The 55,761-nt window shown below is 52.6% G+C and carries 30 protein-coding genes (1 of these 30 cut by a window edge); 7 read left to right on the plus strand and 23 right to left on the minus strand.

Features of this window, described 5'->3' with window-relative positions; all coding sequences use genetic code 11:
* Window positions 1–2,220, plus strand: partial view of a DNA methyltransferase gene (locus tag BLU57_RS06400; RefSeq protein WP_090318013.1) — the 3' portion only. The gene continues 570 nt to the left of window position 1, outside the view; only the last 2,220 of its 2,790 coding nucleotides appear in the window; its start codon lies beyond the left edge, outside the window; it ends in the stop codon at window positions 2,218–2,220.
* Between the two features lie 193 nt (window positions 2,221–2,413).
* Here the strand turns inward: BLU57_RS06400 and smbP are convergent, their stop codons facing one another.
* The 8 genes from smbP to rpsF all read right to left on the minus strand — a co-directional run bounded on the left by smbP (window position 2,414) and on the right by rpsF (window position 8,324).
* Entirely contained in the window at window positions 2,414–2,788 is a 375-nt protein-coding gene (gene smbP, locus BLU57_RS06405) for a small metal-binding protein SmbP (protein WP_090318015.1), read from the minus strand.
* 276 nt (window positions 2,789–3,064) lie between these two features.
* Window positions 3,065–4,288 (minus strand): hypothetical protein, encoded by a 1,224-nt coding sequence (locus BLU57_RS06410; protein ID WP_090318018.1) that lies wholly within the window; start codon window positions 4,286–4,288, stop codon window positions 3,065–3,067.
* Window positions 4,289–4,303: 15 nt separating this feature from the next.
* A complete protein-coding gene (locus BLU57_RS06415; RefSeq protein ID WP_090318021.1) occupies window positions 4,304–5,113 on the minus strand; it encodes a CPBP family intramembrane glutamic endopeptidase in 810 nt (269 codons plus the stop codon).
* Between the two features lie 215 nt (window positions 5,114–5,328).
* Window positions 5,329–6,717, minus strand: a complete 1,389-nt coding sequence (gene dnaB / locus BLU57_RS06420; protein WP_090318115.1) for a replicative DNA helicase — start codon at window positions 6,715–6,717, stop codon at window positions 5,329–5,331.
* Window positions 6,718–6,830: 113 nt separating this feature from the next.
* Window positions 6,831–7,286 carry a 50S ribosomal protein L9 gene (gene rplI / locus BLU57_RS06425; RefSeq protein ID WP_090318027.1) on the minus strand — a complete coding sequence of 152 codons (456 nt, stop codon included), beginning with the start codon at window positions 7,284–7,286 and terminating at the stop codon, window positions 6,831–6,833.
* Between the two features lie 12 nt (window positions 7,287–7,298).
* The gene (gene rpsR, locus BLU57_RS06430) at window positions 7,299–7,583 is read right to left on the minus strand and encodes a 30S ribosomal protein S18 (protein ID WP_090318030.1); all 285 of its coding nucleotides are present in this window, start codon (window positions 7,581–7,583) and stop codon (window positions 7,299–7,301) included.
* Between the two features lie 19 nt (window positions 7,584–7,602).
* A complete protein-coding gene (gene priB / locus BLU57_RS06435; protein ID WP_256206189.1) occupies window positions 7,603–7,905 on the minus strand; it encodes a primosomal replication protein N in 303 nt (100 codons plus the stop codon).
* Between the two features lie 5 nt (window positions 7,906–7,910).
* Window positions 7,911–8,324, minus strand: coding sequence for a 30S ribosomal protein S6 (gene rpsF, locus BLU57_RS06440; protein WP_090318119.1), 414 nt, complete (start codon window positions 8,322–8,324; stop codon window positions 7,911–7,913).
* A 238-nt stretch (window positions 8,325–8,562) separates the two neighbouring features.
* Here rpsF and BLU57_RS06445 point away from each other — a divergent pair, with 238 nt between their 5' ends.
* The 4 genes from BLU57_RS06445 (at window position 8,563) to BLU57_RS06460 (ending at window position 12,039) form a co-directional block, all read left to right on the plus strand.
* Window positions 8,563–9,129, plus strand: a complete 567-nt coding sequence (locus tag BLU57_RS06445; RefSeq protein ID WP_090318033.1) for an anthranilate synthase component II — start codon at window positions 8,563–8,565, stop codon at window positions 9,127–9,129.
* Window positions 9,130–9,153: 24 nt separating this feature from the next.
* On the plus strand, window positions 9,154–10,179 hold the full coding sequence (gene trpD, locus BLU57_RS06450; RefSeq protein ID WP_090318035.1) for an anthranilate phosphoribosyltransferase: 1,026 nt from the start codon (window positions 9,154–9,156) through the stop codon (window positions 10,177–10,179).
* Window positions 10,180–10,186: 7 nt separating this feature from the next.
* The gene (trpC, locus tag BLU57_RS06455; RefSeq protein ID WP_090318036.1) at window positions 10,187–11,047 is read left to right on the plus strand and encodes an indole-3-glycerol phosphate synthase TrpC; all 861 of its coding nucleotides are present in this window, start codon (window positions 10,187–10,189) and stop codon (window positions 11,045–11,047) included.
* 143 nt (window positions 11,048–11,190) lie between these two features.
* Window positions 11,191–12,039 (plus strand): HDOD domain-containing protein, encoded by an 849-nt coding sequence (locus tag BLU57_RS06460; protein WP_090318039.1) that lies wholly within the window; start codon window positions 11,191–11,193, stop codon window positions 12,037–12,039.
* Between the two features lie 412 nt (window positions 12,040–12,451).
* Here the strand turns inward: BLU57_RS06460 and BLU57_RS06465 are convergent, their stop codons facing one another.
* The 7 genes from BLU57_RS06465 to BLU57_RS06495 form a co-directional block, all read right to left on the minus strand.
* The gene (locus tag BLU57_RS06465) at window positions 12,452–15,589 is read right to left on the minus strand and encodes an efflux RND transporter permease subunit (RefSeq protein WP_090318043.1); all 3,138 of its coding nucleotides are present in this window, start codon (window positions 15,587–15,589) and stop codon (window positions 12,452–12,454) included.
* Complete coding sequence (locus BLU57_RS06470; protein ID WP_090318046.1) at window positions 15,586–16,758, minus strand: efflux RND transporter periplasmic adaptor subunit; 1,173 nt, start codon at window positions 16,756–16,758, stop codon at window positions 15,586–15,588. The genes BLU57_RS06465 and BLU57_RS06470 overlap by 4 nt, the downstream gene beginning before the upstream one ends.
* A 48-nt stretch (window positions 16,759–16,806) precedes the next feature.
* Window positions 16,807–18,177 carry an efflux transporter outer membrane subunit gene (locus BLU57_RS06475; RefSeq protein ID WP_090318049.1) on the minus strand — a complete coding sequence of 457 codons (1,371 nt, stop codon included), beginning with the start codon at window positions 18,175–18,177 and terminating at the stop codon, window positions 16,807–16,809.
* Window positions 18,178–18,216: 39 nt separating this feature from the next.
* A complete protein-coding gene (locus BLU57_RS06480; protein ID WP_090318052.1) occupies window positions 18,217–19,194 on the minus strand; it encodes an alpha/beta hydrolase in 978 nt (325 codons plus the stop codon).
* 27 nt (window positions 19,195–19,221) lie between these two features.
* A complete protein-coding gene (locus tag BLU57_RS06485) occupies window positions 19,222–21,366 on the minus strand; it encodes a TonB-dependent siderophore receptor (RefSeq protein WP_256334377.1) in 2,145 nt (714 codons plus the stop codon).
* A 182-nt stretch (window positions 21,367–21,548) separates the two neighbouring features.
* Window positions 21,549–22,895: a lysine N(6)-hydroxylase/L-ornithine N(5)-oxygenase family protein gene (locus BLU57_RS06490; RefSeq protein ID WP_256206191.1), complete on the minus strand. Its 1,347-nt coding sequence runs from the start codon at window positions 22,893–22,895 to the stop codon at window positions 21,549–21,551.
* The gene (locus BLU57_RS06495; RefSeq protein ID WP_090318060.1) at window positions 22,861–23,964 is read right to left on the minus strand and encodes a GNAT family N-acetyltransferase; all 1,104 of its coding nucleotides are present in this window, start codon (window positions 23,962–23,964) and stop codon (window positions 22,861–22,863) included. The genes BLU57_RS06490 and BLU57_RS06495 overlap by 35 nt, the downstream gene beginning before the upstream one ends.
* Window positions 23,965–24,236: 272 nt before the next feature.
* Here BLU57_RS06495 and BLU57_RS06500 point away from each other — a divergent pair, with 272 nt between their 5' ends.
* Window positions 24,237–25,907, plus strand: coding sequence for a cyclic peptide export ABC transporter (locus tag BLU57_RS06500; RefSeq protein WP_090318064.1), 1,671 nt, complete (start codon window positions 24,237–24,239; stop codon window positions 25,905–25,907).
* A 4-nt stretch (window positions 25,908–25,911) separates the two neighbouring features.
* Window positions 25,912–27,180 carry a PepSY-associated TM helix domain-containing protein gene (locus BLU57_RS06505; protein WP_090318067.1) on the plus strand — a complete coding sequence of 423 codons (1,269 nt, stop codon included), beginning with the start codon at window positions 25,912–25,914 and terminating at the stop codon, window positions 27,178–27,180.
* A 325-nt stretch (window positions 27,181–27,505) separates the two neighbouring features.
* Here the strand turns inward: BLU57_RS06505 and BLU57_RS06510 are convergent, their stop codons facing one another.
* The 8 genes from BLU57_RS06510 to BLU57_RS06545 all read right to left on the minus strand — a co-directional run bounded on the left by BLU57_RS06510 (window position 27,506) and on the right by BLU57_RS06545 (window position 54,943).
* Window positions 27,506–39,403 (minus strand): non-ribosomal peptide synthetase, encoded by an 11,898-nt coding sequence (locus tag BLU57_RS06510; RefSeq protein ID WP_090318070.1) that lies wholly within the window; start codon window positions 39,401–39,403, stop codon window positions 27,506–27,508.
* A complete protein-coding gene (locus BLU57_RS06515; RefSeq protein ID WP_090318072.1) occupies window positions 39,404–42,733 on the minus strand; it encodes a non-ribosomal peptide synthetase in 3,330 nt (1,109 codons plus the stop codon).
* Entirely contained in the window at window positions 42,733–47,304 is a 4,572-nt protein-coding gene (locus tag BLU57_RS06520; RefSeq protein ID WP_090318075.1) for a type I polyketide synthase, read from the minus strand. The genes BLU57_RS06515 and BLU57_RS06520 overlap by 1 nt, the downstream gene beginning before the upstream one ends.
* On the minus strand, window positions 47,304–52,604 hold the full coding sequence (locus tag BLU57_RS06525; protein ID WP_090318080.1) for a non-ribosomal peptide synthetase: 5,301 nt from the start codon (window positions 52,602–52,604) through the stop codon (window positions 47,304–47,306). Before BLU57_RS06525 ends, BLU57_RS06520 begins: the two co-directional genes overlap by 1 nt.
* Window positions 52,605–52,701: 97 nt before the next feature.
* Window positions 52,702–53,352 carry a 4'-phosphopantetheinyl transferase family protein gene (locus tag BLU57_RS06530; protein WP_121167167.1) on the minus strand — a complete coding sequence of 217 codons (651 nt, stop codon included), beginning with the start codon at window positions 53,350–53,352 and terminating at the stop codon, window positions 52,702–52,704.
* Window positions 53,330–54,067 (minus strand): thioesterase II family protein, encoded by a 738-nt coding sequence (locus BLU57_RS06535; RefSeq protein ID WP_090318088.1) that lies wholly within the window; start codon window positions 54,065–54,067, stop codon window positions 53,330–53,332. Before BLU57_RS06535 ends, BLU57_RS06530 begins: the two co-directional genes overlap by 23 nt.
* A 12-nt stretch (window positions 54,068–54,079) precedes the next feature.
* Window positions 54,080–54,295: an MbtH family protein gene (locus BLU57_RS06540; RefSeq protein ID WP_090318091.1), complete on the minus strand. Its 216-nt coding sequence runs from the start codon at window positions 54,293–54,295 to the stop codon at window positions 54,080–54,082.
* 126 nt (window positions 54,296–54,421) lie between these two features.
* Entirely contained in the window at window positions 54,422–54,943 is a 522-nt protein-coding gene (locus BLU57_RS06545; RefSeq protein ID WP_090318094.1) for a sigma-70 family RNA polymerase sigma factor, read from the minus strand.
* Between the last annotated feature and the right edge of the window lie 818 nt (window positions 54,944–55,761).

Below are 55,761 nucleotides of genomic sequence, written 5' to 3' on the forward strand. Positions count from 1 at the left end.
TGCCTATTCGCCGAGGACACCGGTATTTTCGAGCGCACTCAGTTCACCGAATTCATCGAGCAGCAAACGCGCGAGGACGGCAGCGATCTCGCGCCGCAACTGGCGCAACTGTTCGACGTGCTCAACACGCCGGAAACCGCGCGGCTGAGAAACCTCGACGACACGCTGAGCCGATTTCCGTACATCAATGGCAAATTGTTCGAGGAACGCCTGCCGTTCGCCAGCTTCGACCGCGACATGCGCGCCGCGCTGCTGTATTGCTGCGCCATCGACTGGAGCGGCATTTCCCCGGCGATTTTCGGTTCACTGTTCCAGAACATCATGGACGAAACACCGAACGCGCGGCGCAACCTCGGCGCGCACTACACCACCGAGGAAAACATCCTGAAACTGATCGGCCCGCTGTTCCTCGACGAACTGCGCGCTGAGTTCGATAAAATCCGCCACACCGTCAAAAGCCGCACGCAAAACCTGCAAGCGTTCCACGCCAAGCTCGCCGGACTGAAATTTCTCGACCCGGCATGCGGCTGCGGCAATTTTCTGGTGATCGCGTACCGCGAACTGCGCAAGCTGGAACTGGAAGTGCTGCGCGAACTACACCACAGCGGCCAGCAGGCGCTCGACATCGCCACCATCATTCAGGTCGACGTCGACCAGTTCCACGGCATCGAAATCGAGGAATTTCCGGTGCAAATCGCGCAAGTCGCGCTATGGTTGACCGACCACCAGATGAACGCGTTGGTGTCGGAAGAATTCGGCCAGTATTTCATCCGCCTGCCGTTGAAAAAATCCGCGCACATCCTACACGGCAACGCGCTGCGACTCGATTGGAACAGCGTCATCGCGGCGAAGGAGTGCGATATTGTGATGGGCAATCCGCCGTTCATTGGCGCGAAATTCTTGAATGACGCACAGCGCACCGATGTCGCGACGATTTTTCACGACACCAAAAACGCCGGTTTGCTCGATTACGTCACCTGCTGGTACCGCAAGGCTACCGGCTACATCGCCGCCCACCCGGCGATCCGGGTGGCGTTCGTCTCAACCAACTCGATCACGCAGGGCGAACAGGTTAGCGTATTGTGGCCGGATTTACTGCGCCACGGTGTGCATCTGCATTTCGCCCACCGCACCTTTCAATGGAGCAGCGAAGCCAGCGGCAAAGCCGCAGTGCATTGCGTCATCATCGGTTTTGGTTTGCAAGAAGCGGCGCAGAAAACCATTTTTGAATATGAAAACATTCAGGGCGAAGCGCATGCTGTAGCGTCCAAAAACATCAATCCGTATCTGGTGGATTCACCAAATCTATTTTTAGAAAATCGAAACAAACCAATTTGCTCCGTTCCCGTAATCGGCATAGGAAGTCAACCAATTGATGATGGTAACTTCCTATTCACTACTGAAGAAAAAGAAGAATTTCTTAAGCGCTCACCTAAAGCAGCAAAATATTTCCATCGCTGGCTCGGCGCGGTCGAATTTATCAATGGATATGAGCGCTGGTGTTTATGGCTCGGTGATTGTCCTCCAAACGAACTGCGTCAGCTTCCAGAAGTATTATCTTTGGTCGAGGCTGTTAAAAATTTTCGCTTAAAAAGTAAGCGCGCCCAAACTTTAAAAGCAGCTGACACACCGACTCATTTTGGCACTGAACTCATACCAACAACGCCTTATCTGCTTATTCCAAAAGTATCATCGGAAAGGCGTAACTTTATTCCGTTAGGGTTCATTCAACCCGAAACTTTCTGTAGCGATCTGGTTTTTATGCTACCCAACGCCACGCTCTATCATTTCGGCATCCTCACTTCCACGATGCACAACGCCTGGATGCGCACGGTATGCGGGCGCTTGAAAAGCGATTACCGCTATTCCGCCGGGATCGTCTACAACAACTTCCCCTGGCCGGAACCCACCGATACCCAACGCAAAACCATCGAAACCGCCGCGCAAGCCGTGCTCGACGCCCGCGCGCAATTCCCAAATGCCACGCTGGCCGATCTGTATGATCCGCTGGCGATGCCGCCGGAACTGGTGCGCGCGCATCAGACACTCGACCGCGCCGTCGACGCCGCCTACGGCAAAAAATCGTTCGCCTCCGAAGCCGAGCGCGTGGCGTTTTTGTTCGAACGCTACCAAACGATCACCAGCCTGCTGCCCGCCGCCGCAGCCCGTAGACCTCGCAAGAAAACAGCAAAACAACCCGATCACGACCCGCTTCCTTGACGGTGAAACCTATGCCGGGCGTCACGGTGCGCTGCTACGAGATTTTTTGCATGCCGCCGGAACGGGCCATTTCCGGCAAAAACAATGCAAACCGCTGAGCGTGAATACACGACCGGCATTGATGTCCGCAAGGAAGAATGGAGGGATAAAAATACGGTGAACCCGTAATTCACCGTATGTTAGGGTGCTAAAGCTAGTAGGACGATTGCTTTGGTGCGGGGGCCGGTGTGGATGCGGCTTGCTTAAAATGGTTTACAGCATCTGTGGCCGCTTTCTTGGCTGCTTCAGCATTGCCACCTTTGCCTTCTTTGATCGCATCATCCAGGCATTTGATGCCTTCATCGATATGTTTGGGGTCGCTTTTGGAGTTTTTATTATTTTTCGCATCAATGGCATGCGCTTTCGCATGCTCGGCATGTTCGGCTACTGCCTTGCCATCAGCCGCGGCCGCCGCAGCTTCAGCGTGCTTTATGGCGTGCACCAGATGGCTCTCTCCGGCTATTGCACTCAGTGAAAAAAGAATCATGATCATGATGCTGGTAAAAAACATCAGTGTTTTTACGCTCATTTTATAACTCCTTCCAAATTCATTGATCGACGGGAAATCTTTTGATGACCCTCCACTTCTCATACTAGAGTTATTGGCGCAATTAATGAATAAGCATTGTGCTTATTTTTCTTGTAGTTATTCGCCTACAGATGTAAGGATATATGCGTGTGGCGATACCAGAAAAAACATTGAGGACTCGGATTATTTAACCACCACGCAGGCGGTGTGGGATGCCCGTCAGTGCCGCACCTGGTAAAAGCCCGGTAAGCGGTCAGCAGGATAAACTAGCCAAAGCTACTTGGCGATGGTGATACTCGGCACGCCGACGCGCGGGATGTCGGTGACGGTCATTTGGAACAGCAGGAACAATAACTGAAAGGCGTCGCGGTTCCAACGCGCGTAAGGTCCCGTGGTATTCACCGCGTAGTAGCGGCCATCCCAGCGGATGGAAAGATCGACATCCCGGGGGCGCCAATCGGAAACAGTGAATTCCATGGTCAGATCGGGATTTTCGTTATTGAGGATCGCTGGCGTTCTGGGATCTTTCTCGACGTGATAGCCAAGTTCTTCGCCGAGCGATTTGCCGAGAAAACCGAGTATCGAGTGGAAGCTTCTGAGCCGGAACACGCCGCTCATCGCCCAATCCCCGCCATAATGCCCGGCGCGGATATCAAACGCGATGTCGCTGCTATCCCCGTCCACCACTTGCTGGCGCAAGGTTTCGCGTTCTTCGTCGGACAAGATGTTAGGGTCGTAGTTAGTGATCAGAATCGGTCCGGCGATGTGTTTCCGCAGCGTGTAGGTATTGTCTTGCGGATTGTAGCGCACGCTGAATTCCTTTTGCAGCGACTGAAAACCATCTGCCGTGATGGCACTAGCCGGGATAACCCAGGTATTGATCAGCGCCAAAGGTTCGGCGTACAGCTGGTTATGGTCTTGAATCGCCGACAAGTGCAGCACCACGCGGCGGAACATTTCATAACCGGCTTCATCCCCCGGACTGTTGCGATAAACACCATTGTACCGGTTCGTTTGCAGCATGCGCACTTCCTGCGCCATCATGCGCAGCAGCAAGTCAACGTCGAAGCGCTGACGCAACAACAATGTCAGCTTGTTTTGCGGAAACGGTGTCAGCAGCCGCTTGGTGAATTCTTCCCCTTCGATCGGCACGATGCTGATGGTCGGGCTTTCCGCCATGCCGCCGCCGAAAATCGGCGATATCACGGCACCGGCCAGCCCGCCCGGCGATGGCGTGGCACCCGCACTCGCTTGGAAATTGAAAGTCGCGGCGATGTTGGATACGCCGGTGAAATGAATCGGCTGGCGGTGATGCGCACGCACGATATTGATCAGCAACTGCTGCGACACCGCATCGGTAACGGCGTCATCGTACGCAAGCACGGCGCGGTTCAGCGCCATCGGCGAGAAGCAGCCTGTGAGGGTAATCAGGATAAACAGGCACAGCAACAATCGCGGCAAACGGTTTTGCTGAGCTGGATGCGCGTTTTCAGAGTTCACCAATCATCTCACTATCTAAAATAGGCCTTTTCGATACAACGCGCACAGATCCATCGTCAGCGCGACACTACAGTGAATCATAACACCCAGCCAGATACTTTTGCTCTTTAAGCTCAGGAATCCTAAAACAACGCCCGCGATGATCGCCGCGATCGTTTCCGGCATCGGTTTGCCGAAATGGATCATGCAATACGGGATCACCATGACGAAAATGGCGTAAAACCCGAAACGGTGCTTGGTGCCGTGCAGAATAAAGCCGCGGAAGAAGAATTCCAATGCGAGAAATTGCAGGAAATACACGATTTCCCAGAGGAAGAAATTAGGAAACAGACTTTCATCGCTGGCCACCGTATAAAACGGGTAGCGCGCAAGAAAGCTCTCGCTCCCGGAAAAATAAAATACCAGCGGCACCATGATCGCCAGCATGCCGAGATACAGGGGATATCCTTGGCCGGCGTTCTTCAGCTGCAATCCGTATTCCGTCAGATTTTCCTTGAATACCAGCAGAATAATGCATGCCGGGAAAACGAAGTAAAAGAAAATAACTACCGACGCCCAGTAAATCAGCTGGTGTAATTGTGCGTTGGCATGATGCTGCAGGAGATTATCCGCTGCTTGCGCCAATCCGGTCAGATTCAAATCCCGCAAAACACTGATCAGGTAGTACGCATCGCCCAGATAGCGCGTACACGTGAGAGAGAAGGCGACGATCAGGCATACCAGCACCACTTTCACATCGAGCTTACGGATGTTTACCTGCAATGACCGTAACGAACTGGCTTCCGACTTCAGAAATACAAAAGAAAAAAGTTTTTTATTGATCATCTTTAATCTATAAACCAAGGAAATGAACCGGAAATAACGCTCAGCGCTTGCTTACTCGAAAAACCGGAAATACTGTTAAAAGCCTTCCCTGGCTTAGTTTTCCAATAAGATCCGGGTAAATGGTTGGTTAACTTTTTGTGAGTGTTGCTGATTAAAAGCTTCGCACCGATCCATCGCGAAGCAGGGTTTTGGAACATGCCGTAAAAAAACCGGAACTAGTAATATTCCTGCCTAGCGAGGCTTTCAAAACACGTGTATTGCCCCAGGAAAGCCAAATCGACTTTGCCGATCGGGCCGTTACGCTGTTTGCCGATGATGATCTCGGCGATGCCTTTGTCGGGTGAATCGGGGTTATACACTTCGTCGCGGTAAATGAACAAAATCACGTCGGCGTCTTGCTCGATTGCGCCAGATTCACGCAAATCCGACATCACCGGGCGTTTGTTGGGGCGTTGTTCCAAGCTGCGGTTCAGCTGCGATAGCGCGATCACCGGCACTTTCAGTTCCTTCGCCAGACCCTTCAATGCGCGCGATATTTCCGAAATCTCCGTGGCGCGGTTTTCTCCTTGGCCGGTGGACGACATCAGTTGCAAATAGTCGACCACGATCAAACCCAGTTCGCCGTACTGGCGGTAAAGCCTTCTGGCGCGCGCTCTGAGTTCCAAGGCATTCAGCGCGGCGGTTTCATCGATGTAAAGCGGCGCTTCGTTCAGTTTTCCCAGTGCATGCGTAAGTTTCGGCCAATCGTCGTCATCCAGCCGTCCGGTGCGCACTTTGTGCTGATCGAGCCTGCCAACCGAACCCAGCATCCGCATGGCCAGCTGCGCGCCGCCCATTTCCATACTGAATACCGCCACCGGCTTGTTTAATTCCAGCGCGACATTTTCAGCGATATTGAGTGAAAACGCGGTTTTACCCATCGACGGACGTCCCGCGACGATGATCAGGTCGCCCGGCTGGAACCCGGAAGTCTTTTGGTCGAGATCGTGAAAACCGGAGGCGATGCCGGTGACGTTGCTGGGATTATCCTGGCTGTAGAGCAGTTCGATTCTTTCCACTACTTGCTTCAACAGCGGCTGAATGCCGACGAACCCTTCCTTGCCGCGCGCACCTTCCTCGGCGATTTCAAACACTTTGGCTTCCGCTTCGTCGAGCAAATCCGCCGCGGAACGTCCCGCCGGGTTGTATGCGGAATCGGTGATCTGCACCCCGACTTGCGCCAGGTAGCGCATGATGGAACGTTCCCGGACGATTTCGGCGTAGCGCTTGATATTCGCCGCCGATGGCGTGTTTTGCACGATGGTGCCAATGTACGCCAGACCGCCGACAGTTTGCAGCTCCGCCGATGTCTCCAGGGATTCCGCCACGGTAATGACGTCCGCCGGTTTGTTATGCTCGATCAGCTTACAAATGTGGTGATAAATCAGGCGGTGATCATGGCGGTAAAAATCGCCGTCGGTAATGATGTCGGCGACTTTTTCCCAGGCGTTATTGTCCAGCATGAGTCCGCCCAGCACCGATTGCTCGCTTTCTATCGAATGCGGCGGTGTTTTATAGGGATCGAGAAATTGCTCTTGATGAAGACTGATCGGTGATTGTGCCATAGGATCCGGAAACACCATTGAAGGAGAATTGATTTTATCACTTGCTGACCGGCAAATGAAAAAGGACTACCGAAATAGTCCTTTTAAAAATGTAACGACCTGAAAACAGGGTATTACATCGCTGCTTCACCCAATACCGATACGGTGATATTGGCCGTCACATCGCTGTTTAGCGCAATGGTCATCGGATAATCGCCAACCTGTTTCAATTGGCCATTCGGCATGCGGATCATGGCGCGTTCCACGGTAAAACCGAGTGCGGCAAGCGCTTCGGCGATATTGGCATTGGTTACCGAGCCGAACAATTTTCCATCGCTACCGGCTTTTTGCGTAATTTGCACCAGCAATCCTTCGAGTTTCACCGCCACTGCTTGCGCTGCCGCCAGAACGGCTGCTTGTTTTTTCTCCAATTCCGCACGTTTCGATTGGAACTCTGCAATGGATTGCTCGGTTGCACGTCTTGCCTTGCCTTGCGGAATCAGATAATTCCGTGCAAAACCGCTCTTGACGTTCACAACATCACCCAATTGCCCTAAATTCGTAATTTTTTCCATCAAAATAATTTGCATCGTAATTACTCCTTAGTGACGATCGGTGTAAGGCAATAATGCCAGAAAACGCGCATGCTCAATCGCGGTGCTCAGCTGACGCTGGTAGAAGGAAGTCGTGCCGGTAATACGCGCCGGGATGATCTTGCCATTTTCACTGACAAAATCCTTCAGGATTTCAATGTCTTTATAGTCCACATGCTTGATGCCTTCCGCGGTGAAACGGCAGAATTTTTTGCGTTTGAATAGCGGGCGGTTGGCTTTCTTTTCTCTTTCTTTATCTTTGCTGTCTTTGCGTCTGCTGGTAAAACGTGCCATGTTAATTCCTGTTATCTGATTAAATAAGTTCGATATGTTCCGCGTGCAAAACCAATTGTTGGCTCATGTGACTCTTTCTGTTGAGAAATCCGCTCAGTTTGACCATGCTGTCAAGCTTAAACCCGGCGATCGTCAGAGCTAATTGGCCCAATGCAACGGCCAGAATATCCAATATTATTTGCCGAACTACACCTGCTTCCTTTTGCTTCGACACATGATTGATCGTAAATTCAATCACGGCCACACCAGCCGGTGTGTAGCGTAAAACGCCCAGTTTGACAATTTTTCCGCAAATAATGGTGCGATTACATTCCAATTGCAATGTGTTTACGCAGGGGTGCTGGATTCATCCGGCACGTCGTCGGTCTCGAGTTCCTCAGCCACCGCTTCGGTAGTGCTCAAACCTGCGGCGCGCGATCTTTCCTCTTGACGCATCATCGCCGATGGTTCTGTAATTGGACCGTCGACCTTGATGGTTAAATGCCGCAGCACGGCGTCGCTGAATTTGAATGCATGATCCAAGTCATCCAGCGCTTCTTGATTGCATTCGATATTCATCAATACATAGTGCGCTTTGTGAACTTTCTGAATCAGATAGGCAAGCTGACGGCGCCCCCAATCTTCCACGCGATGAACCTTGCCATCTTTCGCGGTTACAATGCCGCGGTAGCGTTCGATCATTGCAGGGACTTGTTCACTTTGATCAGGATGAACAATAAAAACGATTTCGTAATGTCGCATAATTTCCTTTTGGGTAAAGCCTCCCACGACTTTCATGTGGTGAGACAAGGTTGAAAAGGCGGTAATTTTACTGAATTATTAAGGCAATATCAATTACTGTTCAAATAATTGCGATTCTGTTATTCGCCTCACGGCTGAACTGGTAAAATTCACGTGCTGCGCGCAGGAATTCATCCTTTGCTATAATCTCTTCCGTCACAATTAAACGATAGTAAGTACAAACAAAGAGTTAAAACCGATGCTGCTGATGATAGACAACTACGATTCCTTTACCTACAACTTGGTGCAGTATCTCTCCGAGCTGGGTGAAAAGGTTGCGGTATACCGGAACGACGAAATCACACTGGATAAAATCGCGCAATTGAATCCCGAGCGGATCGTCATTTCTCCAGGGCCATGCACGCCCAATGAAGCGGGTGTATCGCTGGCGGTGATCAATCAGTTCAGTCAAAACATTCCGGTATTGGGCGTCTGTCTGGGACATCAAAGCATCGGGCAGGCGTTTGGCGGACGGGTAGTTCATGCAAAACAACTGATGCACGGCAAAACATCGCCGATTTTTCATCACGACACCGGCGTTTTCCGCGGCTTGCCCAACCCATTCACCGCCACCCGTTACCATTCCTTGGTCGTTGAACGCGCAACGCTGCCGGATTGCCTTGAAATCACCGCTTGGACCGAAGACGGCGAAATCATGGGGATCCGTCACAAAACTCTCGCCATCGAGGGCATTCAATTTCATCCCGAATCCATCCTGAGCGAATATGGACATCAAATGCTCGAGAATTTTCTCCACCGGCAATAAATCCGCTCGACTAAAGGTGATTGAATGACGCCACAAGAAGCACTCCAGCGCATTACTGCGCATCAGGAAATAATGCACGATGACATGATTTCCCTGATGCGCCAGATCATGCAAGGAGATATCTCGCCCGTTCTTATTGCCGCGATCATCGCCGGTCTCCGGGTAAAAAAAGAAACAGTCGGGGAAATTACCGCAGCGGCGCAAGTGATGCGTGAATTTGCCAGCAAAGTCGCCGTTCCCGATCACACGCATTTGGTAGATACCTGCGGCACGGGCGGAGACTCCTTGCACACATTCAATATTTCCACGGCAGCGGCATTTGTCGCCGCGGCGGCAGGTGCGCGTGTCGCCAAACATGGCGGCCGTTCGGTTTCGAGCAAATCAGGTAGTGCAGATGTATTGGAAGCGCTCGGTATCAATCTCAACCAAACACCACAACAGGTTGCGCAAAGTGTCGATGAGATCGGCGTCGGTTTCATGTTTGCACCCAATTACCATGCGGCCATGAAACATGCTGCACCGGTCCGGCGTGAACTCGGTATCAAAACATTATTCAACATCCTCGGCCCGTTAACCAATCCAGCCAGCGCCAAAAGGCAAGTTCTAGGCGTGTTCAATGCAGATCTGGTCAGAACCCTGGCGCTTGTGCTGCAACGCTTGGGCAGCGAACATGTACTGATCGTGCATGGCAGCGATGGATTGGATGAAATCACCATCACAGGCGAAACAAGCATCGGTGAATTGAAGAATGGTCAAGTATCCGTTTATACCGTCAGACCGGAAGATTTCAATTTAAAAACATCAGCAATCGAAGCTATCCAGGTTACCGACAGCACCGATGCCAGAACAATGTTGCTTTCGGTATTGGAAAATACCACCGGACCGGCACGCGATATCGTGCTGATGAATGCCGGCGCGGCGATATATGCCGCCGGGATTGCGGACACGCTCGAACAGGGAATCAAAGCCGCGCTACGCGCCATCGAAAGCGGCGCCGCGTTAAAGAAACTTCACGACTTGGTGGAATTCACCCACAGAAATTCTGTATAAGATCACAATGTCCGATATTCTAAAAAAAATCCTCACCGTCAAAAAACAAGAGATCAACGCTGCCAAGGCATTGAAATCTTATGCAACATTAAGCCAGGAAGCGCAATCCGCGCCACCGCCGCGCGATTTTGCGGCAGCGATAACGAGCAAAATTGAAGCCGGACAACCAGCTGTCATTGCCGAAATCAAACAAGCCAGCCCCAGTAAGGGGATATTGCGTGGCTGCTCTACCGGAGGAAGTACGCCTTCGTTTGAGTTTATTCCGGCAGAAATAGCGCAAACGTATGCACAACATGGCGCAGCTTGCCTGTCGGTATTGACGGATCGGCAGTTCTTTATGGGTAGCCCCGAATATTTACAAGCAGCACGTGCCGCATGTGCATTGCCGGTTTTGCGTAAGGATTTTATTCTGGATGAATATCAGATTGCCGAAGCGCGTGCGATGGGTGCCGATTGTATTTTATTGATCGTGAGTGCTTTCATCATGGAGTTCGGCGCTGGATCCAGTAATCCTGCCGATAATGCCTTGCAGCAAATGGTTGCACTCGAGAAATTGTCCCACTCGCTGGGCATGGCAGTTTTGGTCGAAGTTCACGATGCGGCAGAATTGCAACTGGCGTTGCAGCTGACCACTCCACTCATCGGCATCAATAATCGTAATCTGCGTACTTTTGAAACTTCCCTCGATACAACGCTGGCGTTACTTGGCCACATCCCGTCCGGGCGGATTGTGATTACTGAAAGCGGCATCCATACTCCCGCAGATGTTGCCCGCATGCGATCGCATCACGTCAATGCCTTCCTTGTCGGAGAAGCTTTTATGCGCGCAGAAGATCCCGGCATTGAATTAGCACGATTATTTTTCTAATTTCTATTGCCGTTGCCAATACGCTAGCATCACAAGAATCTCGCTGTTCCAATTCACAGTGAGGAGGATAGTGCATTGTTTCCTCAAGATTTATCCATAGGTGTCGTAGAAAATTTCTGACGTATCTCATTCAGGAGTTTAAAATGCTACAACAACATCAAAGAAAATTATCAGATTGGGTTAATTTTCTTACAACAGCTGAAATTCCTGTTCTCAAACAGACAGCTCGCAACCTCGCCATTCTCCAACAGGACGAGCAACATCTCAACGCGCGCAGTTTCGCTCATGTCGTGAAAAACGACCCGCTAATGACCGTAAAGCTGCTGCGTTATATGCAGCAGCACAAGCACCGGATTCAAGAACATGATGTGATGGAAGTCGAGCAAATCATTTTGATGCTCGGCCTTGAAGCTACGCTGAACAAAATACCTGCCAAGCCTCTGGCTGAAGATATTTTGGCGCGCAACAACATGAATGCACTGGTCTATTTGCTAAAAACCACTCACCGCGCAAATATTGCTTCTACCTACGCTTTTGACTGGGCAGTCCGTCTGCATGATTTACATTTTGCAGAAATCCGTCTGGCGGCATTACTGCACGATATCGCCGAAATGCTCATGTGGTGCTTTTCCCCTGCGGAAATGCTGAAAATAAAACAGCTACAAAAACAAAACAAAGCACTTCGCAGCACCGCCGCACAAGAAAAAGTGCTCGGCTTTTCTTTGTATCAACTCCAGCTGGAACTTGCAATTAAATGGAAATTACCAGAATTATTAATCACCCTCATGGACGACAATAATTCAAACTTACAAAGAGTGCGTAATGTGGTACTAGCGGTAAATTTAGCCCGGCATTCCGCTAATGGATGGGATGATGCCGCATTACCGGACGACTACGAAAATATTGCGAAACTTTTGCATCTTCAAGCGGGCGACATCATGACCATTGTAGGCGCCAGCAAACAATCCGAAGATGCGAGTAATCTCGCATGAACTCGTTTAAATAGGGAAACTGGTGCCGACACCAAGAATCGAACTCGGGACCTTCTGATTACAAAACTTATTTATAAATTCAAGCCATATATAAATCAATCACTTATAATGCTTGCCAAGCATAAAAACTGTCGCACGCAACCACAAACAGCGACACTTACAGAGTAGTTTGGCACAAATTTGACACAGTCAATATTGCCACCTTTCGTTACTGTATCAGCTACATTGCAAAGAAAAAACCTGTCATATGAACAGGGCAGTAATCACTATTTAGAAATTATTACTTGGTTTTAAATGAATTGCGTTGTTAATGTGACACCTTCTTTTCGATCGATTACTCACAATCATTATTTTAATTTCGCGAAGTACTAAAGTCATTTCAAGAAAAAAACCTGGTAATAATGTATACCGATCAGAATGCCTCATTAGCGGGTGTTGAAACCCTCATCCGTTCCGATATTTCCCGCAATACCACGCAACTGACAGGCACTAGCACCAGGGTTACCAGCACCGAAAACAGTATGCCGAATGCCAGTGTTACTGCCATCGGCAGAATTTTTTCAGCATCCGAACTCTGAACATTAACGAATGGCAGTAATCCGACAAATGTTGTGGCGCTAGTCAGAAAAATCGCGCGAAATCGCGCCTTGCAAGCCCGGATTACGGTTTGATAACGGGTGAAATGCTCTTGTTCGGCTTTGTTGATTTGGGCCACCAGTATCAGGCTGTCGTTGATTACGATTCCTCCGACCGCAAACAAGGCCACATAAGATTCCAGCGATAAAGGTATGCCCAGTAGCAGATGCCCCAATATCGCACCGATGAAACCGAAGGGAATTGCTAACATGATCATCAACGGCTGCAGATAAGATCGCAATGGAATCGCCAGCAGCGCATAGATACCCAGCAGCGCGAGCAATCCGTAACGCCACAGATCGGACATGGCGGCTTCCTGCTTTTGCCGGGCTTGCCCAGATTCGATCTTTATTCCTGGAAATTGCGCTTCCAGTTCAGGGATCACATGAGTGCGCAAATCAGCAAGGATCGTTTCAACACTGGCTTGTTCCTTATACACTTCTGCACTGATCAACTGAACCCGCTCCCTGTTCTGCCTGACGATACTGGCAAAACCCTGCATCAAATCGGCTTCCGCCACCGCAGCAAATGGCACGCTATCGCCATTGGGTAACTGGATTGGCAAGCGATAAATATCATCCAAGGAACGACGATTCTCGGACGGCAAGCGTACAATCACCCTGATCTCATCTCGATCCAGAAAAAACCGCTGCACTTCCAATCCGAGAAAACCATTACGCACCTGCTCACCCAGGCTTTGCATGGTCAAGCCTTGCAATACTGCTTCCGGTTTGAGTTTGAGATTTAGCTCGGGCTTACCCGTTTGCATCGCTCCAGTCACGCTATGCACGCCGGTGTATGCCGCCAGCTTTGCTTTGAGTAACTCGCTGACAGCGCTCTGTTGCGCAATATCTGGAGAAATCAGCTTTAACTCAATCGCTTTGGTCGATTGCGTTGCGGCGACACCAAGATTTCTTGGCCAGAAGGTTTGAAACGACAGCGTGGCTCCGACTGGCAACTCGCCCAGACGTTCTTCCCATTGTTGCTTGATGAAATCCATCCGTGAACGGATCCGTTCATCGATGGCAATCTCAATATTCACAAACACAGCGTTATCCTCGCTCACCGAAATGATATGTTGCAAACTATCCTGCAACCTATCCGCCGCGCCCAATCCGAGCTCGGTATTCAATTCCATCCGGATATCATTGGCAGCGCGTTCCAGACGCAACACATAGTCATTGACTTCTTCGAACGGTGTACCCGGAACGAACTGCAGCATGGCGAACAGATAATAATCATTGACCGGTGCATCCATCACGCTTTGAATCCGCCCGGATGAGACAAGTGCAATTGCCACCAGCAAAATCATCGCAAATATCGACAGCGTAATGTAACGAAAGTACAGCAATCGCTTCAGTAGCGGTATGTACACGCGATTGACAAACCATTTCAGCATCGCATCGACCTTTGCTCTGGCCTTCTCGAATGCGATCCCGATTTTACTCTGTGCCGATACCGGATAGTCATACGACGACAGATGAGAAGGCAGAATGAATAACACCTCCAGAATCGAGAATGCCAATGTTAGAATCACCACGGCGGAAACGTTATACATCAAGTGACCGCTAAGTCCCGGCAGGAACAAGCCCGGCGCGAAGGCAATCATGGTGGACAACACCATGATGACAATCAGCGGCGCCACTTCCAGCGTGCCACTGATGGCACCAGCCAACCCCGGATTCCCCCGTTCCTGGTGAGTGTAGATATTTTCCCCTACGACGATGGCATCGTCGGCTAGAACGCCAATGATCAGAATCAATGCAGAAATCGAGTAGGTGTTTAACGAAATACCCAGCATCGGCATCATCCATAATGCGCCGAACAACGACACCAGGATGCCGCTGCTAACCCAAACTGCAAGACGGAATCGCAGTGTAAACATCAACACCAGAAAAACCAGGAAAAAACCGGAAATGGCGTTTTCCTTCAACATACTCATATTTTCCGCATAGTATTTCGACCAATCGTCCCACGTCGAAATACCGACACCAGCCGGCAATTCTGGACGGAATGCGTTGATCACGGCATTGACCGCTTCAACCGATGTCGAAATCCGTTCCTTGGACATCACGAAGATTTGCACGGCCGGTTTGCCATCAATCCTGGCCCGCATATCCTTGTCATTGACTGTTTCACGGATCCGCGCGACATCCCCCAGTAACAAACGTGCGCCATTAACATCCGAGCGCAGGGGGATTGCTGCATAATCCGCCACCGTCATGGACTGATGCTTACTTCTCAGCAAGAGTTTGCCATCCGGCTTCTTGAGTTCCCCGGCCGGAATGTTTTGCGAGACCCCCTGAATCGCCACGGCTATTTCCTCAAAACTCAAATCGTAACGGCGCAACTCGGACTCCGTGACTTCAATCGAGATTTCATAGGAGATCTCGGGCCAAGGTGTGAGTTTGCCGATATCCGGATGCTGACTCAGCAGAACTTGCAAGCGGTCGCGCTGACGCATCAAGGTTAGCAGGTCGACATCCCCGTGCACCATTACGGTCACAGCGGTGGTGCCGGTTTTCAATTCCGTGATCTTCAATTTCTCGGCTTCCTTTGGAAAAACCGTGATGCGATCCATTCTAGCCTGCACATTAGCCTGGAAACGCGCCGCATCGATTTTCGGATCGAACTCGACGATCACCTCGCATTGCGCCTGGTGAGCAGTTGCATTGAGTTGCCGGATACCTTCCAGATCATGCATCGCTGTTTCTATCGGAATGCACAATGCGCGTTCCACTTCCGCCGGACCGGCGCCCGGATATTCGATCTCGATTTGCAGTTGATTTTGCGGCGCCGGGGGGATGGTATAGCGCTTGGCGATTGTCAATCCCAGAATTCCGCCCGCAATAATGAGTAGCATCAGGAAGTTTGCCGCAATCGGATTCCTGGCAAACCAGACAATTAGTTTCATGGCCTTTCCTTCGCCACCACGAACATGCCTTCAAGCGGATACAGTATGCCGGAAACCATGATCCGTTCACCCGGCATCAAGCCTTCCTTCAGAATGACCTGCTCACGCTCTTTTTTCAGAACGGCAACGTGACGCAAGCGCAAACGACTATCCTGATCAATGACCGCAACCCGGTCGTCTTTCAGCAACGCACTAGCCGGCAGCACATACACGCCCTCCAGCCAGCGGCCTTCGATACTCGCCTCGATATACAAACCCACCGGCAACGCCATGACCGCACGATCCCGTTCATTCTCGCGCAACCCGAACGGATCGCTGACCTGGGCCACGATCATCACCATACCGGTCTTTTCATCGATGGCACCCTCGCCGCGCACAATCCAGCCCCGCCAGGTTTGTAATTCTCCGTGATAGTTCGCTGACAAAATGACTTCCGCACCTTTGGCTACGGCGGAACGCGCTGGCCAGTCCGGCACATCAACCCAAGACAGCTCCTGGGTGTTGACGGGTAAACGCACTTCCGCCAGATCGCTGCTGTAAATACGGCCCAACACGTCGCCAATATTCAGGTACTGCCCCATCCCGATGGTTTTGCTGCGCACCCGACCATTGAAGGGTGCCCGTATTTCCGTCCGCTGCCGCAGCAATCGGGCATTTTTCAGTTCCTCCTGCTCGGCGGCGAGTTTTGCTTTTTTTTCCTTTAACTGCGGAATTCTCAAATTCAAAGGACTGGGATCGCCCTCACCCAATTGCCGCCACTCCTGTCGCGCCTGCTCCGCTTCGGCTTCCTCGCGTGTGAGTTGATATTGCGCTTCCATCATCCGGGCTTGCGCTTGCGCCACGCGCAAATCATATTCGGCCGGATCGATGGAAACCAGCAAATCCCCCTTTTTGAAAAAACCGCCACTGACAAATGCTGGTGCCACATGGGTGATATTGCCCGAAACACCCGTTATGACCTCGATTTCGGTTTGCGCTTTGACACGCCCTCGCGTTTGCACTGTCATTTGCAGTCGTTGCGGCTGTACCGCGATCGTCTGCACCACAGGCGGTTCGGCAACTTGTGGCTGCTGATCGGCTTGTGGCGGCATTTGGACGATAATCATGGCGGCAACAACACCCGCCATTATCACGAATAAAGCGATGAATAGTTGTTTACGAGCTTTCATCAATAAACAAATTTCTGTATGAATGAAAAGGTGGCTGTATGAGCTCGATCAGGCATTGCCACCCAGAGCCAGGTAAAGGTTGATACGGTTACTCAGCAATTGCCGCGTTACGGAAAGATGCGCCGTCTGTGCATTCAACATGCTGCGATAACTGTCCAGCAACGTCAAAATTTCAATGGTGCCGTTTCGATACGAATAAATGGCCAGTTTCTGGCTGGACCCGGTATGTTCAACAGCTTTACGCAAGGCAATTTCCTGCTGCCGTAACCACTCCTCGGCTGCAAGCGCCTGTTCCACCTCGCGAAAAGCATTCAGTGCCGTATTTTTGTACTGATTCAGGGCTTCCTCGGCACGCGCCTGATTGCGAAAAATCTCACCTTGAATGCGCCAACCGGTAAACAAAGGTTGCACCAATCCGGCAAACACATTCCAAGCCGCAGCCCTGGGGTCGACCAACTCGGTCAGATCGACACTGCGGCTCCCACCGGTTGCTGTCAGCGTAATTCGTGGCAAGCGCAATTTTTGCGCGCTGGCCGTCCGCAAATCGGCTGCTTGCAAGCGCTTGAATGCAGCTATCAGATCGGGCCTGCGTTCCAGCAATTCCGACGGCAATCCTGCCGGTATCACAGCCGGTAATAACGGTAGTTGGGTGATGCTCCACACTTTATCCTCGGGATAATTACCCAGCAAGGTTTCCAGTCTTTTAGAAATTTGCTGCACCCGGTTGCGTGCTTGCTTCAGTTGCGCTTCGGCATTCGTCAGATCATTTAAAGCCAGACGCAAATCCAAGCCACGAACCAAGCCGCGCTGAAAGCGGCCACGCACCAGATCGGCGATCACACCCCGTTCTTTGATCGACTGTTCAATAATGGCCGATTGCAATTCGGCTTCGATCAATTCGAAATAACTTTGTGCAACGCGCGCCGCCAGCGATAAACGGGTTCCTTGAAAATCCGCCTGCACGGCAGTGGCTTCTGTTAGGGCCGACAAGTGTGAGTCGCGGATTCTTCCCCACAAATCCACTTCCCAGCTGACACCGAACAGAGCCTCGAAGACGTTAAAGCGGGCGGAACCGAAGCCAGCGTCGCGGATTTGCACTTCTTCATAATCCGCCGAGAAAAAAACCTGCGGCCAGCGCGGGGATCCGTCAATGCGTGCCTGAGCCGCAGCAGCTTGAATTCTCGCGGCTGCGGCCTTCAATTCGTAATTATTTTCCAGTGCGCGATCCACCAATTGTTTTAGCGTTGCATCCTGAAATGTTTCCACCCAGCTCACAGCGACGGATTGCTCCACAGCGTGTTCGCTCCATTGCTGCGGGATGTCTGCACCGGCATCACCAGTACGCCGCTCGGACAACAGGCTGCAGGCGCTTAGGGCGAACAAAGGCAGCAGGAAGCAAAACAAATGGAATGGTTTCATAGTGAAGCACATATAAACCGCATGCACATTCCGCTGTTCTCAAATACGATTATTTTCATGATAAAAAGCTTTCGCCAAGGTATCCGCCAAATCCTGGCGAACTTGCCCGGCCTCTTCGACGATATTGCCCAGTCGGGCAAAATCATGAACCATACCTGAGTATATGTTGACTTGTGTATCCACACCGCTGGCTTTCAGCCGCTCGGCATAAGCCATTCCTTCATCTAGCAATGGATCATATTCGGCCAAAATAAAATAGGCCGGTGCCAGCTTTGATAAATCATGAGTTTCCAGCGGCGCAAAGCGCCAATCAGTTCGATCGGCATCGCTGCGAAGATAAAGCTTAAACATCCACTGTAAGGTATCCGCTTCCAATAGATATCCCCTGGCAAGGCGCTGATGCGAATCAGTATCCTGCCATACACTCGTACATGGATAGAGCAAAACCTGAAAAACCGGTGGTTGCCAACCTTCGTCCCGAGCCATGATCGCGATCCCAGTTGCCAATGTACCGCCGGCACTATCGCCTCCAACCGCGATACGGGTAGAGTCAAGACCATAAGCGAATCCTTGCATCAGGAGCCAGCGATACGCATCGTGCGCATCGTTTACTGCATAGGGGAAACGGTACTCCGGCGCAAGCCGGTAAGCAACATGCAGTACATGACAAGGTGTCAACGCAGCCAACGAACGACACAGTGAATCGTGTGAATCCAGATTGCCCAGGCAATAACCGCCGCCGTGGAAATATAGCAATACAGGGCACAATGCCGTCGTTGCTGGAAGTTCGGTCGGCTTATATAATCGCGCGTTAATCGATTGCCCATCGCGACAAGGAATGGTGATCTCCGTCACACTTGCAACCAAAGGTCCGGGAACATCCAGTATGTGTGTTGACGCACCGTAATCTAACCGCGCCTGCTCAGGTGTCATCATATACATCGCTGGCTTCTCCCCGCTTAATGCATTTGCTTCAACAAGCTCAAGAAAAGCCGACAGATCGGGATCCAGTGACATCAGATATCTTCCTCGCAACAATCCAAGCTAGAAACGGAACGTCAACGTACCAATAATCGTGCGTTCCGCACCCAGATAAGGCCTGCCAAAATTTGTCGAGGCGATATAATGATTGTTAAAAATGTTGCTGGCATTGATGTTAAATAATACCGGCCCTTTTTCATAGCGGAGTGAGGCATCGAATAAGGTGAATGACGGTGTGGTAGTAGTGTTTGTTTCTTCGTTAAATGTTTTACCGACGTAGCGCACCCCGCCACCCAAGCCAAAACCGCGCAGCCAATCGATTCCCAAGACACCAAATGAATAATCCAGCCACCCCGAAGTCATGGTAGACGGCACCTGAAGAGGTCTCTTACCTTTGAATTCAGTATCTTTTAAATTGTCTACGTCCATATAAGTAAAAGAACCGATCGCATTTAACCCGTGCAACAATTCCGTACGCGCTTCCAGTTCGACACCGCGTGATCTTATTTCACCTGTCTGTACAAAACCAAAACCATTCAAATTTGTGGGATCACGCGTTAACGTATTGTTTTTGGTTAGATCGAAAAAAGCCACGGTATACAAACCTTTTCCACCCACGGGTTGATACTTGATACCCGCTTCAAACTGAGAGCCGCGCGTTGGATCAAATGGTGTGCCTGTGCTGCTAAAACCAGTTTGCGGCAAAAACGACTGAGCATAACTGAAATAAGGCGCAATGCCATTCGAAAACAAATATGTTAAGCCTCCCCGTCCGGTAAAAGCGCTGTCATTACTTTTGGTCGAGAGTATAGGATCCAAGCGATCGGCATTACTTGTATTGATTCTGTCATAGCGCCCGCTCAGGGTCAGGATCCAGTTGTCGTAACGTAATTGATCTTGAATATAAAAACCTAATTGATCGATTGTCTGTTTCGCATTCTGCAATAATACATCTGGTCTTGGAATTGGCGTGCCATAAACCGGATTTAACAGGTCAATATTCGGTACCGTAAATCCATTGTTATAGCCTTGAAAAAACTTTAGTGAAAGATTGGTTTGATTCCAATCGGCACCCAGTAGCACGGTATGATTCAGTGGCCCGGTATTGAATTTAGCCTGTGCATGCGTATCCAGTACGATCTGGTTTAGCCGTTCGTTGGTAGCGTAGGCACTACGTTCGACCAGCGTGGGCCGATCGAGTGGATTGAAAGTCTGAAATAAATCCTGGAATCGTCCCACTTGTTGCGCAAAGCGAAAATTTTGCCGCACGGTAAAAATGTCATTGAAATGATGCTCTAATTGATAGCTAAATGAAGATTGATTCGTGTTGTATTTTGTAAATTTCGGATCGCTTTGCAGCACATTGGCAAAACCACCACTCGGTGAGGCAATATAGAATGGTGACGATCCGCTGCGATTATTGAGCACGTCTCCCATCAACGTAATGGTTGTGTCAACCGTGGGTCGCCAGGTGATGGATGGCGCAATATAAAAACGCTCGTTATGTGCACGATCGCCGCCGGTATTGGGGTATCTGGTTTGCGAATCGCTATCGAGCGCTGCTGTCACCAACCGGAACATGAACGTCCCGTCCTTGCTGACGGCACCTATATCGGCGGCGATTCTTTTACGATCAAAATTGCCATATTGAAACTCAATTTCACGAATAGGCGTAGCACTCGGTCGTTTAGTTACGCGATTCACAATACCACCTGCGTCGCCTCGTCCAAATACCACTGAAGAAGGACCGCGCAGCACGTCAACGCGCTCCACTCCATAGGTTTCGGTAATGAACTGAGAAAAAAAACCGACTGCCGAATTACTCAAGCCATCCCTGAAATTTGCAGTGTTTAATGCATTAAAACCACGCATCATTAAGTATTCAAAACCCCGACCCTGAAATCCGAACTGGTCGACGGTGACGCCAGGAACGTAACGCAGCGCCTCGGTAAAATTTTGCACGCTGCGCATGTCCATCTCATTTCGAGTTACCACCGATATCGATTGTGGTATCTCGATGATCGGCGTATCGGTTTTGGTTGCGGTGATACTACGTTTAGCGACATTTCCTATCGCCTCGCCGGTATTTTTGGCTTCGATTACCACGGTCGGAAGCGTCGAGTCGGCGGTTCTTTTTGTATCCGTTTTGCCGGAATCCTGGTCTCGAGAGTCAATTTTACCATCTGATGCTGCGGTTGAATTTTGCACTTCCGTCTGCTTCGTTTGCGCAAAACTATGATTGGAGGTTGTAACGCACGCGATGAACAAAATCGAGGGAAATAGTCGATAAGTCGGTAGGCCAAGTGATGTTGTTATTTTTTTTTGCATGACTGGAAACTAGAAATATAAAAAATAATGAATAAAAAAGTAATCGCTCAGTACACTATTGCTCAGGCGATTAATGATGAAACGGCCCGTGCTGTTACTGAAGGTTTGATCTGATTCAGAGAACTAATCAAAGCTTCAGTAATCTCACTGGCGCGAATCGCAGTGACCGACAGCAAGGTGTCGCTCAGTCCATGACTGGATTCGCAAGCGCCTTGTAAAAAAATGGCCGGTTTGAATTGCGAAGTGGCACTCAGCCGGTAATTGCGGTCCACCGACAAAGTTTTGAAAAAAGGCATTAGCGGTGACAACAGGGCTTGAAAATGGTCACGGTGATACCCGGTCGCAAGCACGACGGCATCGTAGGTTGCGGAAAAATCGCAATCATCGTTCAAATTGTGCAGCGTGAACTGAATTCCTTGTGATAATGAGTCCGCTCGTCTCACTTCGTGTCTGCGTAAAAACCGGTGTCGATTCGAATCCACCACTTTCTGCTGGTAGAACACATTAAAAATCTGCTCGATCAGCACCAGATCCGGTGCCGCATAATTGGTATGCCAGAATTCTCCAAGCAGACTACTGCGCTCTTGTTCTGTGCTATTGAAAACAAAATCGGTGAAATCAGCATTGAAGATTTCATTGACAAAAGGGCTGTCATCGGAAGGCCTGATAGAGCGGGCGCGCATGATCAAATCAACTTTTGTGCGATTGAAACGGCCGTGTAAATCCATGAAGATCTCCGCAGCACTCTGCCCGCCCCCCACGACAGCAATTTTCTCGACATTTGAGAATTCCCTAATTCTTCTCAAATAATCATTGGAATGGAAAATACGGTTATCGTCCTTCAATGCCAAGAAACAGTCCGGAATTCTCGGTTTTCCGCCGATACCCACCGCCAGGCTACGCGTCAATCGTTCATGTAAAGTGTTATTCCGGTCGCGGGACCTGACGCGCAAATACATTACTTCATTGCCGCTTTTTTCCGGCAAGACCTCGATCACCTCTTCTCCGTATGCGCAACTGTCATCGAAATGCGAGGCAGCCCATGCCAAATAATCATTAAACTCGTGCCGGCTAGGGAAAAAAGTCTTCAAATTGATGAAATCCTGCAACCGTTTTTTCTGATGCAGATAGTTAATAAATGTGAAGTAGCTGGCAGGATTGCGCAGCGTGGCCAGATCTTTGAGAAATGAAACCTGCATGTGGGAGTTGTCCAGCATCATATTGGCATGCCACGCGAACTCCGGTTGTTTCTCGATAAAAAAGGCGTCGATGTGATAACCTGCTTGTTTTTTTTCTTCCAATGTAACGGCTAGGGCGATATTCGATGGACCAAAACCAATACCAATCAGATCATAGATTTGCATGACGTAACCCTCAGGATAGCGATAAGGAATTTGCGGTGACGGCACTGCGCGGCACCCACAGTTGTTCGGAAAAGAAACGCTCGCGCAGCAGCATGTGCAGTGCGGCACGTTTATGCGGAAAGTCGAACTCCTTGAGATTGGCGTAGCCACCATATGCGAGATTCCGCATCATCTTGAGATTATCGATGCGAGGCTCAATGACGATGCGCTGCGTCCGGCAATCATCCAGGAACAAGTAATGCGAAATCGACGGCAACCAGGCTGTCACGTAAGGTTTGCCGCGCATTTGCGGCTCGCCGATCAGCACATGCCAGCCGCGATCAAAGTCATGCGCGTCGTAAAATGGTGCGATGCGATCTTCTTTGGCCCAATAAACCTCGAAGTAGCCGAATGGCTCATCGTTCAAACACGCAATGAGATTCAGCATGTGAGGATCCGCATCGATCATTTCGAGATAAGCCCGATGTTTTTGCATGTCTCCGGTTTCCTGCCAGAAAGCAGCAACCACAGGATCATTCATCCAGCGATTGAAACGCTGTAGATCTTTATCGATGACCACCCGGCGAAAATTCAATGTGGATCCGAGCCAAGGAATATAGCGTCGGTAAACCAGACCCGAAGGTTTGGGCGGACGCAATGGATGGCGCTGTCCTTGACTGAATCCATAGCGGATGGGATATGGTGCGTCACTGCCGCGTTGATGCCATAGTCTGGGCAGTTGCCAGAATGCTTCGGCATAAACGATCACCCGGCTGCCATCGGCAGTCAGAACCCCTGCCGCAAACAACTCGGGAAACCGCGATTGCGCAACAGTCAGTGTCACTTCCTTTTGTGCCGGGTAGCAAAGCAGAGCTGCTTCGATAACCGCCAACAGTTCCGTTGCGGACGGTTGTTGACTGATTGCATCAATCGGTTTCAAAGTCAGTTGCCCATCGGTATTTCGCAATGACCAAACCGATGGTTGTTCATTGTCTCGATACCGAACGTGTAGCTTTTGATCATCATGGCAGATGGTGCAGCAAACCTGATCGGGATACGACAGTAGGTTCACTTGCGCAACTATGCTTTCGTCGATCAGAGTCATGGATGAATCACTGAGCAGATTCGATTTCATTTATCTCCAACGCAATTTTATTTTTACAATATACTTTCTAAACACTGAAGACGAATGAGAATTATTTTTATTTAAAAATAATCATTATTCCCGATAATGTGCGATTCAATTAATTAAGATCAACAAAATGATTATTAAGATTTTTATTTTCCAGATAGCGGTTGCAACAACTTCTTCAATCGATATTGCCGCGACACAATCCGGCGATAACTATGTAAATAATTCTTATTGCCATTCGTCTCAAAGTTGTATCGAAATGAATCAGGTGGAGCATGCTGAAATTTCTTGTTAAACAATCAAAATCCTTATTGCTTGGCGCATCGCTTGCCAGCATCCTGCACGGCATCGGCAGTGTAATGTTATTGGCGCAGATCAATTCCGCGTTGACCTCGGAAAATACGGAGCGTGAGCAGATGGCATGGTTATTTGCCGTTACCGCACTCGGTGTGATGTTCACTTATGTCATCGCAGCCATTCTTTTCGAACGGCTCGGTCAGCAGGCGCATGCCGAGTTGCGTAGCTTTATAGCAAAGTGCGTTATAAGCGCCGACTTCCGGCAACTGGAAGTTTTGGGTGCAGCCCGAGTGCAATCCGCCTTATCCGACCACTGTAGCCGGGTTGCCGAATTTTTCGTCAGCTTTCCGGTCATTCTGACCAATGCCGTAGTCGTAATCGGTTGTCTGGCTTATATGGCTTTCCTATCCTGGCAAGTGTTTTTGCTGGCGGTTCTCATTATCGGCTTGGGTTGCATCGGCTATCATCTTGCCCATTTACGCGCAATCCGGCATCTCGATGCAGCCGCCCAGGAACAGGACCAATTATTCGGGCACTTCCGTTCCTTGACGGATGGCGCCAAAGAATTGCGTCTTAATCATGACAAACGGATAATTTTTATTGACGATGTATTGCGGCGCTCCATTGAGAAAGTACGCAAGGAGCGCACCTTCGGCATGTCGGTCTTTGTCGCATCCGCAGGATGGGGAAACTTTCTGATCTATGCCTTCATCGGCCTGGTGCTGTTCGTTCTGGTAGGTGATGTGCCTGACCGCACCCTGATCATGACCGGCTACGCGCTGATTTTCGTTTACATGGTGGGACCGTTGGAAGCATTGCTACTGAATATTCCCCGCGCCAACCTGGCGCAAGTTTCCGCAGACAGGATCGAGGAAATAACGCAAGCCATGGCTTCCACAGAACAACCGGTCACCAACACGGCGATACCGCCGTTACAGTCGATCGTACTTAAAGGTGTACTGCATCGCTACTATCACGAGCAAAAAGATGAAATGTTCACACTCGGTCCGGTCGACTTATCGTTCCATCCCGGTGAAATCACTTTTCTAGTGGGCGGCAACGGCAGCGGCAAAACCACGCTGGCAAAGCTGCTCGTCGGCTTGTATCCGCCGGAAACCGGTACCATTACGCTGAATCAGATCCCGATCACCGACCTCAATCGCGATTATTACCGTCAATTCTTTACGACCGTCTTTTCTGATTTTCATCTCTTCGACCGGATTTTGGAAACCGGTCACAACACCGATTTGGATCAAAAAGGAAATCAGCTGCTGGCGAAACTGCATTTGCAGCACAAGGTGAAGGTACGCAATGGCTCCTTCACTACCTTGTCGTTATCGCAGGGGCAACGCAAACGGCTTGCACTGGTAGTGGCTTATCTCGAGAGCCGTCCGTTTCTGGTGTTTGACGAATGGGCCGCCGATCAGGATCCGTTATTCAAGGATATTTTTTACCATGAATTGCTGCCGGAATTGCGCACAATGGGCAAAACCGTGCTGGTGATTTCGCACGATGATCGTTACTTTCATTTGGCCGACCGCTTGCTGCGCATGGAAAATGGCCACTTGACAGTCGATCAAAATCACAACCATTCCGATCAATCCAAACCAGTTGCAGCCCCACTGTTTGCTCTCAATAGCATCACCTGACATCATGAAAAAGCCTCTCGTCACAGAATTTCCTGATCAACCTCAGCAATCCGAAAAAAACATTACAAAAATACGAGCAACACGTCACATCCTGACTGTACTCCATCGCTGGGCAGGTCTCTCGCTGGCAGTTTTTCTGTTTATTGCCGGATTTACCGGCGCCATCATTTCATGGGATCACGAGCTGGATGAGTGGCTGAATCCGCAACTGTTTGAAAGGCAGAGCCAAGGAGAAACGTTGCCTCCGCTCATGCTCGCCGATCATCTGGAAAAAACCGATCCTCGCATCCTGATCACCTGGCTGCCGCTTTCCATCGAACCCGATCAGAACCTCGGATTAGCGGTCATTGGCCGGCCGGATCCGCAAACTGGAAAAGCGATCGATACCGGAATAAATCAAATCGCGCTTGATCCGGTCACTGCAGAAATCCGGGGATCGCGCATGTGGGGAGAAATTGCGCTGACACGGGAAAATTTCGTGCCGTTTCTGTATAAGCTGCATTACAGCATGCACCTGCCGGATTTTTTCGATATCGAATTCGGCATTCTAGTCATGGGCATACTAGCCATTGTTTGGGCTATCGATTGTTTCGTCGCCTTGCTATTGTCTTTTCCCAATTGGCAAACCTGGCGCAAATCGTTTACTTTCCGCTGGCATCAGGGCGGATACAAATTGAATTTCGACTTACATCGCTCCGGTGGTGTCTGGTTATGGGGTTTGTTGTTGATTCTGGCTGTAACGGCTGTATCGATGAATCTGAATCAGGAAGTAATGCGGCCCATTGTTTCAATATTTTCCACGCTAAGTCCCGATCCTTTTGCCATGCGATCGCCCAATGCGCATGACGAACCGATCGAACCCGGTATCAACCGGCATGAAATCGTTAGGCTGGCACAAGCTGAGGCACATCGGCTAGGCTGGAAAATGCCGCTGGGCGGGATGTTTTACGACCCGGAATATAGTATTTACGGTGTAACGTTCCATGAGCCCGGCAAAGATCATGCGGACCGCGGACTCGGCAATCCCTGGTTATACTTCGATGGTCAGGACGGCCGCTTTCTTGGCGATAAGATTCCCGGCAGCGGCAGCGCCGGGGATATTTTTCTGGATGCGCAGTTTCCTTTGCATTCCGGCAGAATCCTGGGATTACCGGGGCGCATCATGGTTTCAATGCTGGGATTACTGATTGCAATCCTGTCGATTACCGGCGTGATCATCTGGTACCGCAAACGCAATGCTCGGGCGTTAGTCAATTATCTCGATCGAGGCTAAGGAAGCACTCATTAATTGACTGCACGAGCGAATTGCTTCGTTGCGCTGTACTTACTCCCTCGCCTATCAGATTGATATAATTATCCTGGTTGTTGCATGCCGTGCGCCTCACCCTTCATCACGTTCGTTGAGTTAATCAGCGCTTCTCTAATATACTAACCGATTATCTTCAAAATCTGCTGATACATAAGGATTTGTAAACAGCCTGATTCCTTTGCTACTCATGATACGAATCGTAGTTTAATTCTCCCCTATTCTGTATCACAATCATAAAACTGCCGGATACTGAAATCGTTCTCTATCATCCCATTAACATCGACCAAATTCATGGTGCAAAAGTAGTTAGGCCAGAGTCATTTGGATTATGAGTTAATTGCATCAATCCCACAGATATGCTCTGAAGCAAGGCTTCGGCGCGAATGATCCCGAAATGATCAGTATCAATTTCAATCGAATGAACCTCAGCGGGAGCAATCTGCTGTTCGAGCACCACTCGATGCCCGGGTGCGCGATCCGACGCCCACCAGCACACGGGGTTTACACGCAGCGCTCTCAGTTTCATTGCCTGTATCGATAACATTTTCAAGCGCCGCGTCACTAAAAAGACTTGCGCCAATTCATCTGTTCCCATCGCGGCGTAGCCGGAGGCCTTACAAACACCCGTCGCGCTCTCAAAAAGAGACGTGAGAACCATGGCTGCCGTTTGCACGATTTCATATTCTTCCGCTGACGGGGATAGCACGGCCGGTAATACAGTATCAGAAACTGCACCAGGAGCGACAACGGTCACAAAATCCGCCAAATCCTGCCGCCAGTCATCCGCTTGCGGCGATTCCACACCGGGTATATAAGGATCGATCAACCCCAGGAAAGCCATGGATCGCCCATGGGCTTCGAATATTTCCGCCATCAGCGCTGCCAGGGTTCCTCCCAACGACCATCCGGCCAGATGCACCGCGCCTTCCGGCTGAACCGAGCAAATCATGGCGCAATAGTCTTGCGCCATTTGACTTAGCGAAGCATCCAGATGCGCCGGATCGGTCAGCATGCGGCAAGGCAAACCATATACCGTGCGCATTCCTTGCAGCTGCCGCGCCAGCGGCTGATAGTCGAACACCGTACCCAACCCGCCATGGATACAAAACAAGGGCGGTTTACCGGGATCGTTAATCGCTTGATTCAACAGCAACAAACCGCTTGCAGCCATGTTATCCGATCCCAGCAGACTGGCAATGGTGGGTTTCTGCATCAAATCCCGCAGCTTGAAATTCAGATTCAGTTGTTTCTGATTGCGGATACGGGCGATGACTTTAAGACTGGACAACGAATCGCCTCCCAACGCGAAAAAATTATCCGTTTCACCGATCTGCTCCACACCCAGCACTTCTTGCCAAATTTCCGCCAGTGCCCGTGCTTGCGGGGTCGATGGCGCACGATAGTTGTCACTGGCTGCTTCCGGCTCGGGCAAGCGTTTGCGATCCAGTTTGCCGCTCAGCATTCGAGGCAATTCGTCAACTGCAATCCAGTATGACGGCACCATGTATTCCGGTAGCTGTTGGGTCAATGATTGTTTCAACCGGGTCAGTAAAGATTGCTTCACGGCCCGGTTTTCCGGCAGGATGTAAGCCGCCAGTTGCGCACCGCTCGTCCCCGCATGCGCGACCACAGCCACATCGGCCACGCCATCCTCGGCACGAATACGCGCCTCGATTTCACCCAGTTCGATACGAAATCCGCGTATCTTCACCTGATCGTCGGCACGTCCGACGTACTCGATGTTGCCGTCGTCCAGCCAGCGCACCAGATCACCGGTACGGTACAAACGTCCTCCCGCAGGGTCGAACGGATCGGCCACAAAACGCTCCGCAGTCAAGCCCGCCCGCCCCAGATAACCTCTGGCCAATCCGTATCCACCAATATACAACTCGCCGACAATACCAAACGGCACCGGTTGCATATCGGTATCCAGAACATAGACCGTGCGCTCCCCAACCGGACGGCCGATAGGCGCATAAGCGCAATCAAAACTACCAGTGGCACCGGTTTTCCATATCAGCGGCGTCACCACGGTCTCGGTCGGCCCATAGCCATTAATCAGTCTGTCAGGTTGCAATGTCTGACGGATCAAATCATACCAAGCTTTCGGCATTGCTTCGCCGCCGAAAACATACAACTCCACCGGCGGCGGGTCGGTACGGGACGACGCCCATTCGGCAATCTGGCCCAGGTACGCAGGCGGAAAAGCGGCATTGGTAATCCGGTAGTGCCGCAAGGCGTCGTAAGTTTTTTCCGCCGTCCATAATTCTTGATCGCGCACCGCCAGTCCGGCGCCGACCGTCAACGCAGTCAACCAGCGCTCGTGCGCGCCGTCGAAAGAAAACGACATGAACAACAACTCGCAAGAACCGGGATGCATCTCGTATATTCGTGCGGTCGCTTGGCAATGCATCGATAACGGGCCGTGGGTAACACCGACTCCTTTGGGAAGACCGGTCGATCCAGACGTGTAGATGACGTATGCCAATTGCTGTTGATGAACTGCGACTGCCGGATTCGCCGTGTGCTCAAAATCCCGCTCAATTTCGTCCAGCACAAGTTGCGGTACGTTACTGTCAAAGGCATGCCGGGCCAGTACCGTTTGTTGCGTGATCAACAACGACAATCCGCTGTCCTTGATCATGAACTGCAAACGCTCGACCGGATAATCGATATCCAACGGCACATAGGCGGCGCCCGTTTTCAGAATCGCCAGGAAAGTCACGATAACATCGAGCGATCGTTCCAGGGCAACACCGATGCGGATTTCAGGCGCAGCACCCAACTGCATCAGTTTATGCGCCAAACCATTGGCCTGCGCATTCAGTTGCTCATACGACATTTCCTGCTCACCCATCAGCAAGGCAATCGCATCAGGCTGCACTCGTGCATTGCGCTCGATCAGGCAATACACCGGTTGGTAAGCTTCTATTTCCGTTGAAGTCGCACTAGTACCGCGTAGTGATAGTAATCTGGCACGCTCCGGCTGACTGATCCAGGATAATTCACCGACGGGGCGAAGCGCATCGGCCATCATTTCACGCATCAATGACTCCATGTGCAAGCGCAAGTTTTCCACAAAAGTTTCGCTGAAATCATTGCAACTGTAGGCATATTCGATTTCCAGCGTCTCTCCGGCGACAACCTGCAAATCCATGGCATAGCCGGTCATGCCCTTGCTATGCAGGGCACCGAATCGCAATCCGTCACTTTCCGATTCGCGCAAGGCGGCATCGACCGGATAATTTTCAAAAACGACAATGCTATCGAATAACGGTTGCCCGGAATAACCGGCCCAGCGCTGAATGTTCGCCAGGGCAGTATGCTCAAAATCCCGCAAGCGCACATTCGTTTCTTGCAGTCCTCGCAGATATTCCGCAACGGTCCAATCGTTGCGGCGCTGCACCGGTACCGGAATGGTATTGATGAACAGACCGACCATCTCGTCCGAACGCGTGAGACCCAACGGCCGCCCCGCCACCGTGGCACCGAATACGATGGTTTCCTTGCCGCAGTAGCGTTGCAACAGCAACGCCCAGGAAGCCTGAACGAATGTGTTCAGTGTAATATGCTGACGTTGCGCAAAATCCTGCAAACGGCCGGTTTCCTCCGCATCCAAGCGCGTATACAGCAGCGAAAAATCCGCCGATCCATCCCGGGGCACTGCCCGTCTGGCGGCTTGTGCCAGCAGCGTCGGCCCTTCCAACCGGGCCAGCTCGGTTTGCCAGAATTGCTGCGCTTCCTGGTTCGGCTGTTTTTCCAGCCAGCGCACATAAACCCCATAATCCGGACCGGTCTGGCATAACGATTTGCCGTAATAATCATCCAGCCAGTCCCGGATCAGCAGGGTATGACTCCAGCCGTCGAACAGAATATGATGATGCGTCCAGATCAATTGGTGGCGATGTTCCTCGGTTCGAATCAAACACAACCGCGCCAACAGCGGACGAAGGAAATCAAACTCCTGCTTCAATTCAGCTTCGGCATACGCTGCAATCCGCTGCTGCAAATCGGGCTTGTCCTGCCAATCCAATTGCACCACCTCGGCAATAGCGCTCCTGAATACCATTTGCAGCGGCCGTGCAAGCCCCGAACGCCATAAAAACCCGGTGCGCAACACCGCATGCCGGTCTATCATGCGCTGCCAGGCCTGCGCCATGCGATCGGCATCGAGTCCGTCGACCGTCACGCTGATCTGATTGACATACAACCCCGTGCCCGGGGCTTCCAGCGTATGAAACAGCATGCCTTCCTGGGTCGGCGACAGCACATACACATCGTCGATCCGGTCATTTCCGATTCCCAGGGAAGCAATCATTGCCGCATCGAGATAATCGTCCAGCCGGGCGCGCTCCACTGTCACCTCGGTAATGCCGGTTGCTGCGACAGTCTCCACCATCAGCGCCAACGCCGCCACGGTCTGCTGTTCGAATAACTGCCGCGGTGTAATTTTCCAGCCGGCCTGCTGCGCTTTCGAGACAATCTGCAGACTCAGAATCGAATCCCCACCCAGCTCGAAGAAGTTATCGTGTCGGCCCACAGTTGCGACGCCCAGCACCTCCTGCCAGATTCCGGCCAGCATGACCTCGATCTCACCCTGCACCGCCTCGTATCCATCGATACCGGCAAATTCCACTTTCGGCAACCGGTTACGATCCAGCTTACCATTGGCATCTAGCGGTAACTGATCTAGCATGACAAATGCCGCCGGTATCATATAGTCGGGCAGCGCGGCCGCCAGGGCTGCGCGGATTTCAGCAGAGGTCGCTGTTTCTCCCGGATGCAACGCCACATACGCCGCCAGCCGTGTACCGCTGGCCGCAGTTTGCGCCAGCACGACTGCCTGGCAAATTTGCGGCAGCGATAACAAGTGTGTTTCAATCTCGCCCAACTCGACCCGGTAGCCGCGGATTTTGACTTGATGATCTCGTCGCCCCAGGTACTCGATTTGCCCATCCTCGCGCCAGCGCGCCAAATCACCGGTACGGTAGAGCCTGCCGCCGTTGCCGTTGAATGGGTCGGCGACGAAGCGCGTTGCGGTTAAACCTGCTTGCTCCAGATAACCGCGCGCCAGCAAGTCTCCACCGATACACAACTCTCCGGCTTGGCCGCAACCGGCCGGAAGCAGATCGTCATCCAGCAAGTAAATCCACCGTGCAGGCAGCGGTTTTCCAATGGCGACCGGCTGCCACTGCTGCCGGCCGTCATGCCGGTGGCAGCTGCAATCGAACGTGGTTGCGGTGACCACCGCTTCAGTAGGCCCATATACATTGAGCAACCGGATGTGATCCAAACCGGCGGTATGCCATTTTTCCAGCGATTCCGGCGGCATGCTTTCGCCGCCGACATTGATATGACGCAGCGCGGAATAACGGCCGTACCGGAGCTGCTCGCACTGATTGAGCAGAACAGACCAGTAAGCCGTGGTCAGATCGGCAACGGTGATGCGCTTGTCGTGCAATTCACGATAGAAAGTTGCCACATCCCACAGTTGCGAATCGCGCAACACAACTGCGGCTCCGCTACATAATGCCGGAAAGAGCTGATCGATAAACGCATCAAAATTGATGGTGGAAAATTGCAGTATGCGGTCGTCGCGCTTCAAGCCATAACTGAATGCCGCAACTTGCGCATGTTCAGCAAGTGCATGATGCGCCACGCCGACGCCCTTCGGTTTTCCGGTCGAGCCAGAGGTATAGATAATATACGCCAAGTGCTCCGGGTGTAACACCATGTGCGGATCATGTACCGGCAGGGTGCGCAAATCCAGCGCGTCCAGTTCCACTGCCGGACAAGTTACTGCCTGTGCGATTTGTGCGCGTACCCCACTGTGCGTCAGCAATAGGGCGATAGCGCTATCTTGGGCGATGTGCATCAGGCGTTCGCGCGGATAATCCGGATCCAGGGGCACATAAGCTGCACCGGCTTTCAACGTGGCCAACAGCGCGATAATCATTTCGAACGAACGATCCAGTGCGATACCAACCCGTTGTTCGGGTCTGATCCCAAGCGCAATCAGATGATGCGCCAAACGGTTTGCCGCCGCATTCAGTTCCCGATAGCTGAGTTCCCTAGCGCCCAGAACTAGCGCCGTCGCATCCGGATGCAGTGCAACCTGCCATTCGATCAGCCGATGCACCGGTTGCGTCGCATCGTGGCGTTGTGCATTGACACCCCAGTCGCGCAATTGTTGCCATTCCGCATCGCTTAACAGCGTCAATTCGCTTAGACGCGAGTTTGCATCCGTAATCAACTTGCCCAGCAATTGTTCAATCTTTGCAGCGATACCGGTTACGGTCCGGAGTTCGAATTCCGCGCGTGCATAGCTGAAATGCAGAACCAATCCATCGTTTTCCAGCACCGACACCGTCAGCGGATAGTGAGTCGTTTCATGAACCTTGACAGCCGAGAAAGTCAGCCCTCCCGGCGCATATTGTTGCAATGTTGCATCAACCGGATAATTCTCAAAAACCAGAATGCTATCGAACAAACCTGCACGTTGATAACCAGTCCAGCGTTGAATCTCGTACAGCGCTGCATGTTCGTGCTCGCGCGAAGCCAGGTTTTGCAGTTGCAAATCGTGTAGCCACTCTCCGATAGTCCATTCGGGTTTGAAAACGGCCACGACCGGCAGCGTGTTGATAAACAAGCCGAGAATCTGGTCGGCGCCGGGTAATTCCGCCGGTCTGCCCGCCACCGTGACACCGAAGGTTACCTGCGCTTGCCCGCTACGCTGCTTTAACACCAGCGCCCAGGCAGCCTGCATAAGCGTATTCAGGGTGATACGCTGCAGCATCGCAAATTGCGACGCTGCCGAGACCAGCCCGGGGTCGAGCACACGGATGTATTCATCAAAACCGGAATCAGCGTGCAACTTGTTGGTGGATGAAGCCAGCCGTGTCGGTTCGGTAACTGGTTGCAGCAGTGTTTTCCAGTAGTGTTCTGCCGCGACTACATCTCGGCCGGAAAGCCAGGCAATGAAATCGCGGTAACGGCTAACCGGTAGTGAAGGTTTTTCCCCGCTATAAATCCGCAGCACTTCACCCAACAGTTGCGAAGTGCTCCAGCCGTCCAGCAAAAGATGATGAAGCGTCAGTATCATATGCGATTGCTGTGCGGAACAATGCACCAGAGCGATTTTAATCAGCGGCGGCTGATCCAGGCGGAATCCCGCCATCAATTCGGATTGCGCCAGCGCATCCAACGCTTGTTCCATGTCATGCTGCGATGCGAAGGTCCGGCGACGCCAGTCGTACTCCGCAAACGGCAAAGTCGCGGTTTTTGCCACCCACTGCAACGGTACCCGCCCTTCCGGCAGAAAACCTGTGCGCAAAATCGAATGCCGCTCCACCACGGTTTGCCAGGCTACCCTGAATCGCGCAACCGAGAACTGCGCGATATCCACACGCAGCTGATTCACATAGGCATGGCTATCGGTTTGAAAAACGCTGTGAAATAAAATGCCGGTTTGTAACGGTGACAGCGGATACAAATCCTCAATCCGCCCGGCGGCAACCGGTAAGCTATTCAGTTCGCTTTGGGATATTTGCGTCAACGGAAAATCGGAAGGTGTGACAGCGTTGACGTCGCCGGTGCAATGCGTGATGATCGCATCGAGCTCGTTCAGCAGATGCTGCCCGAATGCCGCCATCGTGGCATGCGTATAGCGCGCCGAACTGAAGTTGATATCGATGCACAGCTCGCCCCGTGAGACATGACAGTTGATGGCCAATTCATGGGTCTGCGGCATACCCGGATCGATCAGATCGCCGATCGGTTCATCAGCGAGTTGCCACAGCGAGTCAGCCGTAAAGCTAGCATCCAACTGTCCGAGGTAATTGAATACCACCTGCGCTTGCGGCAGCACGGCGATGATCTGCCGTTGCTGCGCTGAGCCGTGATATTTGAACAAACCGTATCCTATCCCCTTGTCCGGTATTTGCCGCAGCTGTTCTTTGGTTTGCCTGATACGCTGAGGTAAATCGCCGTCGGCCCCCAGCATTACCGGAAATACCGTCGTATGCCAGCCGACCGAACGCGACAAATCGATATCCGGAAAAAGATCTTCGCGTCCATGCCCCTCGAGATCGATAACGATGCCCTGCTGTCCGCACTCATGACATAACGCGCCAGCCAATGCGGTCAGCAGCAAGTCGTTGACCTGGGTACGGTAAGCAGACGGCGCATCCTTCAGTAATGCACGGGTTTGCTGCTGATCCAACGTTACCGTAATGCTCGTGCGATTCGCCGCATCGTTGGCACCGCGCGGAAAATCACACGGTAACGCAGCCGGTATGCCTTTCAAGCTTTGCCAATAGTCAAATTCGCTTGCATGTTGCAGCGGATACTGCATCAAACGCCGGGACCACACGGCATAATCGGCGGTCACCGCGGGCAGATCGATGTCTTGCTGCCGTGCGGCCTGACGGTAAGCGGTTTCGAGATCTTCCACCACAATGCGCCAGGACACCCCGTCGATCACGGTATGGTGAATCACCAGTAACAAACGCTGAGTACCGTCGGCCCAATCGATCAACACCACACGCAGCAGCAAGCCTTGTTGCAAATTCAGACTGCGTTGTGCGGCGTTGCAGATGGCCAAGAATTGTTCCTGATCGGCAGCTTGCCGGATCCACAAATAATCGTGTTCAGATCCGCTATCGGCTGTTTGCTGCCACTCGCCCTTGGCATCCTCGTGAAAACGGAAGCGCAACGCGCGATGCTGTTGTAGCACTGCGATTAATGCTTCCTGCAAGTAACCGGCCTGTAATTTTTCGCGGCAGTTCAACAGTACCGCTTGATTCCAGTGCGACCGGACAGGGATGGATTGCGCAAAGAAATCCTGTTGGATAGGCAACAATGGAATCACTGCCGCATTCTCCGCGCTACCGGAAAGTGCTGTACTGGCCGGTACTATTTCTTCCAGCGGCAGGGCGGCTGGTGCCAACGCCGCAACGGTTTGCCGTTCGAACAATTGCCGTGGTGTGATTTTCCATCCGGTACGGCGGGCTTTGGTGACAATTTGCAAACTCAGAATCGAATCGCCGCCTATTTCAAAAAAATTGTCATGACGGCCGACACGGGGAAGACCCAGCACTTGTGCCCAGATGTCAGCCAAAGTTGTTTCGACCCCGGCTTGCGGCACATCATATTCCTTGTCGTGTGCAAATTCCACTTGTGGCAAGCGATCGCGATCAACCTTGCCGTTGGCGTTCAGCGGCAAGCTTTCCAAGGTTATGATCGCGGACGGCAGCATATAATCCGGCAATACTCGGGCCAATGATTCGCGCAATGTGCCTCCATCTTCTGTCCGATCGTCTTGCAGCACAACATAGGCTATCAACCTAGCACCCTGCGGCCCCTCCTTGATCGCGGCAACAGCTTCCCGCACCACCGCTAACCGCAACAATTGTGCTTCAATTTCACCGAGTTCGATGCGATAACCACGAATCTTGATTTGATGATCCAGCCGCCCGAGGTATTCGACTTGTCCGTCGCGCCGCCAGCGCGCCAAGTCACCGGTGCGGTACAACCGCTCACCCTGTTGACCAAACGGATCGGCGACAAAACGCTCGGCCGTCAAACCGGGGCGATTCAGGTAGCCGCGCGCCAATCCGATTCCCCCCAAATACAATTCCCCCGGCACACCGACCGGAAGCGGATTCATGTCGGCATCGACAATATAAGCGGTACGGTCGCCAACCGGCGAACCGATCGGCAAGTAACTCGAATCGAACCGGGTATCCGGCCAGGCTTTGAAAATGAGTGGCGTGATGACGGTTTCGGTCGGACCGTAACCGTTGATGATGCGCGGCGGCTGCAGGGTTTGCTGCACATATTCAAAAGCGCTGCGGCTCATGGCCTCACCGCCAGCCGTATACGAGCGGATCGGCAAATCGCACCCGGCGCTGCCGGTAAATTCAGCCAACTGCTGCAAATAACCCGGGGTAAAACAAGCGATGGTAATGCGGCGCCTGATAATTTCATTGACAGTCCGGTCGGCAGCCCACAATTCGTTGTCTCGTGGCATCAGCGCCGCGCCAAAAGCCAACGGTACCAGCCAGCGTTCGTGCGCACCGTCAAAATTGATCGATGCAAACTGTAATTCACGGTCTGCCGGCGTCATGCCATACAACTCGCCGATCGATTGCACATGCATCGCCAGCGGCCCGTGCGCCACCGCCACCCCCTTGGGTTTACCGGTAGAACCGGAAGTGTAGATGATATAAGCCAAATGCTCGGGATGCAGCGTCACGTCCGGGTTATCCGCCGGGTAATCCGTGACGGTCAGCGTATCCAGTTCCAGCACCGGGCAATGTTCCGCGCAGGGTATTTTTGCCCTGACATGACTTTGCGTCAGCAGCAGCTCAATACCGCTGTCGGCGATCATGTGCTGCAACCGCTCCGCAGGATAATCCGGATCCAGCGGCACATAGGCGCCGCCCGCCTTCAATACCGCCAGCAGCGCCACCACCATGTCGATCGAGCGTTCCAGCGCGATACCTACCCGGCTTTCCGGTTTGACACCCAGTGCGATCAAGTGATGCGCCAGCCGATTGGCACGCTGATTCAATTGCATGTAACTCAGTTCATTGTCCTGAAAGATCAGCGCCACTGCGTCCGGCTGTTCCATTACGCGCCGCTCGATCAGGCGGTGCACCGGTTCGACATCGGCATAATGCCGTGCGTTGACCCCCCAATCGTTAAGCTGCGTCCATTCCATTTTGCTCAGCACATTCACATCACCCAGGCATTGCAGCGGGTTGTCCGCCAGTTGCCGCAGCAGACATAGATAGTGTTCGCTCAAACGCTGTATCGTGTCCGCCTCGAACAGTTCCGCCGCGTACGTGAACCGTGCGTCGATTTGGCCGTCCGGTTTCTCCACCGTATCCAGCACCAGCTCGAACTGCGCGCCGCGTTCACCCGGTTCGAACTCGCTCACCGTCAGTCCGGGCAGTTGATACAGCGCGCGGTAGTCTTCGCGCAGGTGGTTGAACATCACCTGGAACAGCGGGTTCTGGTGCAGGCTGCGTTCCGGTTGCAGTGCTTCGACCAGGTGCTCGAACGGCAGATCCTGGTAAGTTTGCGCGCCCAATGCGGCGTCGCGGGTTTGATCGAGGATCGCCGCCAGCGTCATACGGCTATCGATACGGTTGCATAGCACCTGCGTGTTGACGAACAGACCGACGATGCGTTCGGCTTCCGCGCGCTGCCGGTTGGCAACCGGCACACCGACGCGAATGTCGTTTTGTCCGCTGTAGCGGTACAGCAGCATTTGAAAGCCGCACAGCAACACCATGAACAGCGTGATGCCGCGTTCCTGCGCCATACGCCGCAGCCCGGCCGCCAGCGGTGCGGGCAATTGAAAGTTATACTGCGCGGCGCGATAGTTGTTGACTGGTAAGCGCGCATGATCCACCGGCAATTGCAGAATCTTGTGCGTATCGCCCAGTTGCGTGCGCCAATACGCCAATTGCCGTTCTTTTTCCCCGGCTTCGAGCCAGTTGCGCTGCCAGACCGCATAATCGGCATACTGAACCGGCAATTCCGGCAATTGCGGCGGCTCTCCCATCAGGCACGCCCTGTAGCACGCCGCCAGTTCGTCGATAATGATGCGATTGGACCAGGCGTCCGATATGATGTGATGCATCGCCACAATCAAGTGATGTTCCTGCACGTCCAAACGGATCACCGCCACGCGCAGCAGCGGCCCCTGCGTCAAATCGAACGGAGTGGTGATGATTTGTCTGGCTTCCTGCGTCGCGCGTTGCTGCCGCGAATCGATCGGCAGATCGCTCAAATCAATCGTTCGCAGCGCAAAATCCCCTGCCGCTTCGATCTCTTGCTGTGCTTGCCCGTGGGCATTGGCACGGCACACCGTGCGCAACGATTCATGCCGCTGCACCAGTATTCGGAAGCTTGTCTGCAACGCAGCAACGTTCAGTTCGCCGCTCAAGCGCAACGCTGCGCTCAGGTGATACGCCGTGCTCTGCGGTTCCAATTGCCATAAAAACCAGTGACGCTGCTGCGCATAGGATAATGGAACCGGATCCGTATCCGGTTGGCGGATGATCGGCAACTGGGAAAAATCGATGTCGCGTTCGTTCAGTGCGCTAAGAAATATTTTTTGCTTATCGGCGGTAAGCGCTGCAAACCGCTCGGCGATTGCGTATTTATCCAGTTCCAATCAATTCTCCAGCGTATTCAATAATTCCGCCATTTGACCCAATGCTCCCGGTTCATCGATGTTTTTACATAGCTCAGCATGTACTACAGAAGCCATGTCTTTCAATACCGGATGTTCAAACAACAAGCGCAAGGGAAATGAAACCGGGTGTTTGGATTGCACTCGTTGCTGCACCTGCAGAATCAGCAACGAGTGCCCGCCCAGTCTGAAAAAATGATCATTCCTGCCGGCCCGGCCGATGCCCAGCACTTCCTGCCAGATTCCGGCCAGCAATTGCTCGGTTTCACCTTGCGGCGGCTCATAGTCATCAACATTGGCAAATTCCGGCATCGGCAAACGGTTGCGGTCGATTTTGCCGTTGGCGTTCAGCGGTAAGCGATCCAGAATCACGACTGCCGATGGCAGCATATAATCCGGTAGAGTCTTACGCAGCGCTTCGTTTAGCAGCACAACATCCACCGTTTTGCCCGCGTGCAGTGAAATATAAGCCACCAGCCTGGCATCTTGACCGGTTGCAAACATACTCACCACCGCCTCACGGATTTCCGGTTGTTGCAGTAATTGCACTTCGATTTCACCGAGCTCGATACGAAAACCGCGAATCTTGACCTGGTGATCCAGCCGCCCGAGGTATTCGATTTGACCATCGCGCCGCCAGCGCGCCAAGTCGCCGGTGCGGTACAATCGCTTACCCTGATTGCCGAATAGAGCGGCGACGAAGCGCTCGGCCGTCAAACCGGGGCGGCTCAGGTAGCCTCGCGCCAATCCGGCGCCACCCAGATACAATTCTCCGGCGACACCTGATGGCACCGGATTGAGATCGCTGTCCAGTATGTAGGTTTGCGTGGCGCTGATCGGCCGTCCGATTGGAATATTGATCGACGATTCCGGGCGGCAAGCCCAGTGCGTCACATCGATCGCCGCTTCGGTCGGGCCGTAAAGATTGTGCAGCCTGACCGTCGGCAACCGGTCGAACACCGCTTGCTGCATCTCCGTTTGCAGTGCTTCACCGCTGCAAATGATGTACTTAAGATTGGTACAGGTGGCGGCTTGGGTATCAGTCATGAAGGCGCGCAACATCGATGGCACAAAATGCAGTAGTGTCACATGGTGCCGCCGGATCAGTCCGATCAATCGTTCAGCGTCCCGATGATCGCCCGGATTGGCGATTACCAATCGTGCACCATACATCAGCGGCCAAAAAAACTCCCATACCGACACGTCGAAACTAAACGGTGTTTTTTGTAAAACCGTATCGCTAGTACCAATCGGAAAGGCTTTCTGCATCCATACCAGGCGATTATGCAGTGCACCATGACGATTCATCGCGCCCTTGGGTTTACCGGTAGAACCGGAAGTGTAGATGATATAAGCCAAATGCTCGGGATGCAGCGTCACGTCCGGGTTATCCGCCGGGTTATCCGTGACGGTCAGCGTATCCAGTTCCAGCACCGGGCAATGTTCCGCGCAGGGTATTTTTGCCCTGACATGACTTTGCGTCAGCAGCAGCTCAATACCGCTGTCGGCGATCATGTGCTGCAACCGCTCCGCAGGATAATCCGGATCCAGCGGCACATAGGCGCCGCCCGCCTTCAATACCGCCAGCAGCGCCACCACCATGTCGATCGAGCGTTCCAGCGCGATACCTACCCGGCTTTCCGGTTTGACACCCAGTGCGATCAAGTGATGCGCCAGCCGATTGGCACGCTGATTCAATTGCATGTAACTCAGTTCATTGTCCTGAAAGATCAGCGCCACTGCGTCCGGCTGTTCCATTACGCGCCGCTCGATCAGGCGGTGCACCGGTTCGACATCGGCATAATGCCGTGCGTTGACCCCCCAATCGTTAAGCTGCGTCCATTCCATTTTGCTCAGCACATTCACATCACCCAGGCATTGCAGCGGGTTGTCCGCCAGTTGCCGCAGCAGACATAGATAGTGTTCGCTCAAACGCTGTATCGTGTCCGCCTCGAACAGTTCCGCCGCGTACGTGAACCGTGCGTCGATTTGGCCGTCCGGTTTCTCCACCGTATCCAGCACCAGCTCGAACTGCGCGCCGCGTTCACCCGGTTCGAACTCGCTCACCGTCAGTCCGGGCAGTTGATACAGCGCGCGGTAGTCTTCGCGCAGGTGGTTGAACATCACCTGGAACAGCGGGTTCTGGTGCAGGCTGCGTTCCGGTTGCAGTGCTTCGACCAGGTGCTCGAACGGCAGATCCTGGTAAGTTTGCGCGCCCAATGCGGCGTCGCGGGTTTGATCGAGGATCGCCGCCAGCGTCATACGGCTATCGATACGGTTGCATAGCACCTGCGTGTTGACGAACAGACCGACGATGCGTTCGGCTTCCGCGCGCTGCCGGTTGGCAACCGGCACACCGACGCGAATGTCGTTTTGTCCGCTGTAGCGGTACAGCAGCATTTGAAAGCCGCACAGCAACACCATGAACAGCGTGATGCCGCGTTCCTGCGCCATACGCCGCAGCCCGGCCGCCAGCGGTGCGGGCAATTGAAAGTTATACTGCGCGGCGCGATAGTTGTTGACTGGTAAGCGCGCATGATCCACCGGCAATTGCAGAATCTTGTGCGTATCGCCCAGTTGCGTGCGCCAATACGCCAATTGCCGTTCTTTTTCCCCGGCTTCGAGCCAGTTGCGCTGCCAGACCGCATAATCGGCATACTGAACCGGCAATTCCGGCAATTGCGGCGGCTCTCCCATCAGGCACGCCCTGTAGCACGCCGCCAGTTCGTCGATAATGATGCGATTGGACCAGGCGTCCGATATGATGTGATGCATCGCCACAATCAAGTGATGTTCCTGCACGTCCAAACGGATCACCGCCACGCGCAGCAGCGGCCCCTGCGTCAAATCGAACGGAGTGGTGATGATTTGTCTGGCTTCCTGCGTCGCGCGTTGCTGCCGCGAATCGATCGGCAGATCGCTCAAATCAATCGTTCGCAGCGCAAAATCCCCTGCCGCTTCGATCTCTTGCTGTGCTTGCCCGTGGGCATTGGCACGGCACACCGTGCGCAACGATTCATGCCGCTGCACCAGTATTCGGAAGCTTGTCTGCAACGCAGCAACGTTCAGTTCGCCGCTCAAGCGCAACGCTGCGCTCAGGTGATACGCCGTGCTCTGCGGTTCCAATTGCCATAAAAACCAGTGACGCTGCTGCGCATAGGATAATGGAACCGGATCCGTATCCGGTTGGCGCAAAATCTGCACTTGCTGTTGCGCCGTTTGATTGCCGGTTTGAATTCTGCGTGCTAACCGTTGGCGCTGCTCGGGCGTTAAGCGCGCGCGGCGCTGTTCCAGTTCATGTTGCTTAATCATCAGGAACACTCGATCTCATCAAGCAATCTGGTCTCCACCAATGCGGCCAAACCAGCAATGGTAGGCGAGCGAAAAAAATCGGCCGGATGCAAATCGACAGCAAAATTGGCGCGCACTCTGGCCAGCAATTGAACGCCCAGCAATGAATCACCACCGAGTTCGAACAAATTGTCATCGATACCCGCGGTATCGATACCGAGCAAGCCCTGCCAGATCTCCGCGATTTTTATTTCCAGATCATTGGCGGGAGGATTAAAAGGCGTTTGCAGCGCCGGCCTTGGGAATCGGTTGTTCTTCGTTTTCGCGGGGATTGACAGACCCAGCGGTTGCGTCAATAGATCATGCGGCGATTGACGCAATCGTTCGGACAAATCGCTGGTCGACACGATGATCTGCGGAATATCTGGACCATTCACGATCAGTTCGAATAATTCCGCGCCTTCCCCAGGTGCAATCCCAATGCCTTCCGGCATGTCCATACCGGCAGCCATGCCGACTTCCCGCCAGCTATCCCAGTTGATGGAAATGACTGGGTACCGGCCTTCCCGGTAAGCGACTTGTACGCTCGCATCCAGGTAGGCATTGGCCGCACAGTAGTCAATCTTGCTCAATCCTCCGGCAATCGTCGCCAAAGACGAGCACAGCACCATGAAATCCAGCGCCTCATCCCGGAAAACCGTTTGCAGTGCTTGCATACCCTGTACTTTGGGGGCAAAAACGCGGGCGATGGTTTCATCGGTTTTGGTCGTCATCAAACCGGAACTGACCTCCCCGGCAGTATGGATGACGCCGTCGATCCTGCCGAAATGGGTGCGTGCCGTTGCCGCTGCCGCCTGCAGCTGCGCGGCATCGGCGACATCAGCTTGTAGCACCAGAATCTTGGCGCCTATTGCTTCCAGCTGCTGAATTGCCGACAGCTTTTGCCGCAGCGCCTCGTTCATCCCATCCGGCAAACCATCCTGCCAGGTTGCCCTGTCGGGTAGGCCGGTACGGCCCAGCAAGACGATTCTGGCGCGATAGTTTTGCGCCAGATGGCGTGCCAGCGTCAATCCGATTCCTCCCAACCCGCCGGTGATGAAATACACGCCTTCCTGCTTAATGCGCTTCTTCACCATTGCGAACCGATCGGCCGGTTGATAATTCAGGATCCAGCGATACGGACCGCGGTACGCCACCAGAGCATCGCCGCTACCCATTTGCGTCTCGGCAATCAACCGCTGACTCAATCGCATCGGCATATCACCTGCCGCATGCTGCGACTCGATGTCGATGATCCGGCAGCCGAGATTGGCATATTCCTGCGGTATCACTTTGCAAGGACCGATCAGCAGTGATTTCAGCGGATATAGTGTTTCGCTGCCGGTCACATCCGCCAATCCGTTGGTAATCAGATTGATGGCGATTTTCTTGCCGGATGGTATAGCGGATTGTGCTACCTCCAGCGCTTTCACCAGATTCAGTACACTATAGAAATTTCTGCTGATGCCTTCTTTCAGCGATTGAACGCATTCGGCGCCGCTCACACTCCACAAATGAAAAATTTGCCAACCCCGGATGCTCGCATCATCAAGCTTGTTCAACAAGTGCACAAAATCATCCGGTCTGTCCGGATTGATCGTATATTCAGTGTCGGCGGTTTGCTGGAATGCTTCTCCAGCGGTAACCACGACGGGATGAACACCCTGACGGATCAGAGCGGTCACGAGCGCGACCGAGATGGCATCTTCATTATCGAAAATCAAATAGCGATCATCCTGTTTCAGCGCGGGTACTTTTTCCGCACCGGCGGCCGCACGTTCCCATGACGGAACGTATAACCAATCCTGAATCGAGTGGACGTGCTTCGTCCCGTATTGGGATTGCCGGTTACTCGCCGCAGCCGGATGCGAGACTTGTTGATCCGCCTCGATCCAATACGATCGCCGCTCGAACGGGTACGTCGACAAGGAAACGCGGCGGCGGCTCTCCTGCGCATGGAAATCCGCCCAGCCGATGTCGACCCCGTGCAACCAGAGTTTTCCCAGTGTTCGGTAAAAATGCAATTGCGCCGACTGAATCTGGCTCGGGTGCGGCAGCGAGGGCACAATCAATTGTTGCGGCTGTACCAAGGGATGACGTTGCGCCAGCCGGGTCAGCGTTTCTCCCGGCCCTACTTCCAGCAATATCATGTCCGGCTGATTCAGCAATTGTTGCAAACTATCATTGAAGCGCACCGTGGCGCGCAAATGCCGCCCCCAGTATTGTGCATCGGTGGCCTGTTGTGGCGTAATCCAGTCACCGCTGACATTGGAAAAGAAGCGAATGGCGGGCGGATTCAGCTTCAGTTTAGCCACGCGCTCAACAAATACCGGCACCAGCGCATCCGTCATGGTGGAATGAAAAGCATGCGATACCTGCAACCGGCGGCAAAATACACCCTGCTCGTTCAGATTCTTTTCAATGGTATCGATCACCGCAACACTGCCGGACACAACACACAATTCCGGTCCGTTGATTGCCGCCAAATCGCAACCCTCGATCAGATGAGGCGCAAGATCGGATTCGGACAGTGAAACCGCCAGCATGGCGCCGGGCTCCATCTGCTGCAATAAAGCACCTCGCATCGCCACCAATCCCAATGCATCTTCCAGCGTGAACACGCCCGCCAGACAAGCGGCCACATATTCGCCGATGCTATGACCGATCATCGCCGCCGGTTGCACGCCCCATGCCATCCACAGCCGCGCCAGCGCGTACTCAATCACGAACAGTGCCGGTTGCGTCACTTCGGTTTGTTCAAGCCGGATAGCTGCAACCGATCGTTCTTGGTCGTTCTGTGGCAACAGCAACGCATGCAAATCGTATTGCAATAATCGCAAGCAACGATCGATTTCAGCCCTGAAAACCGGTTCCTGCCGATACAAATCCTGTGCCATACCGGCATATTGCGCCCCCTGACCGGGAAACATAAACGTTATCGCATGACGCCCATCCACCGATTCCCGCAAAAGAAAACGCGCACTGTCCCGGCTGTGCAACAACGATACGGCATCGTCATGATCGCGGCACAATGCGACAGCCCGATGGGCAAAATGCTTCCTGCCGAGCTGTAGGGTGTATGCAACATCCGCCAGCGCCAGTTGCGGATGCGCCGCCAGATGGCGCTGCAGATTCGTCACTGCTTGTTCCAGCGCAGCGGAACTGCGCGCCGAGATCGTCAGCAATTGCCAATCGCGCGATGACACGGACGGTTTTACCGCTGGCGCCTCTTCCACGATCACGTGTACATTGGTGCCGCCGATGCCGAACGAGCTGACTCCCGCACGGCGCGGCAACAGGCCGCTTGGCCAGTCTTTGCAGCGGGTATTGACATAAAACGGACTGTTATCGAAATCGATCTGCGGATTGGGTTGTTCAAAGTGCAGACTGGGCGGCACAGCCCGGTGCTTTAACGACAGCACGGTTTTAATCAGCCCCGCCACACCGGCTGCGGCATCGAGATGTCCGACATTGGTTTTGACCGACCCGATCGCGCAAAAACCGCGGCGGCCTGTGGTTTCGCGGAAAGCTTGCGTCAATGCGGCGATTTCAATCGGGTCGCCAATCGTCGTGCCGGTGCCGTGCGTCTCGATATAGCTGATGGTATCCGCCGAAACACCTGCAATCGCCTGCGCCGCCAGAATCACTTCCGCCTGTCCTTCAATACTGGGCGCGGTATAACCGGCCTTGGCCGAACCGTCGTTATTGACCGCCGAGCCTTTGATCACGGCATGAATGGTGTCGCCATCCGCCAGCGCATCGGCCAGCCGCTTCAACACCACGATGCCGGCGCCACTGCCGATCACAGTACCGGCCGCCTGAGCATCGAACGCCCTGCAATGCCCATCGGGCGACAAAATCGCGCCGGGTTGATAGTAATACCCTTTATCGTGCAGCAAATTAACCCACGAACCGCCTGCCAGCGCCACATCCGTTTCGTAATTCAACAGACCGCGGCAGGCCACATGCACCGCCGCCAATGAGGTTGAGCAGGCTGTCTGCACCGTGATGCCCGGGCCGCGCAAGTTGAGCTTGTAGGCAACCGTGGTGGTCATGGAATCCTTGTTGTTGCCGTTCATCAACCCCTGCAATGCGGAAATATCCTGTTTGTCCGCCATACGGCCGCTGGTTAGCAGATTGAGCATCAGATAGGTATTGACGCCACACCCGGCGTATACGCCGATCTGCTGGGCATAGCGGCTCGCGTCGTAGCCCGCATCTTCCAGCGCCTGCCAGGCCACTTCGAGAAAAAGCCGGTGCTGCGGATCGGTTTCCGCCGCCTCGCGCGGGGTATAGCCGAAAAAAGCGGCATCGAAACCATCGGCATTGCTTATCTCCGCACTGGCTTTGACGTAATGCGGATCGGCCAGCGTTTCCGCGGACACGCCGCGCGCAAGCAATTCTTCATCCGTAAAAAACCGGATCGACTCGACGCCATCGCGCACATTACGCCAGAACGATTCGACATCGTCCGCTCCCGGAAATCGGCACGCCATACCAATCACGGCAATATCGATGGATGCGGTGTCGGCTAACTGTTTGGAATTATCCATTAATTCATTTTCTCCACTTTCTGTTTTCTTGCTAGGAAGGCACCGCGTTGCCGCTGCGCCCGTTGTAAATGGCGTGGCAAGGAAGAAACCGGCTGTATTTCGCCTTGTCCGAGAAATCTGGCCAGACTGGCCACCGTGGTGTATTTGAACAAGTCGACAATGGCCACCGGCGCGTGCAATTCGGCTTCCAGTCGTTGTTTGACCTTGATCAGCAACAGCGAATGACCGCCCAAATCAAAAAAATTATGGTGCAGACCCACTTGCGGAATTTGCAACAGCTCCGCCCAGATTCCAGCAATCTTCGCTTCCAGATCGTTAACCGGTGGATCGTAACCGGGTGCTTCCCAAATACCGGGAGCGGGCAGCGCCTGCCGGTCGATCTTGCCGTTCGGTGTGAGCGGCAATGTATCGAGAAAAACGATCAACCCCGGCACCATATAGTCCGGCAGCACCGCCGATAACACCGTTTTCAGCGCCGATGCATTTCTGTGTCCGGCATCCGGCATACCGACATAGGCGATCAACCGCAAACCGTGCGCGCCATCCTGCGCGATCACGGCGGCTTCGCGCACATGATCCAAAGTCAGCAACTGCGCTTCAATCTCGCCCAATTCCACGCGGAAACCGCGCAATTTGATTTGCTGATCGGCGCGTCCCCAGTATTCCAGTTGACCGTCGCTGCGCCACCGCACCAAATCGCCGGTGCGGTACAAGCGCCCTCCCGCCGGATCGAACGGATCGGCGACAAAGCGCTCGGCGGTCAGACCCGTCCGGTCGAGATAACCGCGCGCCAGGCCGCCCCATCCGATATAGAGTTCTCCGATGGCACCCGAGGGCGCGAGATTCAATTCCGCATCCAGTACATAGGCACAGCGCTTGCCTACCGGCTGGCCGATCGGCATGAATTCGCCATCCAATTGCGGCGGCAAATCCTGCCCGGCATTGCAGAACCAGGCAGTCGGCGTGATGACCGTTTCCGTCGGTCCGTAGGCATTGATCAGCCGTGCTTGCCGGAAGCGCGCACGTGTTGCGGCCACATCGGCGGTATGCCAGGCTTCGCCGCCGACAATACAAACCCGTACCGGGTGATCAGTACCTTCCAGCAACGGCAGCAGCATGCGTAAATAAGCCGGCGGTAAGTGCAAGCGGGTGATGTTCTGCGTCGCAATGAGTTCGGCGAATCCCTCGCCGGCCAGTTGTTCAGGGGATGACAGCACCAGAGCGGCGCCCGCCATCAGTGGTGTCATCCATTGCTCCGCCGCGGCGTCGAAGTTGATGGAGAAGAACATCAATTCCCGGTCATCGGCGCGCACATCATAAACCGGCTCGATTGCAGCCAAATGCATAGCCAGCGCGCCATGCGCCACAGCCACCCCCTTCGGTCGGCCGGTCGATCCAGAGGTATAAATGACGTACGCCAGATTGTCCGGATGAAGTACGACAGCGGGATTGTTCTCGTTGCCTGGTCTGGTAATCGCATGATCGAGCTCGATCACGGTCAAACCTTCTGGTAGCGGCAACTTTCCGAGAAATTGCGATTGGGTCAACAGCAAGCGAATGCCGCTATCCTTTATCATGTAGTCCAGCCGTTCCTGCGGATATTCGGGATCAAGCGGTACATAGCAACCACCTGCTTTCAATATGGCCAGCAATCCGACCGGCAAGGCGATTGCATCGCGCGCCACGGCAATTCCCACGCGCATCTCCGGTTGCACGCCCTGATTGATCAAGCGGTGAGCCAATCGGTTGGCATGATTATTCAGTTCGGCATAACTGAGTTGCAGCGACCGAGTAACGATGGCAATCGCATCCGGATGTTTCCCGGCCTGCGCCTCGAAACACTGCTGTACCAATGAGCAGTGCGTAAAATTTGTAGCCGGTTTTCCCTGGGTGTACAGTAACCGGACTTCGGTTTCATCCAGTAATGCGATCTCGCCGATGGCTATTTCAGGACGCGTGACGATCGCCTGCACAATGCGCAAATACTGACACGCCATCCGCTCCACCGTAGCCTGATCGAACAAATCGGCGGCATAAATGAAGTGACCGCTGAGATGCCCATCGGGTGACTCGACTGTTTCCAGCCGTAGTTCCAGTTGTCCGTCGGATTCAGGCAATGCATACTCGCTTGCCTGCAATCCCATGCACTGTTGCAACAAGCGGTAGTCCAGTTGCAAATGATTCAACGTGACTTGAAACAAAGGACTGTGCCGCAAATCCCGTTGCGGGTGGAGCGCTTCCACCAGTTGTTCGAACGGCAAGTCCTGATGAATCTGAGCGTTGATTGCATCTTCCCGCACTTGATGCAGTAATTCATTGAGCGTCATGCGTCCATGCAAGCATCCCCGCATGACTTGGGTGTTGACGAAAAATCCGATCAGCGAAGCCATCTCGATCCGGTTACGATTGGCGACCGGTACGCCAATCCGAATATCCGGTTGCCCCGTGTGACGATACAGCAGCACCTGCAAAGCGGCTAGCAATGCCATGAACACGGTGATTTCCTGCGCCGCCGCCAACCGCCGCAACGATTGCACGGCATCATCCGGAAAATCGAACCGGTGGCGCGCAGCGCGATAATGTGTCACCGGTTTTCTGGCATGATCGACCGGCAGGCGCAGCACTTCGTGTTCCGCGCCTAGGTAGCTTTTCCAGTAAGCCAGCTGGCGGTCTTTTTCGCCCGCCTCCAGCCAACGCAATTGCCATTGCGCGTAGTCCGCGTATTGCACCGGTAATGCCGGTAGATTGAGCGGCCGTTGCTGCACCTGTGCCTGATAACCCGCGGCCAGTTCATCCAGCAGAATTTGCAGCGAGGCAGCGTCGGAAACGATGTGATGCATCACGATCACCAGAATCTGCTCGTGACTGCTCAACCGAATCACCGCGACCCGCAGCAAGGGATCGCGGGTCAAGTCAAACGGCTGCGACAGCAAGCGCGTGATTTCCATCTGAATACGCCGGTCGTGTTGCGATTGCGGTATCGCTGTCAAATCGATCACCGGTAACGGCAATTGCAGCGACGACGCAATCATCTGTTCCACGATACCGGTAGCGCCAATGGCATAATTCGTACGTAGCGCTTCATGCCGCCCGATTAACTCACTCAAGCTGACATGGAGCGCATGCAGATTCAGCTCACCCATCAGGCGAACCGCGTGCTGAACATGGAAAGCGGTACTGTTTGGGTCGAGCTGCCATAAGAACCATAACCGCTGCTGACCGTAAGACAAGGGTAATGCATCGGTACGTTCACATTTTGTGATTTTGTGCTCAGCACTGGTTTGTCCGCTTTGCACTTTCTGATTTGCGATCATTTGGCGGATAACCGCCGCACATTCCTGCAACCGCGGATTTTGAAACAAGTGACGCGAGGTAAATGGAATTTGCCAGCGATCACAAACCCGTGCAACCGCTTTAATCGCTTTGAGTGAATTACCACCGGCGGCAAAAAAGTGATCGTCTCGCCCCAATCCGGTACGATCCAGCAGCGCTTCCCAGATCACTGCAACATCACGTTCAGTATCATCATGTAACGATTGCTCTGCCCGGTTGCCGCCACCGCACACAAAACGGCCGTATTCATAGATCGCGTAAGCATCCAGCGAACGATTGATCCACCCTTGCCGGCACGCCGCGCGTTGTAGCTTTCCGCTCGATGTTTTGGGCAATGCGCCGGGATTCAGCAGCACGGCAACCGACAGGGATTCATGACAACTGGCGCTGACAGCTTCTGCCAGCACTTGCACCAAAGTTTCCGCGCTGACCAGTTTTTGCATATTGCGCGATATTTCGGCGGCGACGCCGATGCCTTCGCCTTCTTCGCTTTCCACGGAAAACACCGCAACCCGGCCTTTGCGCACCGCCTCGACTTCATCCTCGATCATCAGCTCAATATCCTGCGGATAAATATTCTGTCCGCGAATGATGATCAAATCCTTGACCCTTCCCATGATATAAAGCTGCTGCGCATGCACGAAGCCAAGATCGCCGGTGCGCAGCCAGCGCAATCCGTCTTGCTGTACAAATGCTGCCGCGGTTTCTTGCAGACGCTGCCAGTAGCCTTGCGCCAGACTGTCACCGCTGGTCCAGATCTCGCCAACATGATCGTCCGGCGATGCAGCAGCAGTCTCCGGATCGACGATTCGAACGGCATGGCTGGATGCCGGAAAACCGCAAGCAATGACCGGAACGCCTTGTTCAACCCGCTCCGCCTTGCCTTGCGCCAGCAATTCGGGTGAAAATTCCTGCGCTTTCATGCCTTCACCGCGCACCCCGCCGGTCACGAACAGCGTGGCTTCCGCCAGGCCATAGCAAGGATAAATCGTTCCCGCAGAAAACCCCGCCGGCTCGAAATGCTCAACAAATGCACGCATGGTGTTCCGCCGTACCGGTTCGGCGCCGCAGAAGGCAACCCGCCAGCAGGATAAATCCAATGTTTGTAACTGCGAATTTCTGACTCGATCGGCGCATAACTGAAAGGCAAAATTCGGTGCGCCGCTGACGGTGGCGCGATAGCGTGAAATGACTTCCAGCCAGCGCACCGGGCGTTCGATAAAAAACTTCGGCGTCATCAGAATTACCGGCACACCGCGGTGCAACGGCTGCAACAATCCGCCGATCAATCCCATGTCGTGATACAGCGGCAACCAACTGACAAAAATATCGTCGGCGACAATCGACATGCCTTCTTCAAACGCTCGGGAATTAACCATCAGGTTATGATGACTGACCATGACACCTTTTGGAACGGCGGTTGAACCTGAGGTGTACTGTAAAAAAGCGATATCTTCCGCTTGAGGCTCAAATGCCTGCCAATTCCGTGAACAATCGCTGTCGACGGTATCGACGGTTACTACCGGAATATCGCTGAGTTGCAGCGCGCCGGCGTCATGCAGCAAGGATACGCCGTCACCGGTGGTCACGATGCACTGTGCCCGGGCATCCGCAGCGATTGCCAGCAATCTGGCCATATGCTGTTCCTTTACCGTTTCCGGCGGAAATACCGGCACCGCGATTGCTCCGGCATATAGGCATGCAAGGAAACCGATCACATAGTGCTCGTCGTTTTCCATCAGTAACAGCACACGTCCGCCCGGCAACACATGGCTCTGCAATTCTGCCGCGAAAGCTTTGACACGTTGATCAAGCTGCCGGTAACTGAAGCGCTTTTCTTGCCAGCAGCCATTCACTTCGGATAGGGTGATGAGCGCCGTATCCTCGGGTCTTGCTAAAGCTAATTCTTGCAGGTGTATTACCAGACTCACCGGAAAATCACGATTCGGAATCAATCTTGTGTTCATAACAATTTTTCTGGAGTTGCCCTATTGATAGGAAATGATCCATATCTTCGAATATGGAGATGTTAGAAGCGCCTTGTTTTATAGTTGCCATCGCGGATTAGTGAATCAAAGCCAGCGCCGCAGCGTAATCTTTCGGAGCTTCGATTGGCCAGGCTCGAATGATTCCCCAATCCGAGTGTTCATGCGCGATGCGATAATGACTGCCGGGTACCGGCAACACGGAAATATCTTGCAGGTTTTCCGCTATTCCCAATCCCAGAGCTTTCAACACCGCTTCCTTCGCTACCCACAGATCGATGAATCGTTTTTCCGGCCAACATGCCCGAGCGTGCTCAAGCGGAGACAGCACATAATGAATTAGCCCGGTGATATCGCGATCGCACCGTTCAATGTCAATTCCGATCTTGCCCGCTGACGACATGGCAATCAGCGCAAAACTGCCGGCATGAGAAAGATTGAATTGAATTTCGGCATGCTGTGCCAGATATGGCTTACCGGACGCGGTGATTGAGATGTTTAACCGATCAGGCAAGGTTCCGACACGCTCGGCCAGCAAACGCTTCAATGCCGCACGCGCTGACACGAAGCGGATCCGGTCTTGATAGTGATAAAAACCACGCGCCCGGGACTGTTCCTTTGCGCTAAGAATTGGCCAATCGTGCGCCAATTGTGTTGAGGTAAATGCGAATTCGAGCAACCATGCATCGATATTCTCCGGCACTGCTTCAAGCTGTTGCAACGATGTCACACATCACCCCTTTTTGGCTTTCAAGCAATCGTTTTTTTAGCACATGGATGAACCACTCTTCCGATTGCCGCAGAAAGAAATGTCCGCCGTCGAACCAATCGAGTGTAAACATTCGACTGCTTTCCTGCTGCCATAAGCTTAGGTTGTCCGCGCCGATCGTATCCGATCTGCCACCGAAACAATGAATCGGAACAGGAAGAGGATCATGCCTCGTATACTGAAAACTACCGCATACGCGGTAATCGATCCGCAGCAATTGCAATGTCATGGCCAGCAATTCCGGACTGTTGAATACTGCTTCAGGTGTTCCGCCTTGCTTACTCAAGTCTGCGATCAACGCAGCTTCCGTGCAGATTTTGTGATAGCGCTGACTATCCTGCCGTGCCGGAGCCGCGCAACCGGATACCATCAGCGCGTCAGGCAAGCGAGCTTTCAGTCGATGCAATTCTCGCGTGATTCCATGAGCCAGCAACGCTCCCATGCTATGACCGAAAAGCGCGTAGCTTTCTGGTAGCGTTAATGCAATTTCCTGACTCAGGATATCCACCAGCATGCGGTAATCTTCCTGCGGGCTCTCACCCAAACGGCTACCGTGACCCGGTAATTCCACTGGAATTACTTCTATCCATGAAGGTAACAATCTTTTCCAACGCAGGTACATCGTGGCGCTGGCACCTGCACACGGCAAACAATAGAGCACAAAATGGCGAGACATACCGATACCCGCTTATGATGCATTGTCCATGAATTGCCGCAGACTGAGCGGACGCATGTCGGTCCAAACATCTTCAATATGACTCAGGCAGGCTTTTTTATCACCCAGAAAACCGGTGTCCCGCCAACCACCTGGAATCGCTTTCCATTCCGGCCACAGTGAATATTGTTCCTCGTAATTGACCAATACCCGGAACACACCATCGTCGCGATCAAAACAACTCGTCATTGCTATTTCCTTATCAATTAGATTCAATCATTACATCAATGAGAATAAGAATGCTTCTTATTTCACTAGACGAACCAATTCAGGAAAAATCCAAGAATTCTATAAAACTTTAAGTTTGGAGTTGCGCTATGACCTACTGGATAAAGCCTCTTTGCAATGGTGAATAGCGGCATGAATCAGAATATTTACCAGAGAAACAGATATTTGAAGCTCTTCCGCAATCATACGTTGCGTGTATCCTTCAAGGCGATAAAGTTCAAATATCCTGCGGGTTCTCTCCGGAAGCTCGTTTAATGCCGCCACTATTAGATCCAAACTCTGATAGTGCATCAAATAGATATCCGGCGTCCGTAGCTTGTCAGGCACTAAAAGACCTTCTTCTTCACTGTCAAACAGATCCAACTCAAACACGGCGCGACGGTATTGATCAATCGCCATATTACGCACAGTCTGAAATAAATAGGCAATCGGTTGCTTCACTTCCAATTTGTTATCGGGACAGTCACGAATCTTGAGATAAGCGTCATGGATCACATCGTCGGCACGATCCCAATCCCCCAAAATCTTAAATGCGGCTCGCCGCAGTCGTGTTCGATGCGCAATAAACAACATATCGACTTGCGAAAACCACTCGTCTTCTGAATTCATAATAATAAATCAGTCAATCAGGAATTAAGACGAGCGTTAATGCAGAGCAAGGTAGACTGATGACATGAGACGGTATCTTGCGCGTGCCATCAATGATTGACCAACAATATGATATTTTAACCAAACCCTTAAATTTATTTCTTCCAACCATAATGCTATCTCCAAATGATTGATGTGATAGCTGGCTGGCAAGTAATGTAAGTTTGTTGGCTGGCTAGAAGGTTATTTCTCTACTGTTAAGCAAAGATAAAAATTACTCAACGGTGCAGATCTAATTAAATGAAATGAAATGAAATGAAATGAAATGAAATGAAATGAAATGAAATGAAATGAAATGAAATTATTCTGGTAAATTTACGAATCAAGAAAGATGATAATGATAATCATTTAATATGTAAAGCTTAACTTCCTAGACAGTGTCGTCACAAGATTTGATTAGGGCCTGTTAACACAATCTAAGTGCTTCGACGATGGGCAGCACATGAGCAACTCCGAAGTTTTCTTGCTGGGTTCGCCGAGTTCATCCAAGCTAGTAGTAGCCGCGCTGGAGATTGAGTGTTGCCAGAACCATTTGGCTATGTGCTTGCTCAGCGTAACGGGCGCCCGAAGCGGGATGCCTGCAGGGTGACATCTGCACGCTCCCAAGCTTTTTTGAAGCGCGCTTCGATAAGCCTTGCCTGATCATCCTTTTTTTGCGCGCGCAATGCCTGTATCAGTCCGTAGTATAAATAGCGGTGTAAAAATGTACCACTGAGGCGCGCTAAATTTCGTCGCAATCGCGGAATAAAAGTGTACCAATCTTAAGCCTGTAAGCTGAT

It is taken from the genome of Nitrosomonas oligotropha, assembly GCF_900106555.1.
Classification (GTDB): domain Bacteria; phylum Pseudomonadota; class Gammaproteobacteria; order Burkholderiales; family Nitrosomonadaceae; genus Nitrosomonas; species Nitrosomonas oligotropha_A.

Coding starts and splice junctions, on each gene's coding strand:
- rpsF (WP_090318119.1), bottom strand. CDS start 8,324: ATGCGACATTACGAAATCGTTTTTATTGTTCATCCTGATCAAAGTGAA.
- BLU57_RS06540 (WP_090318091.1), bottom strand. CDS start 54,295: ATGACGAGTTGTTTTGATCGCGACGATGGTGTGTTCCGGGTATTGGTC.
- trpD (WP_090318035.1), top strand. CDS start 9,154: ATGACGCCACAAGAAGCACTCCAGCGCATTACTGCGCATCAGGAAATA.
- BLU57_RS06445 (WP_090318033.1), top strand. CDS start 8,563: ATGCTGCTGATGATAGACAACTACGATTCCTTTACCTACAACTTGGTG.
- BLU57_RS06520 (WP_090318075.1), bottom strand. CDS start 47,304: ATGGATAATTCCAAACAGTTAGCCGACACCGCATCCATCGATATTGCC.
- BLU57_RS06470 (WP_090318046.1), bottom strand. CDS start 16,758: ATGAAAGCTCGTAAACAACTATTCATCGCTTTATTCGTGATAATGGCG.
- rplI (WP_090318027.1), bottom strand. CDS start 7,286: ATGCAAATTATTTTGATGGAAAAAATTACGAATTTAGGGCAATTGGGT.
- BLU57_RS06415 (WP_090318021.1), bottom strand. CDS start 5,113: ATGATCAATAAAAAACTTTTTTCTTTTGTATTTCTGAAGTCGGAAGCC.
- BLU57_RS06500 (WP_090318064.1), top strand. CDS start 24,237: ATGCTGAAATTTCTTGTTAAACAATCAAAATCCTTATTGCTTGGCGCA.
- dnaB (WP_090318115.1), bottom strand. CDS start 6,717: ATGGCACAATCACCGATCAGTCTTCATCAAGAGCAATTTCTCGATCCC.
- BLU57_RS06495 (WP_090318060.1), bottom strand. CDS start 23,964: ATGAAATCGAATCTGCTCAGTGATTCATCCATGACTCTGATCGACGAA.
- BLU57_RS06460 (WP_090318039.1), top strand. CDS start 11,191: ATGCTACAACAACATCAAAGAAAATTATCAGATTGGGTTAATTTTCTT.
- BLU57_RS06545 (WP_090318094.1), bottom strand. CDS start 54,943: ATGAATTCAGAAGACGAGTGGTTTTCGCAAGTCGATATGTTGTTTATT.
- BLU57_RS06465 (WP_090318043.1), bottom strand. CDS start 15,589: ATGAAACTAATTGTCTGGTTTGCCAGGAATCCGATTGCGGCAAACTTC.
- BLU57_RS06515 (WP_090318072.1), bottom strand. CDS start 42,733: ATGATTAAGCAACATGAACTGGAACAGCGCCGCGCGCGCTTAACGCCC.
- BLU57_RS06535 (WP_090318088.1), bottom strand. CDS start 54,067: ATGTCTCGCCATTTTGTGCTCTATTGTTTGCCGTGTGCAGGTGCCAGC.
- rpsR (WP_090318030.1), bottom strand. CDS start 7,583: ATGGCACGTTTTACCAGCAGACGCAAAGACAGCAAAGATAAAGAAAGA.
- smbP (WP_090318015.1), bottom strand. CDS start 2,788: ATGAGCGTAAAAACACTGATGTTTTTTACCAGCATCATGATCATGATT.
- trpC (WP_090318036.1), top strand. CDS start 10,187: ATGTCCGATATTCTAAAAAAAATCCTCACCGTCAAAAAACAAGAGATC.
- BLU57_RS06475 (WP_090318049.1), bottom strand. CDS start 18,177: ATGAAACCATTCCATTTGTTTTGCTTCCTGCTGCCTTTGTTCGCCCTA.
- BLU57_RS06505 (WP_090318067.1), top strand. CDS start 25,912: ATGAAAAAGCCTCTCGTCACAGAATTTCCTGATCAACCTCAGCAATCC.
- BLU57_RS06480 (WP_090318052.1), bottom strand. CDS start 19,194: ATGTCACTGGATCCCGATCTGTCGGCTTTTCTTGAGCTTGTTGAAGCA.
- BLU57_RS06525 (WP_090318080.1), bottom strand. CDS start 52,604: ATGAACACAAGATTGATTCCGAATCGTGATTTTCCGGTGAGTCTGGTA.